Here is a 52,760-nt window from a genome sequence, read left to right on the forward strand (position 1 = left end):
GCTACGACAGATGCCCGAAGGTCTTCCTTTCTGCCATCGCCCTGGCCGCGACCGTCATGTTCTGGCTTTGAGGGTTAACGAGTCCTGACCCTAGCGCAGGCAATCTCACATCAGAACTCGGCACCACCCGCGTTGTGCGTCATCCCGGGACAGGCCTGTCAGCTGTCCCGCTTCATAATCCACTCGACCTCCGGCGCGGGCACGAAGCGCCAGTTGCGGCGCGGACCGGCCATGACGTTGAGGTAGTACATCTTGAAGCCGTAGGGCGCGCCACAGGGATGGTGGCCGCGCGGCACCAGCACCACGTCGTGGTCCTTCACCGCCATGGTTTCGTCGAGGCTTCCGTCATCGGTGTAGACCCGCTGGATGCCGAAGCCCGAGGCGGGGTTGAGGCGATGGTAGTAGGTCTCTTCGAGATAGGTGATGCGCGGGAAGTCGTCCTCGTCGTGGCGATGCGAAGGATAGGACGACCAGTGACCCGCAGGGGTGAAGACCTCGGTGACCAGCAGGCTATCCGCGTAATCCTCGTTCTCCATCGCGATGTTGTTGATGTGGCGGGTGTTCGTTCCCTTACCGCGTTCGGTGAGCGTGATGCCGTCGGGCCCGATGCGCCGCGCCGCGTGGCCGCCCCTGCCCGGCGCCGAGCAGACCGCGATGGTACAGTCGGTCGTGGCCTCCGCGGCCCATTCGCAGCCATTCGGCAAATAGAGGCAATGCGGCGGGGTCTTTTCGAACACATCCATGCGGTCGCCCAACTCGCCCCATTCCTGACCGGCGCCGGTCAGACGGGCCTTGCCCTCGACCATGACGAGGATCACCTCGCGGTCGCCGGTGACGTCCTCGACCCGATCACCCGCGCGCAGCCTGTGCAGCGCAAAGCCGACATAGCGCCATCCGGCGTTCTCGGGCGTAATCCGGTGCACCTCTCCACGGGTACCGAAGGGTTTGCGCAAAAGGGTCATCTCGTCTCTCCGTCCGTATTCGTCCGTGGGCCGCGTAGTGGCCCCGCTCACCGCGCGCTGCCATGCTCCGACGCACCATCGCATTCTGCATGCCCATCCGTCCCAATTTTACCGATGAATTTGTCGCCGAAGCGGTGAACTATGGAATGGACGTCTCGGCCCGGCGGGGCCGTCGCGTCATGCCCTGACCCCGTTTCCAAAAGGTACTCCCCATGAAAGTCGCACTCTTCGGCGCCGGCCGCATCGGCAAGGTCCACGCCGCCTCGATCAAGACGGATCCCCGCTCCGAGCTGGTCGCCGTCACCGACGTGATGATAGAGGCGGCGCAGGCTCTCGCGCAGGAACACGGCATCGCCGTGCGCAGCCCCGAAGAGATCCTCGCGGATCCGAGCATCGATGCGATCCTGATCGCCTCGTCGACCAACACCCATGCCGACCTGATCGAGGTGGGCGCCAAGGCGGGCAAGGCAGTCTTCTGCGAGAAGCCGATCGACCTCGACCTGAAGCGCGCGCTCGAGATCGGGCGCATCGCCAAGACGCATGACAAGCCGATGATGATGGGCTTCAACCGCCGCTTCGACCCGAACTTCGCCGCCGTGAAGGCCGCGCTCGACGCGGGCGAGGTCGGCAAGGGTGAACTTCTGGCCGTGACCTCCTACGACCCGGCCCCGCCGCCGGTGAGCTACATCAAGGTTTCTGGCGGGCTCTACCGCGACATGATGATCCACGACTTCGACATCTGCGCCTTTCTCTTCGGAATGCCCAAGATGGTGATGGCGCACGGGTCCTGCCTTGTGGATCCCGAGATCGGGGCGGCCGGCGATATCGACACCGCCGTCGTGGTGCTGACCTATGCCGACGGCCGCATCGCCACGATCCGCAACTCGCGCCGCGCGCCCTATGGCTACGACCAGCGGGTCGAGCTGCTGGGCTCGGAGGGCACGCTCGAGGCGCGCAACGAGGTCGAGAACACGGTGGTCAAATCGACCGCCGCCGGCACCGTCTCGGCCAAGCCGGTCTTCTTCTTCCTTGAGCGCTACATGCGCGCTTACGCGATCGAATGGCGGGCCTTCGTCGATGCCTGCGTCGAGGGCAAACCGGTGCCTGCCACGGTGCAGGACGGGGTGAACGCGCTGGCGCTGGCCGAAGCCGCGAACCAGTCCTTCCGCGAGGGCCGGCCGATCGAGGTCACATCGGAGATGACCGGCGTCTGAACGCCCAAGGCTTTCCAGGCACCGTCTGCGCCGAGGGCGCCAGCTCCATGGGTGCAGATCGGTGAGGGCTTCGAGGACGGTCCTCGAAATGGACCGGCGTCCTAATGGGCAGGTCGGAGCGCTCCGACCTGCCCAGCGCGCGAATATCCATCTCGACGGATGAATGCTCCGGGTGCGGGCGTAAATGCAGCTGGTCCGTCGCAAGCCGATGGCAGCCACCCTATTTCGTCGAAGAGCGATCATCGCATCGCCGACGGCTCCCGCTGCTACACCTCCGGAACGAAGGAATAGCCCTTGTCACCCTTCTCCACCCTGCCCACGCCCCCGTCCGGAAGGTGGAAGCCGATCAGCGGCACCCCGCGCTCGGCCAGCTCCTGCAGCAGGGCCAAACGGGTCCGGGCGGCCAGTTCCGGATCCTGATCGGCGGGCATCGGCCAGTCGGGGCGGGCAAAGGCCAGATGCGCGTTGCCGATGGCGTCACCGGCGATCAACGCGCGCCCACCGCCAATCTCGAAGGACATGTGTCCCGGCGTATGGCCGAAGCTGGCCCGTGCCAGAACGCCGGGCAGAACTTCGTCCCCTTCCTCGAACGTCTCCAACATGTCCCGAAGAAGCTCGATCCGCCGCGCGGCGCCGGCGGCGAAACTCTGCCGTTCGGCGCCGATCGTTTCCGTCGTTTCCGGGTCGATCCAGTAGTCCCTCTCGACCCGCCCCATGAGATGCCGCGCATTGGCGAAGAGGGGTTCGTCGAAATCGTCGATCGCGCCCCAGAGATGATCCGGGTGGCCATGGGTGAAGACAACATGGGTGACGTCCTCGGGCGACAGGTCGAGAGCGGCGAGCGCATCCGGCAGGCGCCCCGTGCTGTCCATGAAGCCCGGCCCCGCCCCCGCGTCGAACAGCACAACGTCCTCGCCCGAACGCAGCAGCGTCACGTTGCAGGGCGGCTCGTAGCCCCCTGCCGCGACGCCGGCCGCGTCGAGAATCGCGCGCGCCTCGTCCCGCGGCAGATCGCCGATCAGGAAGCTCTCAGGGAGTTGCAGATGCCCGTCGCTCAGCGTGGTGATCCGCAGATCGCCGAGATCCATCTCCGTCGCGGCCCAGACCCGACCGAAGGCAAGCGAGGCACCCAGGCCCGCCGTGCCGCGCAACATGTTGCGTCTCGTGATCCTCATCGTCCCTCCCCGATCAATACATTCACATCATTGCATGCGAAGCGTCAGAGCGTCGAGGGGGTTACTCAACCATGGCAAATCCGTCGATCAGCTGCCGCAGCCCGATCGCGGCACCCAGTGCGATCGCGGCCAGCGTCACCGGGGCGCTGATCGCCAGAACCGAAAAGGCGGTGATGCCCTGACCGATGCTGCAGCCCGCCGCCGTCACCGCGCCCCAGCCCATCAGCCCCGCGCCGAGGATCTGGCGCTTGAGTTCGCGCGGGTCCTCGCAGGCTTCCCAACGGAAATGCCCTTTCCAGAGGCTGCCCGCGAAGGCGCCCGCCAGCACGCCGACCACCGATCCGACACCGAAGCTCAGCGCTGTCCCGCTCGAGGTCATCGTATAGAGCATGGTTTCGCCGAGCGGGGCCGAGAAACTGTGGGACAGCACCGGCAGCGCGTCGAACCCGGTCCTGAACAGCCAGGCCGTGCCCGCCCATCCCATCGCGACGGCCAAGCCGACCGAGGCACCACAGAGGATCACGCCCCGGCCCAGCGCCTCGCCGCCCCGCAGCGACAGGGCGATGATGGCCAGACCGGCGAACAGGCCGCAGGCCCAGAGCGGCAGGCCCGTCGCCTGCGCCATCCAGTGGCCGATGCCCGGCGTCGGTTCACCGCCCGGCGCGAAGAGCGCGACCCGGAGGCCGGAGAGCGGGCCGGAGAGCGTCGCATAGGCCGCGAGCCCCGTGACCAGCACGATCACGAAGGAGCGCATGTCGCCACCGCCCAGCCGGGCCAGCGCGCCGTAGCCGCAATTTCCCGCCAGCGCCATGCCGTAGCCGAAAGCCAGCCCGCCGAGGATCGCGCCGGGCAGGCTCCAGCCCTGCGCGAGATAGAAGCTGTCCATCGGGTCGAACAGCCCCGCCCCGATCAGGCCGAAGGCCGCGATGACGGCGACGCCGATCGCGATGCCCCACATCCTGAGCCGCGACAGGCTATCGCCGTAGAGCGCGTCCTCGATGGCGCCTAGCGTGCAAAAGCGGCCCAGCCGCGCGGCCGCGCCCAGCACCGCGCCGCTGCCCATGCCGATGAGCGCCGCGACGGTCGGCTCGTCGAGCCAATCCAGCATATCGTGATCCTCCCCGCGCGCCCTCCCCGGCGCGCCTGTCAGCCCGAGCGGCAGAACAACTCGTAGACGAGCTCCATGATCCGGCGCGGCCGGTCGTCGGTCAAGCTGTAGTAGATCGTCTTGCCCTCGCGCCGCGGCGTCACGAGCCCCTCGAGCCTGAGCCGCGCGAGTTGCTGCGAAACGGCGGCCTGCCGCGCCGAGAGCAGCTGCTCGAGTTCGGTCACCGACTTCTCGCCGGTGACGAGATGGCACAGGATCATCAGCCGGCCTTCATGACCCAGCGCCTTGAGAAAGTCCGAGGCCTCCTGCGCGTTGCGCATCATGAGGTCCATGTCGGCGTCGCTCATGTTGTCGGTAATCTTCGGCAGGGTCATGGCTGCGCTCCCCGTTTCGGCGAAGCGGCTCCGCCCGATGTCAGGCAGATCATTTATGGGCTCGCGCCCTTTATCGCAATGCGATGCGATCATCCGGGCGGGTCCTAAGGCACCAAAGTCGCGCCCGGCGTCTCCCCGAGCAGCCGCGCCAGCAGTCCCCAGAAGAAGTCCTCGCCCGGATAGCCCTCGATCCGGCCCAGCTCGCGCCCGTCCTCGACCAGCAGGAAGGTCGGCGTAAAGACGACCTTGCCCTCGAGCTCCATCCCGTCCGGCAGCTCGCCGATGTCGATCCGGCGCAGCGGCGCGGCCTCGCCCTCTTCGGTCTTGGGATAGATAGGCCCGATCTCGTCGTTCCAGCGCGCGCACCATGGGCAACCCGCCTGCTCGACCATGACGAGCTCGAGCGCCGCCGCGGCGAGGCCGGGTGGGAAGGCCATGAACAGGCCGAGGCAAAGGGCTGCGACGCGCGGCATGCGGATCCTCGATCGGGGCCGGTTCAGCGTTCAATTGACTGACCGATGCCATCGAATAATAGTATTGCAATATGATTTAAGCAATCGGAGGCGGCATGTTCGAGGTCACGCTGGGCGGCGCCGTGCTGGCGGGACTGCTGTCCTTCCTGTCTCCCTGCATCCTGCCGATGGTGCCGTTCTATCTCGGCTATCTCGCCGGCACCGGTGCGCGACAGGCCGAAACGGCTGGCACCGAGCCCGGGCGCGGCCGCACATTGCTCTTCACGGCGTTGTTCTCCGCCGGGATCATCACCGTCTTCGTGGCGCTAGGTGCCTCGGCATCCTTCGCCGGGCAGTTCCTGCGCGAATGGTTCGACCTGCTGCGCTGGATCGCGGCCGGAATCATCGTGCTGATGGGGCTCCACTTCCTCGGCCTCCTGCCGATCGGCCTGCTCTATCGGCAATTCCGCCTCGACGGTGCCGCCGGACCCGCGCGCGACATCGGCCTCGCGGGGGCCTTTGTCATGGGGCTGGCCTTCGCCTTCGGCTGGACGCCCTGCGTGGGCCCGGTGCTCGGCGTGATCCTGTTCACCGCCGGCAGCCTGCAGACCGCCGCTGAGGGTGCATGGCTGCTGCTGGCCTATGGGATCGGCATGACCCTGCCCTTTCTGCTCGCGGCGGTCTTCGTGGCCCCCTTCACCCGCCTGATGCGCCGCTTCAGGCGCCATCTCGGCACGGTCGAGAAGCTGACCGGCGCGCTGCTCGTGGCCTTCGGGCTGCTGATCGCCACCGACTCGGTGAACCTGATCGCGCAGTGGATGCTCGACGAATTCGCCATCTTCAGCCGCTATGGATGACAGGAGCCTGCCATGATCCGTCTCAGACACGCATTCGCCCTTCTTCTCCTCTCCGCGCTGCCTGCGGCGGCGGAGATGGGCGATGACGGGCTGCACAAGGCGCCCTGGATGCGCCAGACCTTTCTCGACCTGCGCGAGGACCTCGCCGAGGCGAACGCGGCCGGGCAGCGGCTGATGCTCCTCGTCGAGCAGCGCGGCTGCATCTATTGCCGCAAGATGCACGAGGAGATCTTTGTCCTGCCGGAGATCGAGCAGAGGCTCGAAGAGGACTACTTCGTCGTGCAACTCAACATGTTCGGCGATCTCGATGTGACCGATTTCGACGGCACCACCCTGCCCGAGAAGGAGATGGTCTCGCGCTGGGGGCTGCTGTTCACGCCGACCATGATGTTCCTGCCCGAAGAGGTACCGTCCGGCAGCACGGCGGCCGAGTCGGCGGTGGCGGTGATGCCCGGCGCCTTCGGCCCCGCGACCACCGAAAACCTGCTGAGCTGGGTGCTCGAGCGCGGCTATGCGGGCGAGGAGTCGTTCCAGAAATACCACGCGCGGATGCTTGGAAACCAAGGCGAATAGCCGCGCGAGCCGGGCCGCGGCCAGCCGTATTCAAGAAATTAAATATGATGTTGATTGGAACGTACGGTCCGGGGTAACGTGACTTCGGAGGACAAAATGCCGCAGGGAGGACACATGTCGCGACAAATCACCCTTGCCGTGGCGTTCGCGCTCACGGGCGTGGCCGCGCAGGCCGAGGTCGCGCCGCAGGAGGTGGCCTTTGGCGAATACGGCGCCATCGAGACCTCCCTGACCGGCACCCCCGGCGATCCGAAAGCCGGGGCCGAGGTCATGGCCGATCGCGGTCTTGGCAACTGCGTCGCCTGCCATGCGGTCGGCGCGCTCGAGGAGGTGCCGTTCCACGGTGAGGTCGGACCGCCGCTCGACGGCGCAGCCGACCGTTGGACCGAGGCGGATCTGCGCGGGATCGTCGCCAACGCCAAGATGACTTTTCCGGGCACGATCATGCCCGCCTTCTACAAGACCACGGGCTTTATCCGCCCCGGCGACGGCTTCACCGGCAAGGCCGGCGAGGAGCCGCTGCCGCCGCTGCTCACCGCGCAGCAGATCGAGGACGTGGTCGCCTATCTTATGACGCTGCACGAGGAGTGATCGTGCGGCAGGAGAGGAGAGAGATGAGCTTTTCACGCAGACAGACGCTGGCCATCATGGCCGGCAGCGGGCTCTCGGTGATGCTGGGCGGGCGCATGGCGCTGGCCACGCCCACCGAGGAGCTGATCGCCAACTTCACCGGCGGAGCCGAGATCACCGGCGAGGGGCTGACGCTCACCGCGCCCGAGATCGCCGAGAACGGCAACACGGTGCCGGTCGAGGTCGACGCCCCCGGCGCCGAGTCGATCATCCTGCTGGCCACCGGCAACCCGAACCCCGATGTGGGCGTGTTCCATTTCGGCCCGCTGGCGGGCGCGCAGATGGCCTCGACCCGGATCCGCCTCGCCGGCACGCAAGAGGTCGTCGCCATCGCCAAGATGTCCGACGGCAGCTTCGCGCGCGCGGCGCAGGAGGTGAAGGTGACCATCGGCGGCTGCGGCGGCTGAGTTCGGGACAAGGAGCAAGAGACATGGCAGAGAACGTCACCCCCCGCGTCCGCGTCCCCAAGGAAGCCGCCGCCGGAGAGGTCATCACCATCAAGACCCTGATCAGCCACCCGATGGAATCGGGTCAGCGCAAGGACAAGGAGGGCAACCTCATCCCGCGCTCGATCATCAACCGCTTCACCTGCACCTTCAACGGCGAGACGGTGATCGACGTGGCGATGGAGCCCGCGATCTCGACCAACCCCTATTTCGAATTCCAGGCCAAGGTGCCCGAGAGCGGCACCTTCACCTTCACCTGGATCGACGATGACGGGTCGACCTACGAGGACACCAAGGAGATCGCCGTCGCCTGACGGGATCGGGGCGCACGGGGCAAGGGAGGAGACCTTGATGAGACAGATGCTGAGGACCGGCGCCGCATGGACGGCGCTCGGGCTGGCCGGGTCGGCCGCCCTTGCCCCCGCCGCGACGGCGCAGGAGGCGAACCTCGTCATCAACGACGAGATCGAGATCGTGACCCGGGCGCCCGCGCCCGAGCACATGGAATACATGAGCGAGGTCGTCTCGGGCTGGGAATACCGCTCGCCCGAGACGCAGGCGCTGCAGATGGATGATTTCGAGAACCCCGGCATGATCGGCGTCGACAACGCCCGCGCCGATTTCGAAACCGCCATGGGCCCCGACGGCCAGTCCTGCGCGTCGTGCCATGACAGCCCTGAGGCGCTCGAAGGCGTCCGCGCCGTCTATCCCAAGTGGGACGAGGCCAAGGGCGAGGTGCAGACGCTCGAGATGCAGGTCAACGAATGCGTGACCGAGCGCGCCGGGGCGGAGCCTTGGGATTATACCGGCGACCGGATGACCGAGATGGTCGCGCTGATCTCCTCGGTCTCGCGCGGCATGCCGGTGGACGTGGCGATCGACGGCCCGGCCCAGGAGACCTGGGAGAAGGGCAAGGAGATCTACTACACCCGCTACGGCCAGCTGGAGCTCGCCTGCGCGAATTGCCACGAGGACAATTACGACAACATGATCCGGGCCGACCATCTGAGCCAGGGTCAGATCAACGGCTTCCCGACCTACCGGCTCAAGAACGGCGCGCTCAACGCGGTGCATGACCGCTTCAAGGGCTGCGTGCGCGACACCCGTGCCGAGACCTTCGCACCGGGCAGCCCGGAATTCGTGGCGCTGGAACTCTACGTCGCCTCGCGCGGCAACGGCCTTTCGGTCGAGGGCCCCTCGGTCCGCAACTGACACCACACCCCGCCCGGCTTTCGCCCGGCGGGGTTCTTCTGCCCAAACATATTCAATAATACGCATCCGATGACAGGGAACCGCCCATGATCGCCCGCCGCCACTTTCTTCAGGCCGGCCTCGCCGCCTCCGCTCTCTGGGGCGCCTCCGGCTTCGGCAATTGGTCGCGGCTCGCGGCCCAGCAGCGGCTCAGCCAGGAAGACCTGATCGGCACCGGCGGCCCGGGCAACGTCACGCTGATCCACATCACCGACATCCATGCCCAGACCCAGCCGATCTGGTTCCGCGAGCCCGAGATCAATCTCGGCGTCGGCGAGGCGCGTGGCCTCGTGCCCCACGTCACCGGCGTCGCCTTCCGCAAGCTCTACGGCATCGAGGACGGCTCGCCGCTCGACTACGCGCTGACCTATGACGACTTCGTGGCACTGGGCCGCGAATACGGTCGGATGGGCGGGCTCGACCGCATCGCGACCGTGCTCAAGGCGATCCGCGCCGAGCGGCCCGACGCTCTGCTGCTCGATGGCGGCGATACCTGGCAGGGCTCGCTGCCCGCGCTCAGGACCGAAGGCGCCGACATGGTGCGGCTGTTCAACGCGTTGGGCACCGACGCCATGACCTCGCACTGGGAATTCACGCTGGGCATCGACCGGGTGAACCAGATCGTCGAGAACGAACTCGATCCCGCCTTCCTCGGCGCCAACATCTTCGACGCCACCTGGGACGAGCCGGCCTACGAGCCCTTCAAGATGTTCGAGCGCGGCGGCACCGCGATCGCGGTGATCGGCCAGGCCTTCCCCTATCTGCCGATCGCCAACCCGAGCTGGATGTTCCCGGATCTCAGCTTCGGGGTCCGCCAGGAACGGATGGCCGAGGTGGTGCAGGAGGCACGCGACGCCGGTGCCGAAGTGGTCGTGGTGCTGTCGCATAACGGCTTCGACGTGGACCGCAAGATGGCTGCGCAGGTGCCGGGCATCGACGTGATCCTGACCGGCCACACCCATGACGCCCTGCCCGAACCGGTGCTTGTCGGAAGCACCCATCTCATCGCCTCGGGCAGCCATGGCAAGTTCGTCTCCCGCGTCGATCTCGACGTGCAGGACGGCGCGTTGAAGGGGCTGACCCACCGGCTGATCCCGATCTTCTCGGACGTGATCGCCCCCGATGCGGAGATGACCGCGCTGGTCGAGGAGACCCGCGCGCCCTTCAAGGACGAGATGGCCGAGGTGCTCGGCACCACGGACTCGCTGCTGTACCGGCGCGGCAACTTCAACGGCACCTGGGACGACCTGATCTGCAACGCGCTGATTTCCGAGCGCGAGGCCGACATCGCGCTCTCCCCCGGCTTCCGCTGGGGCGCCTCGCTGATGCCCGGGCAGGAGATCACCCGCGAGGACGTCTTCAACGCCACCGCGATGAGCTATCCGGAGGCGTACCGCTCGGAGATGACCGGCGAAACGCTGAAGCTCATCCTCGAAGACGTGGCCGACAACCTGTTCAACCCCGACCCCTACTACCAGCAGGGCGGCGACATGGTCCGCGTCGGCGGCATGGGCTACCGGATCGACATCGCCCAACCGCAGGGCAGCCGCGTCACCGAGATGACGCTGCTGTCGTCGGGCGAAAAGATCGATCCGTCGAGAACCTACGTCGTGGCCGGATGGGCCAGCGTCAACGAGGGCACCGAGGGCCCGGCGATCTGGGACGTGGTCGAGAGCCACATCCGCAAGCAGGGCACCGTTTCCATCGACCCAAACACCAGCGTCGACGTGGTGGCCGGATGAGCCGCCCCGACATGGACGACAAGAGGACCCCGAGCATGAGCAACGATTCCGCCCCCTCGCGGCGCGGCTTCCTGACCGGTGCGCTCGCCGCCGGCGGCGCGATCGCGGGCAGCCGCGTGGCGGCGCAGACCCCCGACCCGGCGATCACCGAGCTGCAGCCCTGGATGCAGTATCTGGGCGACGGCGTCGACGCGCGGCCCTACGGTACGCCGTCGAAGCACGAGGCGCATGTCATCCGGCGCAACGTCGAATGGCTGACCGCCGACCCGGTCTCCTCGGTGAACTTCACGCCGCTGCACGAGCTCGACGGCATCATTACCCCGAACGGGCTGTGTTTCGAGCGGCATCACGCGGGCATCGCCGAGGTCGACCCGGCGGCGCACCGGCTGATGATCAACGGCCTCGTCGACAAGCCGCTCGTCTTCACCATGCAGGACCTGATGCGCTTCCCGCGCGAGAACCGGGTCTACTTCCTCGAATGCGCGGCGAACTCAGGCATGGAATGGGCCGGCGCGCAGCTCAATGGCTGCCAGTACACCCACGGCATGATCCACAACGTCATGTATACCGGCGTGCCGCTGCGGCTGTTGCTCGAAGAGGCAGGCGTCAAGACCAACGGCAAGTGGATCATGCCCGAGGGGGCCGACGCGAGCGCAATGACCCGCTCGATCCCGATCGAGAAGGCGATGGATGACTGCCTCGTCGCCTTCAAGATGAACGGCGAGGCGCTGCGCCCCGAGCAGGGCTACCCGGTCCGCCTCGTCGTGCCCGGCTGGGAAGGCAACATGTGGATCAAGTGGCTGCGCCGGATCGAGGTCGGCGACCAGCCTTGGCATCACCGCGAAGAGACGTCGAAATACACCGACCTGCTGGATAACGGCATCGCCCGCCGCTTCACCTGGGAGATGGACGCCAAGTCGGTCATCACCAATCCCAGCCCGCAGGCGCCGATCCTGCATTCCAAGGGGCCGACGGTGCTCACCGGCGTCGCTTGGTCGGGTCGCGGCACCATCCCGCGCGTCGACGTGACGCTCGACGGCGGCAAGAACTGGCACCAGGCGCGGATGTCCGGGCCGAGCTTCGACAAGTCGATGCACCGCTTCTACTTCGAGTTCGACTGGGACGGGAAACCGCTGCTGCTGCAGAGCCGGGCGCACGACTCCACCGGCTACGTGCAGCCGACCAAGGACGAGCTGCGCGAGATCCGCGGCGAAAACTCCATCTACCACAACAACGGCATCCAGACTTGGCATGTCAACGAGCGCGGCGAGGCGGAAAATGTCGAAATTTCTTAAGATTCTCGCCCCCGCCTCCGCCGGCACGGCGAGCGTGCTGACCCTGGCCTACGTGCTCGCCGACCAGTTCGTGGTCGACATGCCGGCGCCGGCGCGCGTGTCCTTCGTGGCCGCCGCCAACGCTCAGGAGACCGAGGCGCCCGCCCCGGCCCCCGAGGCGGCCGTGCAGACCGCCGCCGAGGCCCCTGCCCCCGCCCGCGATGGCGGCTATGGGCTGGGCCGCGAGGCGCTGCCCGAGGAAATCGCGGCCTGGGACATCGACATCCGCCCCGACGGGCAGGGCCTGCCGGTGGGCTCGGGCGATGTCTGGACCGGCGAGGAAGTCTTCGTCGCGAAATGCGCCTCCTGCCACGGCGATTTCGGCGAAGCGGTCGGCCGCTGGCCCCAGCTGGCGGGCGGTCAGGGCACGCTCGAGCGCAAGGACCCGGTCAAGACCATCGGCTCCTACTGGCCCTATCTCTCGACCGTCTGGGACTATGTGCACCGCGCCATGCCCTTCGGCGATGCGCAGTCGCTGGAGCCCGACGAGGTCTACGCGATCACCGCCTACCTGCTCTACCTCAACAACATCGTCGAGGATGATTTCGAGCTGTCGAACGAGAGCTTCGCCGAGGTCGAGATGCCGAATGCCGAGGGCTTCAAGCCCGACGACCGGCCCGAGACCGAGCTTGCCGTCTTTACAGGCGAAGCCTGCATGGAGAGCTGCAAGGACAGCGTCGAGATCACCATGCGCGCCGCCGTGCTCGATGTGACGCCTGGTTCCGAGGAAGGCGAGGCCGAGGTGGTGGAGACCGCCGTCGAGGTCGAGGAGCAGGCCGAGGCGCAGCCCATGGATGCGGAACCCGCCGAAGAGGCGGTAGCGGGCGACCAGCCCACGGCGCCGGAAGACGCGGCCGCCGAAACCGAGGCAGGGGATGCCTCCGCCGAAGGTGCCGACGCGGAAGCGGCCCCGGCGGAGGCGGCCGAGGAGGCCAGCGCCGCGCCCGATCCGGAACTGGTCGCAGCGGGCGAGCGCGTCTTCAAGAAATGCTCCGCCTGCCACCAGGTCGGCGAGAACGCCAAGAACCGCAGCGGCCCGCAGCTCAACGGCATCGTCGGGCGCACCGCCGGCACGGTCGAGGGTTTCCGCTACTCCGGCGCGATGGAAGAAGCCGGCGCGAACGGGCTGGTCTGGGATCACGAGCGCCTCGCGGGCTTTCTCGCCGATCCGCGCGCCTACCTGAAGGGCACCAAGATGTCCTTTGCGGGCCTGCGCAGCGACGAGGACATCGCCGCCATCACCGCCTTCCTCGAGGCGCAGGGCGAGTGAACCATACCGGGCGGCCCGAGCCGGGCCGCCCGCATCGCCATTTCGGTGGCAGGAGGGAGAAGGCCGGGCCATGCCCGGCCGGACCCGCAACAGGGGAGGAGTAAGGCCATGAGACGGATCCTTTTGGCGGCTGTAGCCGCGATTGCGGGTGGGGCCGCGTCGGCGCAGGAGGTGATCACCTACCCCTTCGACGGCAGCTTCGAAGACGCGACCTTCAGCGTCGAGAGCGCCATCGTCGGCGAGGGGCTGGTGGTCGACTATGTCAGCCGGGTCGGCGACATGCTCAACCGCACCGGCGAGGACGTGGGCAGCGACGTGACGATCTTCGACGCCGCCGATGTCTTCCTGTTCTGCTCGGCCGTGGTGTCGCGCAAGGTGATGGAGGCCGATCCTTCCAACATCGCGCATTGTCCCTACGGGATCTTCGTCACCGACAAGGACGGCGCCGTCGAGATCGGCTACCGGGCGATGCCGGAAGGCCCGATGCAGGATGTGCAATCGCTGCTCGACGGCATTGCGCGCGAGGCGGCGGGACAGTAGCGGGTGGCCTTCGACAGCTTCCTCACCGCTGAGCTGAACCGCCTGCGCGAGGAGGGCAATTACCGCCGCTTCGCGGAGTTGGAGCGGCATCGCGGCGCCTTTCCATCCGCGACGCGGCATGACGGCCCCGCGCCCTCCGGGGTCACCGTCTGGTGCTCGAACGACTATCTCGGCATGGGCCAGCATCCGAAGGTGCTGGCCGCAATGCACGAGGCCATCGACGAAGTCGGTGCCGGCGCGGGCGGCACGCGCAACATCTCCGGCACCACCCGCCACCACGTCGCGCTGGAACGCGAACTGGCCGATCTGCACGGCAAGGAAGCGGCGCTGCTGTTCACCAGCGGATACGTCTCGAACTGGGCCTCGCTCGGCACGCTGGCGTCGCGCATCCCCGGCTGCGTCGTGCTGTCGGATGCCGGCAACCATGCCAGCATGATCGAAGGCATCCGGCACAGCCGCGCCGAGAAGGTGATCTGGAAGCACAACGACCTCGCCGATCTGGAGACGAAGCTCGCCGCGCTGCCCGCCAACGCGCCCAAGATCGTCGCCTTCGAAAGCGTCTACTCGATGGATGGCGACATCGCCCCCATTGCGGGCATCTGCGACCTGGCCGAGCGCTACGGCGCGATGACCTATCTCGACGAGGTGCATGGCGTCGGCCTCTACGGCCCGCGCGGCGGCGGTGTCGCCGAGCGCGAAGGGCTGATGGGGCGCATCGACGTGATCGAGGGCACGCTGGGCAAGGCGTATGGCGTGATGGGGGGCTACATCGCGGCCTCGGCGGCGCTGTGCGATTTCGTGCGCAGCTTCGCCTCCGGCTTCATCTTCACCACCGCCCTTCCCCCGGCCGTGGCGGCCGGCGCGCGCGCCGCCGTGCGGCACCTCAAGACCTCGGATGCCGAGCGCCGCCTGCAGGCCGAACGGGTCGCCATGCTGCGGGCCCGGCTCGACGCGGCGGGCATCCCGCATCTGCCGAACCCGAGCCATATCGTGCCGGTCATGGTGGGCGATCCGGTCAAATGCCGCTGGCTGTCGGACCTTCTGCTCGACGAGTTCGGCATCTACATCCAGCCGATCAACTACCCCACCGTGCCGCGCGGCACCGAGCGGCTGCGCATCACGCCCTCGCCGGTGCATTCGGAGGCCGATCTCGACCGGCTCGCCTCGGCGCTCGAAACCTTGTGGGACCGCTGCCGCATCGCGCGCGTGCCTTGGGCCGCGCAATAAGGGAGACCAGCCATGATCCGCCTCGCCGCCTTCGCCCTCCTCGCCGCCCCGGCCCTGGCCGAACCGGTCGGCATCGACGCCGAGCGCATGTCGGTCACGGTCGAGACCGATGACGGTCCGATCGAGATCATGCGCGAGCAGGACAACGAGGCGGTGCTCACCGGCGATTTCGCCAAGACCTCGCGCGCCTGCCCCCCGTTCTGCATCCAGCCGATGACCCCCGCCGAGGGCGTCACCACCATCGGCGAGCTGGAATTGCTGGAGATGCTGGAGGACCCGGAGGCGATGGTGATCGACAGCCGCACCCGCGAGTGGTTCGAGGGCGGCACCATCCCAGGCGCGATCCACATGCCGTGGGATCGGATCACCGACCGGCTGGGCGAGTTGGGCTGCGAGCCGGATTTCGAGGGCTGGGACTGTACGGAGGCGCCGCGCGTGGCGCTGTTCTGCAACGGCCCATGGTGCGGCCAGTCGCCGACCGCGATCCGCGCGATGATCGGCGCGGGCTACCCGGCGGACCGGATCAGCTACTATCGCGGGGGCATGCAACTCTGGCGGCTGCTCGGTCTCACCGTCGCCGGGGGACGCTGAGCCGCGACGCGCGGCTCAGCCTCGGCTTCACGGCTTGACGTAGGTATAGCCCTGCCCCTGCAGGTAGCTCAGCTCGGCCACGCCGGATGGTACGATCTGGTCCTCGAACACCTCGAAGAGATCGGTCTCGTAATCGATGTCGCGCCCGGTCAGGGTGTTGTTGCACACGAGGAAGGAGACGTTCTGGCCACGCAGGCTGGTCACGTCCATCTGCAGCTGCTCGTTCTCCATCGCGTTCTGCAACAGCCCGACGCCATTGCCGTGCAGCACGACCTTGACCTCGATGTTGTCCTTGCCCACCGCGTTGATGTGGTTCTGCACGTTGCGCAGCGCGCCGCGATAGGCCTTGTCCGCCTCGCCGCCATTGCCGTTGATGTGATAAACCACCTTCTGCTTGCCGTAGCGGTCGCTTTCGGCCGTCGCCACGCCCGCCGACAGCAGCGTCAGCGCGGCCAGACCCACGGCCAGAGCGCCGCGCATCATTTTCAGTATCGTCATTTCGTCCTCCCTTGAGCGGTTATGGGCGGCATGCCCCACCATGCCGGACACCTGCACGGTTCCTCCTCCGCTCGGGCCCGGCCGCGCCGCTCCTACGCATTCATACATTCAACTACGTCTCTACTATCTGTCCACCCTTCATCCGGGCATCGACATAGGCATGCTTTCGCCCCTCGGTCTGAGGAACCCGGCCCCAAGCATTCCCGTTCTCGCATGTGAAGGAGGACCTGCCATGACCCTGCGCTTCGAACAGATCCTGGCCGACGGCGTCGCCGAATGCTCCTATCTGCTGGGCGACGATGCCGCACATGTCTGTGCCGTCGTCGACCCGCGCCCCGACGTCGAGATCTACCTCGAGGCGGCACGCCGCTTCGGCCTCGCCATCACCCATGTGTTCGAAACCCACATCCACGCCGATTTCATGAGCGGCGCGCGCGAGCTGGTCGACCGGCTCGGCGGTCAGGCCAAGCTCTATGTCAGCACCGAGGGCGGCGCCGAATACGGCTTTGCGCACGAGGCGGTCCGCGATGGCGATGAATTCCGCTTCGGCGGGCTGCGGATGAAGGCGCGCTTCACCCCCGGCCACACGCCCGAACACATGTCCTACCTGCTCTTCGACGGCGACACCGAGACGCCGTGGAGCGTGCTTTCGGGCGACGCCTTCTTCGTCGACAGCGTCGGCCGCCCCGACCTGATGGGCGATGACCAGACCGAGGAGTTAACCGAAAAGCTGTTCCACACGGTGCGCGACGTGTTCATGGCGCTGCCGGACGACGTTATCATCTATCCCTGCCACGGCGCCGGCTCTGCCTGCGGCCCCGATATCGGCGACCGCATGTCCTCGACCATCGGCTACGAGCGACGTTTCAACGACTACGCAAAGATCGAGAGCCTCGAAGAGTTCAAGAGGGTGATGCAGGCGGACGCGCCGCCTGTCCCCGCCCATTACCCCCGGCTGAAGAAGGTGAACGCCAAAGGTCCGGAGGTATTGCGCAACCTGCCGCGCGTGCCGCCCCTCACGGTCGAGCAATTCGCCGAAGCGACCGAGAGCGGCGTGCAGGTTCTCGACGTGCGCGACATGATGGGGTTCGGCGCGGGTCACGTGAAGGGCGCGCTCAACATCGGCGCGCGGCCCGAGCTGTCTGTCTGGGCCGGATGGCTGCTGGACCCCGAGCGTCCGATCCACCTCGTTCTGGGCGACGATCGCGAACTGCCGGACGTCGTGAAGCTGCTGTGGCGCACCGGCTTTACCGACTTCGGCGGCTATCTCGCCGGCGGCATGAGCGCGTGGCGCGAGGCCGGGCGCGACTTCGCACAGATCCCGCAGATCTCGGTGCATGAGCTGAAGGAGGCCAAGGACATCACCCCGCTCGACGTGCGCAAGCCCGATGAGTGGGAGGGCGGCCATATCCCCGGCGCGACCCATGCCTTCCTTGGCGAGTTGCGGGAGAAGCTGGACGAGCTCGATCGCTCCGCGACCTACGCCACCTACTGCGCCAGCGGCTTTCGCGCGAGCATCGCGTCGAGCCTGCTCGCGGCGCGAGGCTTTCCAAACATCCGCAACGTGCCGGGCAGCTGGAAGGCCTGGACCGCCGCCGGCTACCCCACCGAAACCCCCGAACACCAGTGAGGACCCAGATGGACAACGTCGTCGAGATCGACAGCAATCACAGCGTTGCGCGCTTTGCCCCGGACGAGGCCGCCCTGCGGCAGGCAGCCGACCAAGGCTTTCGCAGCGTGGTGAACTTCCGCACGGCGGAGGAAAAGCAGGAGATCACGCCGGACGAGGAACGGCGCCTCGCCGAAGCGGCGGGCCTCACCTACCTGCACCACCCGGTGGCGCCGGACGCGCTTGACGACGCGCTGGTGGACGATTTCCGCCAGAAGCTTGCGGACCTGCCGGGACCGGTGCTGTTCCACTGCGCCTCGGGCAAGCGCGCGGGCGCGATGACGCTCATGGCTCTGGCGGCTCGCGAAGGGCTGGACGGCGATGCGGCCATCGCAAAAGGCCGTGAATGCGGCCTCGACCTGTCGCAGGAGAAGATTGGCCAGTTCGTGAAGGATTATGCGGACCGCAAGGGCCGGAGCTGAGGCACCGGTCGCGGGGCGACTGACAACCATCCCCGCCACCACGAGAGCGTCGGCAACATCACCCCGGCCGACGCCTATCTCGGCAAGGCCGGAGCCATTCCCAATCGACGAAAGGAAATCAAAGCCAGGACTATCGAGAAGCGCCGTTCGCTGCATCGCCAGACAGCGGCATGAACAGAAGCCCGAACGAGCCAGAGCCTCCGTTCGACATCAGGCCACCGTGTCCCAAGTCATCTGACGACGGACACGCCGCACGGCGGCATCTCATATGCCATAGCAGTTTCATTGAGACCATCTGCAGGCCGCATCGATAGGTGAGGCGCAAAGGCGCTAGGGTTCAGCTGCTTTGGCTGCGCCGTCGCAGCATGTCGCTCACCGCGCGCACGACGCGGTACTGGCCTTCCTGCGCGATGCGGAAGTCCTCTCCGCCGACGGTTTCGTCTGCCGCCTCCGTGATGAGGGTCACCGGATAGAGCGGCTCCGGGCTGGCGCTCATCGTGAAGGGAATGCAGTCCGCATGCACCTCGAAGCTCTCCGCCCCGACATAGCGGCGATAGAGATCGAGCATTCGACGGTTCTGCGCCATGAGCTCTGGAAAATCGACGAGCGCGTCGAGGCCGGCCTGCAGCACCGCGCGGGCCAACGCTTCTTGCGCCGGATCATGGCGCAGTATCAGGAAAAATCCTTTGGGTATGGTCCATTGGGCGAACCCACGCGGAATGTAGCCGGTCATTGGTCGGGTCCATTCATGCGAAGGGTAGCCATGCAGGTTCACATGCACCTCGGCCGGCAGCCGCGCATAGGCGAGGTCACGGATCGCGCTCTCGTAACGCCCGGCCCCGTGGCTCAGGTCAGCGCCGCTCGCGGTGTAGCGGGCGGCGTGGTGCATGTGGCGCGGATTGTCGGCGCATAGGTCGCGGAACAGCGCATAGCCATCCGGATTCTCGAGCGGGTTCAGCGTGAAGCTCACCTCGCCTTCGGCGGCCAGATCCCGCCCCGCGCGCAGCGCCCCGACCATGGGCGAACTTTCGTTGGCATGCTGCCCGGCCGAAATCGCGATCCACGCCGGACCATGTCCGACGACGTGCCGCCCCTCGACCGCCCGCCCCTGCCGCGAGCGGGCGGCATAGGCCACACCGCCGATCCCGGCGAGATGGGCCGAGATCTGGGCCGGATAGAGCCACTGCGTCGCCGCGTCGAGCGCAGGGCGCCCGGGCTGGTCGCGGTCGAGCGCTGGCTCTGCCCGCACGGTCTGGATCTCCAGCCGGGGCGTGCCGCCGCGCTGCACCAGCGGCACGATCTGACCGGCCTTGACCGAGCGCTGCCCCGGTGCAAGGCCGAGCCGCTCCTGGAAGATCTCCAGCGCAGTGAAGTAGATTTCCTCATGCATTGCCTCGGCCAGCGAGATCACCTCGGAGCCGACCGGCAGGACCTGATCTTCGTAGGGTAGCTCGACGATCACTTCGAGCCGGTCGAAGAACGGCCCATCGGGCTCATCCGGTGAGAGCGGATCGAGCGGCATCGCGCGCAGATGCGCGCAGACCGCCTCGAAGATCGCCTCGTATTCGGTCGGCAAATGCCGCCCGCCTTGCCCATCTTCGACCCAGCCACAGGCGGCGAGCGCTTGGGCGCCATCATCGAGTTCGACCCAGCGCACCGGCACCGGCACAAGGTGGCGTGCCTCCGGCGTCTCGATCTCGTAGGCGGGCAAGCCCTCCCCCTCGTGCGGGCGCGGCGCGAAGGCGATTTCGCAATGCGAGACCAGAGCGTGCAGCGGGTAGCATTCGAGCCGGAACCGGTCCTCGGGGCAGCCCTCGACCACCGGGTAGTGGATCGTGGCGCGGGAGGCGTCGTCGAGAAGCCGCTGCTCCAGCACCTCGTGCAACAGCGTCTTGTAGGCCGAGCGCAGCCGGAGGTCGCGCCCCTCGGCGCGGGCCCGCGCTTGCGCCGCGCGCCGCGCGCTCGGGCCTTCGAAGACCCATGCGGCGGTGGCATCCTCGGGCAGCGTGTCGATCGTGCGGTCGAAGACGCGCTTCGTCACTTCGTCGCCCCCAGAGGATCGAGCCGGTCGCGCAGCCAGTCGCCCAAGAGGTTCAGGCCCAGAACCGTCAGCATGATCGCGAGACCGGGAAAGATCGTCACCCAGGGCGCGGTCTGGATGTAGTTGCGGCCATCCGCCAGCATGCCGCCCCAGCTCGGCACCAGCGGGTCGATCCCGAGGCCGAGGAAGGTCAGGCTGCTTTCGAGCAGGATGTTGTTGGCGACGTTCAACGTGGCGAGGATCACCAGCGGCCCCATCGCGTTGGGCAGGATGTGGCCGAACAGGATCTTGCGGTCCGGCAGGCCGTAGCTCTGCGCCGCCTGCACGAATTCGGCCTGCCTGAGCGAGAAGACAGAGCCGCGGATCAGTCGGGCGTACTGCACCCATTGCGCGACGATCATCAGCACGATGATCCGGTCGAGCCCGGGCCCGATGATCGCGATCACCGTCATCGCCAAGAGGATGAAGGGCAGCGCAAGCTGGATGTCGGCGAAGCGCATCAGGAACATGTCCCATGGCCCGCGGTAATAGCCAGCCAGAAGGCCCACCACAGTGCCGATCACCACCGCGCCGAGCGCCGAGACGATGCCGACGAAGAACGACACGCGTCCCCCCACGACGACGCGGGCGAGAATGTCGCGGCCGAGCGGATCGGTGCCCAAGGGGTGGTTCCAGCCAGTGAATGGGGCGGTCAGCCGCGCTGTCAGGTCCATGGCGCGGCCGCCATCGGGAAACAGCAGCCCCGAGAGCGCCACGGCACCGCCGATCAGCACGATCAACACGAGGCCTGCGACGAACTCGAAATTCTTGAAGCCCGTCATGGCGTCACTCCAGTCTGATGCGGGGGTCGAGCAGCATGTAGGTGAGGTCGACCAGAAGGTTCACGGCGACGATCAGCACCGCGAGGATCGAGATCACCGTCTGCAGGATCGGGTAGTCGCGCTGCGCGATCGCCTCGATCGCGAGCGTGCCCATGCCGGGCCAGTTGAACACCAGCTCGACCACCACGAGACCGCCCATCAGTGAGCCGAACTGCAGGCCGAGATAGGTGACCAGCGCGATCGAGCTGTTGCGCAGTGCGTGCTTGTAGATCACCGCGGTCTGCGACAGCCCCTTGGCGCGGGCCACCATGATGAACTGCGACGACAGCACGTCGAGCATGGTGGTGCGCACAATGCGCAGGTTGGTCGAGGTCAGGATCACGCCGATGGTCACGGCGGGCATGATCAGCGATTGCGGCCCGATGAAGCCCGATGGCGGCAGCCAGCGCAGCGTCACCGAGAAGATCAGCACCAGCATGATGCCGAGCCAGAAATTGGGGAAGGACAGCCCCGCGAGAGACAGCACCCGCACCAGCTGATCCCCGAAAGAGCCACGATGCGTGGCGGCATAAATGCCCAGCGGCACCGAGATCAGCAGCGACACCGCCAGCGAGGTCAGCGCCAGAAGCAGGGTCGCACCAAGCGCGCCGGAAATCAGCGGCGCGATCGCGCCCCTGAAGAAGCTGTTGCCCAGTTCGCCGGTCAGCAGCCCGCCGATGAAATCGCCGTACTGCACGAGGAAGGGTCGGTTCAGGCCTAGCCCCTCGCGGATTCGCGCGAGATCTTCCGGGGTCACGTTCGCGGATTCCCGCAGCATCATCACCGCCGGGTCGCCGGTGAGACGGATCGCGAAGGAGACGAACAGCGTCACCGCGACCAGCACGAAACCGGCCTGGATCACGCGTTTGAGGATGAAGGAAAGGATGGGCAAGGCGGCCTCCGGAGGGGAAGTCCCGGCGCGGGGGCGATCCCCCGCGCCGGCTGCATGGTCTTACTCGGCGACGCTCACATCGGTGAGGCGCAGGCGCTTGTCGGGGGCGGGCACGAAGCCCTCGACCCGGTCGGCCACCGCGTAGACCGTCTCCTCGTTGTAGAGCGGAATGTGGTAGGCCTCTTCATGCGCGAGCTGGGCCACCTTCTGCAGGATCTCCTCGCGCAGCTTCTGATCGGGCGACTGGCGCTGCTCGTCGAGAAGCGCGTTCATCTCGTCGGAGGTGCCGTAGGGGTTCCACTTCTCGCCTTCGTGGTAGGTCAGATAGGCGGTGTTGTCGAAGTCGAAGGTCCAGCCGCCCCAGCTGAACTGGTACATCTCGTTGGTCCGGCCCTGCGGCACGATCTCGTTGAGGAAGACGCCGTCCTCGATCGGGTTCAGACCGACATTCAGACCCACCGCGGCGAAGAAGCCGGTCAGCGCCTGTGCCACCTCGTTGAAGGTCGAGTTGCCGGCCCGATAGTCGATGGTCATCTCGGTGCCCGGCGCGACGCCGGCCTCTTCGAGCAGCGCCATCGCCTGCTGCGGGTCGAAGGGATAGCCCTCGAGCTCGGGATCATGGCCGAAGGACAGCTCGCCCTGCAGGCTGGCGATCGGGCTGCCGCGCCCGGCCAGGAAGGCGTCGATCAGCGCCTGCTTGTCGATCGCCATGTTGAGCGCGCGGCGCACCCGCACGTCCTCGGTCACGGCGTCCTTGGTCCGAAGCGCCAGCGAGTAGATGGAAGGCCCGGCGACCGCGACGATCCCGGCATTGTCCGCGGCCTCGATGGTCGGCACAGCCGAGAAGGCGACATCGGAGACAAGGTCGACACCGCCCGATTGCAGCTCGGCCAGACGCGTCGCATCCTCGCGGATGAAGCGGAACACCAGCCCGTCAAGCTCCGGCGCGCCCTCGAAATAATCGGCGTTGGCCTTCAGCTCGATCCGCGCGCCCTGCTCGTAGCTGACGAACTTGAACGGGCCGGTGCCGACCGGGTTCATGTCGAAATGCTCCTGGCCGTTTTCCTCGATGTATTGCGGGGGCACGATCATCGCGCCGTAGCCCGACAGCTTGGTCAGGATCACCGGGTCGGGCTGGGCCATGTGGAAATCGACGGTGGTCGCGTCGACGACCTCGACGCGGTCGATCGTGGTGTAGTTCGACTGCTGCGGACCGGCGCCGCCGACCTCGCCCAGAAGCCGGTCGAAGGTGTATTTCACCGCCTCGGCGTTGAAGGGCTCGCCATTGTGGAACTGCACGCCCTCGCGCAGCTGGAAGCGGATGCGCATGCCCTCGTCGAGCACTTCCCAGCTTTCGGCGAGGCCGGGCTGCAGATCGAGGTTCTCGTCGCGGCGCACGAGGCCGTCATAGATGTTCGAAGCGACCGAGCCCCAGGCGACAAGGAAGGTGTCGACCGGGTCCCAGTTGGCCGGATCCTGGCGCTGCGCCACGGTGAGCGTGCCCTCGGCGAGCGCGGGGGCCGCCGTAAGCGCGGTGGTGGCGGCCAGCGCCGCGATCAGCAGGCGCGATTTCAGATCCGTCATGATGCGATACCTTCCCTGTATTTTTCGAAGTCTTGATGATTGTCGGCCAGCAGGTGACCCGGCGCGACCTCGACGAAACCATGGCTGCGCCGCGGATCGCCGACCGGTCTGACCGGGCTGGGGATGTCGCCCGTCAGCGTGACGCGTTCCGGCGGACGGGTCGGGTCCATCACCGGAACGGCGCGCAGCAGGCGCTTCGTATAGGGGTGTTGCGGCGTCTCGAAGACTTGGCGACGGGTACCCATCTCGACGATCTCGCCCAGATACATCACCGCGACGCGGTGGCTGACCCGCTCAACCACGGCCATGTCGTGGCTGATGAAGAGATAGGCCAGTCCGCGCCGGGCCTGGATGTCCATCATCAGGTTGATCACCTGCGCCTGGACGCTGACGTCGAGCGCCGAGACCGCCTCGTCGGCGATGATCAGCCCCGGATCGACCGAGAGCGCGCGGGCGATGGCGATGCGCTGGCGCTGGCCGCCGGAGAACTCGTGCGGGTAGCGCCCGGCGTGCTCGGGCTTGAGCCCCACCGAGGTCAGCAGATCGGCCACCTGCGCATCAGCGTTCTTCAGGAGCCCATGAGTGGCCATCGGCTCGGTCAGGCTCTGCTTCACCGTCTTGCGCGGGTTGAGCGAGCCGTAGGGGTCTTGGAAGATGTACTGGATCTCGCGCTTGAAGCGTTGCCGCTCAGCCGGATCGAGCGACAGGATGTCGGTGCCGCGATAGAGAATGCGACCCGAGACCGGGGTGACGAGCTGCTGCAGCGTCTTGCCGACGGTCGACTTGCCAGAGCCGCTCTCGCCCACCAGCGCCAGCGTCTCGCCCGGGTGAATCTCGAAGCTGACCTCCTCAGCAGCGTGGACGCGGTGGCTGATCCGGCCGAAGAAGCCCGATGTCAGATCGTAGCGCGTCGTCACCTTGTCGAACCGGACCAGCGGCTCGGTCCGCTCCGGGTTCGGATGCGCGCCGGTCTCTTCGGCGGCCTGCCCGGGCAGGTCGAACTTGCGCGGGCTTTCTTGGCCCTGCATTGCACCGATCTTCGGCACCGCGGCCATCAGCGCGCGGGTGTAGTCGGCCTTGGGCCGCAGGATCACTTCCTCGGCGCGGCCCGTCTCGACCATCTCGCCATGGCGCATCACCACGATCTCGTCGGCCATCTCCGAGACCACGCCCATATCGTGGCTGATGAAGATCACCGAGGTGCCGAACTCGGACTGCATATCGCGGATGATCTGCAGGATCTGCGCCTGGATCGTGACGTCGAGCGCGGTGGTCGGCTCGTCGGCGATCAGCAGGTCGGGGCGGCAGGACACCGCCATCGCGATCATCACCCGTTGCCGCATGCCCCCCGAAAGCTGGTGCGGGTAGCGGTCGAGTTGGGCGCGGGCATTGGGCAGCCGCACCAGTTCCAGAAGCCGCGCCGCCTCGTCGCGCGCCGCCCGTCCGCGCAGGCCCCGGTGCAACTTGAGCGCCTCGCCGATCTGGCTGCCGATCGTGAAGACCGGGTCGAGCGAGGTCATCGGCTCCTGAAAGATCATCGAGATCCGGTTGCCGCGGATGCGGCGCAGATCGGCCTCCGAGGCACCGGTGATCTCGGTCTCGCCCCCCTTGCCGTGCAGCTGGATGCGGCCCGAGGTGACGCGACCGCCGGTGAACTTCAACAGCCCCATCGCCGCCATGGAGGTGACCGACTTGCCCGAGCCGCTTTCGCCGACGATGGCAAGCGTGCCGCCGCGTGGAACTTCGAAGCTCAAGCCGCGCACGGCCTGAGTGTCGCCAAAGGAGATCGACAGATTCTCGACGGTTAGGATCGGAGCGGTCGTGTCATGCAAATCGGATTTCCTCCGGCCCTTTCACGGCAGTTACGTAACGCTAGTCGCGGCCAGCGTTAGTTGTAAACAAGTTCTTGGCGATTTACCGATATTTTTTCAGCGTCCTGCGCTCAGACCGAGGCGACAGATCGTGCTGCTTGATCGTAAAGTCCTGACATTCCACGAAGAACTGTCGCCAAACGGCGCAATTCCTCGCTATCGGAGTCCATGGAGTGAAGCGTGTCTAGTAGGCAGATTTCCCGCAATTGCCGATATTTCTGGCAGATTTCGGCTCCGTGTTCGGTGGTGGCGTAGTAGCGCTCCTTGCCGCGGCGCTCGCCCTCGACCAGCCCCTCGGCCACCAGCTTCTTCAGCGCGTAAGTCACGGTGTGCTGATCCTCGATATTGAGCACGAAGCATATGTCAGACAGGCGCTTCGGGCGCCCGCGATGATTGACGTTGTGCAGCACCAGCACGTCGAGTGCGCTGAAATTGGAGTGGCCGACCACCGCGGCGAGGCAGCGCGCCATCCAGCGCGTGAAGGCGTTATGCGCCACGATCAGCCCGTATTCGTACTCCGAAAGCTCCCAGCCCTCATCTTGGGCGAGATGCTCCGACGACACGATCTTGGGTGTCTTCCTATCCTGCGCATCTGCGCCTCTTTTCATCCGTCCGCTCATGTCCGTCACGTCCTTTCGCTGTCTCCGTCAGGCTGCAACGCGGGCGCTTAACAATCAATCTATCGATTATCGTCGCAATCTTTGTCGGCATTTTATCGACATATTGTTGATATCTGCGGGGGACCGCTCTAGCGTCCCGGTAACCCTGCTGATCCGGAGATCCGAGATGGAGCTGATCGCCGCCCGCCCCCTGGCCGACCGGGCCGTCACTTTCGAGCTCGCGACCCGCGTGGGCCCGGAGGCCGCGGCGCGCGTCGGTGCGGCGCAGGCGCGGCTGGCCGCGATGCTCGAGAGCGGCGAATTGCCCGGTGCGCTGGAGCTGTCGCGCGCCTTCTGCTCGATCACCCTGCATTACGATCCGCTCCAAGGCCGTCAGGCCGATCTCGTCGCGCGGGTCCGCGTCGCGCTCGAGGACACTGCGCCCGAGGCCCGCGAGGGCGGTCGCCTATGGCGGCTGCCCTGCTGTTACGAAGGTGAGGATCTCGATGATCTGGCTGCCCGGCTCGAGCTGACGCGTGAGGAAATCGTGACCCGCCATGCCGCAAACGAGCACCAGGTCTACGCGATCGGCTTCCTGCCCGGCCTGCCCTTCATGGGCGAACTTCCCGAGGGCTTCTCGGTGCCGCGCCGCACCAGCCCCCGCACCCGGGTGCCGCAAGGCTCCGTTGCCATCGCCAACGGATTGACGGTGATCTACCCGTTCGAGAGCCCCGGCGGCTGGCACATCGTCGGGCGCTGCCCGGTGCCGCTTTTCGAGACAGAGCGCGCTGCCCCGGCCCTGCTCGAGGCCGGCGATCGCGTCCGCTTCGACCCGGTGTCGATGAAGGAGTTCGGCCGGATCGAGGCCGCGCTGGCGCGGGGCACCATCGATCCTGCCAGCTTCGCCGAGACGGCCCGATGAACGCCCGTCTCCTCCTCCTCCGCGCCGGAGCGCGCAGCCTTCTGCAAGACACCGGCTTTCGGGGCGGACGCGGGATCGGCGTGCCGGCTGCAGGCGCGCTCGATGGCGACGCGCTCTACTTGCTGAACCGGCTTCTGGGCAACGCCTCCGATGCCGCTGCGATCGAAGTTGCCCTCGTGGCGCCGAAACTGCGGGCCGAGGACGGGTCGACGCGGCTCGCGCTCGGGCCCGGGCTGAGCGGACAGGTGTCTGGTGACAACCCGCGCCATGTGAACGCTTGGACCGCCTTCACCTTGCATCCGGGCGAGACCGTCGCCCTGACGCTCGACGCGGGCTGTCCTGTGGCATTGATCGGGATCGGCGGCGAGATCGACCTGCCCATGTCGCTGCGCAGCCGCTCCACCCTGCCACGCGCCGGTCTCGGCCCCATCGGTCGAAGATTGGAAGACGGCGACGTTCTCCCCATCCAAGGCTCGGCGAGGGACCCGGGCGACCTGACTTTCGCCGCACCCCCCCGGGCCGAAACAGGCCCGCTGCGCGCCGTTCCCGGTCCGCAGACCGAGTGGTTCACCGACGCCGCGCACGAGACCTTCTTCGGCGCCGATTACGGCGTCAGCGTCGAGACCGACCGCATGGGCATGCGTCTCGAAGGACCGCGGCTCACCCATTCCGAGCGGGGTGCCGACATCGTCTCGGACGGCATTGCGCCCGGCGCGATCCAGGTGCCTGGCAGCGGCCAGCCCATCGTGCTTCTTGCCGATGCCCAGACCACCGGCGGCTATCCCAAGATCGCCACGGTGATCGGCGCCGATCTGTCGCGCCTCGCCCGGCTCGCGCCCGGCGACAGGCTGCGCTTTACCGCCGTGAGCATCGAGGAGGCCGAGACCGCCGCACGCGCGCGGCGTGCCGAGCTCGACCGGATCGCAGAAGCTGTCATCCCCGCCAATGCCGGACGGATCGATCTGCGCGCATTGTGGCAGGTCAACCTTGTGGGCGGCGCGGTCGACGCGCTCCGCCCCGATCATTTCCCGCATCACGCCGAGCCGGAGGACCGCCCGTGAAGATCAACCTCAACGCCGATCTCGGCGAAAGCTTCGGCCCCTATGTCATCGGCAACGACGAGGAGCTGCTCGGCGTGGTCGGCGCAGCCAATATCGCCTGCGGCTTTCACGGCGGAGATCCGGTGGTGATCGCACGCGCCATTGCGCGCGCAAAGGAGACCGGTGCGAGCATCGGCGCGCATCCCGGGCATGCCGACCTGCAAGGCTTCGGTCGACGCGCCATGGCGCTCTCGAGCGAGGAGCTGCGCCTATCGGTGGTTTACCAGATATCGGCGGTGACGGGCATGGCTCATGCCCTCGGCCATCCGATAACCCACGTCAAACCGCATGGCGCGATGAACAACCAGGCCTGCGTCGATCGCGCCATGGCCGATACCATCGCCCGCGCCGTGGCCGAGACCGATCCGGGTCTGATCCTGCTTGCCCCCGCCCTGTCCCAACTCGCGGCCGCGGGCGATGCGGCGGGCCTGCGCGTCGCGCTCGAGATTTTCGCCGACCGGACCTACGAGGCTGACGGCAGCCTGACCCCGCGCAGCCGCCCCGGATCGGTTCTCCATGGGAAAGGCGAAGCGCTCGCGCATGTGAAGCGCATGATCGAGGCGGGCGGCATCGTCACCCGCGAGGGCTCGGTACTGCCGACGCCGTTCCATTCGATCTGCGTGCATGGCGACGGCGCAGAGGCGCTCAGCACCGCCCGTGCGCTGCGCGCGGCACTTGCCGATTGGGGCCATGCGCCGGTCACTTTGCCCGAAGCCATGGCGGGCTGAGCCCAGCCGTGCCCATCGCGTGACCGCCGCCGCGCAAAGGCATACGACGATGCCCCAAAAGGTGGCGTCGAGCCCCCAGAGCGAGGCTCTCGACGCGGTCATGACAATGAGGAGCAATCCGGCCACATGGTCGGCGAAGAGATTGCTGCTGGGGGCCGCAGGTGAGCACTACATCATGTGTCAGATTTTGAGCCGGGGCTCCTCAGCGGCTCACTGCGAGGAGCGGTAACAATGACAGAGAAACGTAAGCTGTCCGAAGCTCTCGAAAGCGCCAAGGAGCGGGGTCGAGCTTGGCCGGGTGAGATGCTCGCCGATCCCGAAATGCTCACAGAAGAGCAAATGGCGCAGCGACTCGGCGTATCTCCCGCTGAGATCAAAGGTCTCCGGCGACAGCATCGTGTGCTCGCCCTCAACCTGCTTGGCGAGACCCGCTATCCTGCCTTCCAGACCGGGCCAAATGGCATGATCTTGCCCTGCCTGGACCAGATAATCGCACGGCTGAATGGACAGTTCCTCGAAGCCTATCGGCTGCTCATGAGCAAAACGCACGACGGCACTAACCGTCGGCTCCACGAACTGCTTGCTACGGGGGAGGCCGACAAGGTTCTTGGCGAAGCCGATGCATGGCAAAGTGGCGCCTTCACCTAAGGACTCCTGCCCGAACTCAGCGACGCTTGAACGCAGCAAGCAGTGCCGAGGCGTAGCGGGCGCTGTCGGGCCCCGCCCTATGTGGCACCCGCAGCCGAGCCAGGCGTTCATGGAAGGCGTCCAATGCTTGCGAAGGAAGCATTGGCTCCAGAATGGTGCGGATGTCACCCACTCTCGCCAGTTCGCTGTCTACGGTGAGTGGATCGCACGACGTCTCCAGCAGCCGGCGGAGCCACATGGTCTCGAACCGGGGCGCATCTGAGCATATCCTCCGCCCCCGTGCTGTTGCACGAAACCACTCGACCGCCTCTGAGGCTTCGAGACCCTTCTGGAGCATTGCGTCTGGGATTGCGTGAACCGCTGCGCTGTCCTCCGACCACGCGTCCATCGACCATGTCGGATGTCGCCGGATCAGCCGCGCATGGCTCTCGATCGTTCCATCATCTGCGAGCCAGGATAGGCCAATCTCGACCGGCCAGCTGTCGGGCGTAAGCGAACTTGCTTCGAAATCGAGGAACATCAGATCATTGGTGTAGTCGGTCATATAGAACCACCTGTCGTTCGCGCCTGGCTTTGGGGGGACTGGCTTTAGCGAAGTATTGCGGCATTGGAATGCTGCCGGTCTGCCTTAAGAGGATTGGGCTTATACAACGAAGTGCCCCCTCGAATGCATGAATCTCTCCGTTTTGGTTTACGTTGCACCATCACGGCAGCTTCAAGGTCCTCCGCCTCGTTTCTCGGGGGTGCTCTTCGTTGCTTCACAATGAAGATTGGCCAGTCCAAAGAATCACGAAGTAGAGTTCTGAATTTTTCTCGGTACAGGTGTCCGGAGCTGCTGGCAGCCTGGACGTAGCCTTGGGCTACCCCATGATAACGCACAGAAACCAGGAGCAATGCCATGGAACAGCGGCAGGTCGGACGAACGGGCTTGATGATCGACACACTTGGGCTTGGCGGCGCGCCGCTTGGCGGAAACTTCGTCGATCTGGACTATGCCCAGGCGGCCGAACTGATCCGAGCCGCCCAAGAGGCAGGGCTTCGGTATTACGACACGGCGCCGTGGTATGGCTTCGGCCGGTCGGAACGCGTCATGGGCGACATGCTGCGCGGTACGGACTACGTCTTGTCGGACAAGGTCGGTCGGCTTCTGAAGCCCGGCGGGGTCGAGAATCCCGCGGACTACGGCATGATCGATCCGCTGCCGTTCCACGTCGTCTACGACTACGGCTATGACGGGATCATGCGAGCCTTCGAAGACAACCTCCAGCGCCTGGGGCTCGACCGCATCGATTTCTTGCTGGCGCATGACATCGGCGTCCTCACACATGGCGACGATAACGCGCGCCATTTCGGGGACTTGGCCGCAGGCGGTTATCGTGCCATGGACGAGCTGCGCAGATCCGGCCACGTCAAGGCGATCGGCTTGGGGGTCAACGAGAACCAGGTTTGCATGGACGCCCTTGGGATCGGTGACTGGGACGTATTTCTCCTTGCGGGCCGATACACGCTTCTGGAGCAGTCACCGCTCGATACGCTCTTCCCGGCTTGCCGGAGCGCCGGCACCACGATCATCTGCGGTGGCCCCTTCAACTCCGGCATCCTTGTGGGCCGCGAGACCTGGAACTACGCGAAAGCCCCGGCCGAGGTCGTCGACAAGGCCCGCGCACTTGCGGATGTGGCTGATGCATTCGGAGTGCCTCTGGCAGCGGCCGCCCTGCAATTCCCACTTGGGAATGATCTCGTCACGTCGGTGATTCCGGGCCCACGGGACAAAGGCGAACTCCAGCAGAACCTCGAATGGTTCACGACGCCAATCCCGGATGAACTTTGGATTTCGCTGAAATCGAAAGGTCTGCTACACGAGGCCGCTCCGGTTCCATCAGGGCCCTGAAGGGCTCAAGGCACCCTTCGGCTACCAAGAGCCCCATTTGCGCTTGCAGAGTTGATGCAGCCGTTCGTCGACGGGCTCTCCCCATATGCACGAGGTCAAAGGATCTCGATTAACACCCAAGACGCGCTCAACTGGAGATTGCTTCCCACGCAAAGCTCAGCCAAACGGCAGCTAAGGGTTCTCTATCACCACTTCCTCGAATGAGGCCAAAGTCATTCATAGAGGTCACAATCTTCGAGAAAATACCCACTGCGGCAAGGAACGCTTGATGTCGGGAATGGGATTGATAGGAACGCCTTCCACGCGCCCGCGCGGAATGTGATAAAATGAACTGGCGACCAAGGCGGATGAGCCCGAGCGGGCTCAGTCTTGGTCGCTGGCCACTCACAGAAGGAGGCCAAGAATGGCTAATTATGACCTCGACAAGATGGACCTCGACGAGCTGAAGAAGCTGCAAAAGGTGGTCAATAAGGCGGTGGAAGATTTCCATGAGCGCAAGCGTCGAGAGGCACTCGCCGCTGCGGAAAAGGCGGCTGCGGAGCTGGGCTTTAGCCTCGGCGAGTTGACCAGCGGCCAGAAGGCCAGCAAGAAGACTAAGACTGGACTGCCGCCGAAGTATCGCAACCCGCAAAATCCCGATCAGAGCTGGAGTGGACGTGGTCGGCGACCGCAGTGGGTTGTCGAAGCGACTGAAAACGGCATCGATATCGAAGAATTCAGAATCGATCGAGCTGCCTAATCATCGGTCAGCCAAGAGCCTTATCTGACCTCTTGGTATCTATCGGAGGCCAGCGCCAGGAGCGACTAAAGCCTACACTCTTTATTCCAAGCCATTGCATTCAATGCTCGAATTGCAGACCCGAGGATCACTCCATTTTTATCGGGCCTCACCCAAACGCGGAGTGGCCCCCACAGAAGCCACTCCGCAATTTCCAATTTTCGCCTTCGACCATCACTCCATCGGGATCATCAGATGGGCGTAGGGCGTTCCAGGCCACATAACCCACGGCTCGTTAGCGCCGCTCGGAACTTTCTGCGGATAAGCGTCGAGCATCGGTTTCGCCTCCGAGCCAACGATCATCACGTGTGGACCGGCGGCTATCCACTCGTTGTCCCCGGTCTCGCCCTCGGCATATGGATCAATATTGCTGGCTCCCTCGTCACCGAGAAGCATATAGACGAAGCCAAGCGTTTGCGGCGGGTCCTCCTTATTCATCCATGCTTGCAGGAACGACATAGCGGCCTCATCGGCGCACATCGGGTCAGTGCCGGGATACATGCACGTCCAGCCGTTGCTGCCTTCGCGGAGCGTCGTCATCTCGCCCTCTGCGGAAACGTTCAGGAGCGTTGCATTTTCGAGTACGGCAGCGGGTGCAACGCCATTAAGCCGCTGCATGAGGTCCTCGGGAGAAGCATCATCTGTCTGCGCGATGCCAGAGGAGGCAATCAGCATGCAGATTAGCACAGTCGCAGTCCTTGACGAGAGTTTCATGGGAGCGCCTTCCTATTAAGGTTCACGCTATCGCCATCAAATATCACCGCGCGATGGCGGTAGTGCTGTAGACTCTACGCCTATGCTCAAGCGTTGGCAAAGACTTCCTATTTCTCTTCTACTTTCAATCTCGCGGGTACAGCCACCATAAGGCACATTCCCCTAAGACCAAACCTGGCGTTGACCAGTAGGATTGGTGCGGCGGCGCGAGTGGCCAGTTTAGGACATTGGCAACCACATCTGCGTCAGTTGAGCCTCGCCGGGCAAGTCGAGTCAATTTCTTCGGAAAGAAAAGGTTAATTACGCGGCACCCTTCCACTCTGCGGGATTAACGTAAACGATGCTATCACCAACACTTACCATCACTTCGCCGTCCTGAATGTTAACCTGAAGCTTCATCGCACGGCTTGCCAGCTTTGCAAGCGCATCGGTTTCGGTCTTGGGAAGGCCTACCACCTGAAGGTTGTCGAAACGGGCGGTGCTGTTTTTAACCTTGTCCCACCACATCTCCGCAGCCCTGCCACCGTAGGGATAGACGATTACCTTTGAGGCTTTGCCACAAGATTGACGCATCACCTTCTCGCTTGGAAGCCCCAAGGCAACCCACACATCAAGCTCTCCACTCAGGCTTTTCTGCCAAATGTCAGGCTCGTCATCCGTCGAAATCCCTTTCGTCATTTCCAGGCACTCATGCGCATTTAGCGCAAAGGCGAAAATGCGTATCATCAACCGCTCTTCCGTCTCCGATGGATGCTTGGCAATGGTCAGCTTATGAGTCTCATAATAGTGACGATCCATATCGGATATTGAGAGCTCAGCTTTGTAAATGGTGGCATTCGGCGCCATGATCAACCTCAATTCTTCAAGGATTGGGACACCTACTCCCTCTCGTAACTTTTGGAAAGCAGATACGGCGCGCACGAATAATCGGGCCGAAGAAGTGTTGCCTGTAGCCACACGATCAGTACTCAAATTTGGTTAAAACCCGTGCTCGAACGCGTTGCCGCAGCCATCAGCCCGCTCTTGACTGACCCACTTCCCGTTTCTCAAGGCCTCGATGATGAAGTGCCCAGCGAAGACCGTGGCCAGAACATGGGAAATCCGATGTCGATCTTCGAGGCGCTGCGCACCCTCGTAGACAACCCGTCCTAATGGACCTGCGCAAAGCACGATAACCGTCAGGCTGCCGGGGCCCGGCAGCAAGGTTTGGCTGACTTCGGAGGATGCTGGCGCCGGAACTTCCGACTCGGCAGGCACCAAACGATGCCTGCCGAGTCGCAAGTCAGGCTGCCTTGGCTGGTCCTGTGTCTTTGGCCGGAACCTGAGGCCTACTCGTGTCTGGACGAAGTCCGCCATGGCTGAACGAAACGCGACGTGTCAGCCAGAGGCTGCCACCGGCCACCAAAGCTACAGCGGCGACGCCAGTGGGGCCCAGATCGACGAGCTCAGGACCAATGTTCAGAAGTCCGGTTGCAATGAAGCCGATACCGATCGTGAACAATGTCGCAAAAACAATAGTGATCGAGATCATCGCGCTGTCTTTACGGGTCCAGCTTGAAGGGGCTGGCCTGCGCGCCTTGCCATAAGCCCACCCGAAGAGTAGAGCCGCCGCCGCCAACAAGCCGACGCCGAGAAGGAGATTCATTTCATGCTCCAAAAGATGGCGCAGCGAAGTTGTTGAGCCTGCCGCCCACGCGACTCATGCGCCGATGCCCGCATCTTACCGCAGCGAGTTTGGTGTGAAACAGATTCGCAATGGTCCTCGGGATCGTCGTTTCTCTTCTGGCCGCGCCAATGCCTATCCGCTTCGTGCAGATCCGCGAAGCGGGCGTCGCACTTGATCAGCGCCCCCCCCCAGCGAAAGTTCGGAAGCGCCAGGTATCACCGGTTCGGCCGCCAGCCTTTCGCACTTGACTCAGGATGCTGCTTGGTCCGACATACTCGCCCAAGCTGCTCTCGGGACGCGATATGCCCAGCGTCGCCTTCGATCTCTACCTAACATCGATCCGACCTTATCGACCGGTACCTTGCCAGGCGCTCAAGCGGTGCCGATGCTCTCATGCGCGCCGATCTGAGTATCTCCGCGATCATCGCCAGCGGCATCTTGCTCGAACTCCGGGGTCCCGAGGTCGCCTTCACTCATCCTCTGCCCACGACCGGCAAGCTATTCAATTCGAAGAGGCTGCGCGCGACGCGTGCAGCGCTGACGACGACCGCGATTGGCGGGCAAATGCAGGTAGTCTATTCATAGCAATAGTCGCGCGGCCTCCTACGCCATTGCCGATGGCATCGCCAACGAAGCGGCGAAGCGGAAGGCAATGCAAATCGCCGCGGCCGCGGAAGCCAGCGCGGCTCGGCGGTTGAGCAAAGCACTCCGGTTCATCGCAACCACCATCCTGTTCAGGTCGGCATGATCGAGGTCCTCAAAGCGCGAGATGCGGCGCACAGTGCGGGCTCCGGCCTGGTACCAAAGCGCCGCGGCCACAAGCGAGCTGACGATCGCGGCTATATCGAGAACGATGAAGAGAGTGGGCATGATCGGGCGGTCTCGCTTGATGAGGTGTCGGTCTCGGTCGGACCAATTTGATTGCGACATGGAGCGTCGTCAGCAATTGCCAAATGAAGTCACTCTTCAGTTGCACCGCGACCAACGGGATCTCGGCGCGCAGCTTTGTCAGATCCGCCGTTCGAAACCGGATCTCGAGCGCCGGGTCTGGTAGGTCAGGGTCGGGCGATGGACTTCGCTCCGGTCGTCCGTAGCTACCACGATGTCTGGACTAACAGGGGAAACGTAAGGGCCCGGCATCATCGTACCGGGCCCTCCCTGCCGCGCAGCCTGCGGACAACGGACAGTGGTCGGTCAGCTCTCCCGCGCGACCGGTATCGCGACCGTCTGGGCCGCCGGCTGTTCCGTATGGACCGGGGCCTGCCCCCGCCCGGTCTTCCACAGCGAGATGGCCACGCCCGCGCCGAGGATCGCGAAGGTGATGCCGAGCGACCATGCCGGCGGGAACTTCTCCCAGCCCAAGGCCTCGGCCACGAAGACCTTGGAGCCGATGAACACCAGCAGCAGTGACAGCGCGTATTTCAGGTAAGCGAAACGGTGCAGCACCGCCGCCAGCGCGAAATAGAGCGCTCGCAGGCCGAGGATCGCGAAGATGTTCGAAGTATAGACGATATAGGGGTCGGTGGTGATCGTGAACACCGCCGGCACCGAGTCTACCGCGAACACGAGATCGGCCACTTCGATCAGCATCAAGGCCAGCAGCAGCGGCGTAACGTAGCGCCTCATCTTGCCCGTCGCCGGGTCGGCGCGCTTCACGGTGAAGGCATGGCTGTGCAGTTCGTCGGTCACCGGCAGGCGGCGCTTGAGGAACTTCAACAGCCTGTTGTCCGAAATGTCGTGATCACCCTCCGTGACGAATAGCATCTTGATGCCGGTGACGATCAGGAAGGCGGCGAAGATGTAGAGCACCCAGTGGTATTCTGCGACGATGGTGGCGCCGAGGCCGATCATCAGCCCGCGCAGGGCAATCACGCCGAGGATACCCCAGAACAGCACCCGGTGCTGGTACTGCCGCGGGATCGCGAAGAAGCCGAAGATCAGCGCGATGACGAAGATGTTGTCCATCGCCAGCGTCTTCTCGACCACGAAGGCGGTGAGATACTGCGCCGTCGCCTCGCCGCCCATCTGCCACCAGATGAAGCCCGCGAAGGAGAGGCCAAGCGTGATGTACATGGCCGAAAGTTTCAGGCTCTCGGCGACGCCAATCTCATGATCGTCGCTGTGCAGCACACCCAGATCGAAGATCAACAGAGCGGCGACCAGCGCCATGAAGACCAGCCACATCCAGAGCGGCTGGCCGAGAAACAGAAGAAACAGGATTTCCACGATGACCTCTTGTGCATGACCGCACCCGAGGTCGAGGGTGTTTGGACCCCAATACCATCGGGCACACCCGATGCGGTCCGACATCACGTGGAAGATCCAACGTCAGAGGGACCCGGCCCGCACGGTGATAGATCCCCCTCTCAAGAGGCGATTACAAGAGGCGGTAAGAAATATTCCAGCATGCCCCGTGGCTGCACTCGCCATGTGCCGCTCCCCGCCACCGTGACGCTGCGTCGTTTGGCGGGGTCTGCAACCGGGCATCCCGATTGTGCTCTTGTAGGTTTCGGAATTCGGTCAGAATGTAACTCGCGTCTTCAATGCCGATACCGGCTGCTTCTCCGGTTCGCATCGGGCAAAGGCATTCGAGACAGGGTGGAGCCCGGCATACCGGGGCTGTGCGGAGCGTAGATTGAGATCATCGGTTTCGCGAACGGTTGCATCGACCTTCGCAGGGTTTTCCCGCCGCCTCCCTGTGGCCCCAGCAACCCAATCCGGGGGCCGGCAGGGACAAGCACTTCGAGGCTCCAACGAGCCGAGGCAGCCCGGCAGAGTTGCAGCCTTCAGTGGCGCTATGCGTGGACCCCGATCCGAGCGTGAGGTACGGCAGGCTCAACCAGTCACAGAGCAGAACTGCCGCCGGGATGTTCGTCATGGGTGACGCATTCTGGCAGATCGTGGTTGTGGGTTTCGTGGCCCAGATGATCGACGGCGCTCTTGGTATGGCCTACGGACTGACCTCGACGTCGCTGTTGCTGACGCTTGGTTTTACGCCGGCGGCGGCAAGCGCCGCCGTCCATCTGGCCGAAACTGCCACCACCGGCGTCAGCGCGACCTCGCACCATCTGGCGCGAAACGTCGACTGGAAGCTGGTTCGGCCCTTGGCGATCTCGGGCGCCCTTGGCGGCATAGCCGGGGCGAGCCTACTGGCCACCGGCCTCGGCGACATGCTCGCCCCGGTGGTATCGGCCTATCTCGTGCTCATGGGCGGCGTCGTTCTGTGGAAGGCGTTCCGCGCAGTGCCGGGCATTCATCCACCGAAGGGCGTTCGGAGGCTCGGCCTCGCCGGGGGTTTCGTGGACGCCGTCGGAGGCGGCGGCTGGGGTCCGGTGGTGTCGAGCACGCTGCTCGCCTCGGGAGGTTCCGCGCGGCACATGATCGGGTCTTCGAATGCAGCGGAATTCTTTGTCACGTCGGCGATCACTGTCACCTTTGCAGGGCATCTCGGCCTATCGGAATTCGGCATGGCAGCGCTGGCGCTGGTGGTCGGCGGGCTCCCGGCCGCCCCGTTCGCGGCCTTGGCGGTCCGATACGCACCCAGACGCCCGTTGATGATCGTCGTCGGCCTTCTGATTATCATACTCGGCATTCGCGGCCTGCTGACCGCACTGGGTTGAGGCGAGGGACTGTTGCCTGACAGACGACCGTGCCATCCGAGCTTTGTCAGAGCGGCTAACTGCGCGGACGTTCATCCAGGCCTCCTCCAACAGCCAAGCTCAGGCCTGTTGCCCCGGGAATGGTTACCTGTTCGGTCATTCCGGCCGAACTGCCCGCTTCGAGACGAGCAGCTTGTCGATCCGGCGACCATCCAGATCGACGACCTCGATGCGCCAATCGTCAAGATTGATGTGCTGCCCAACCTCGAGCAGTTCCCCTGCGCGGTCGAGAACGAGTCCGCTGACGGTCTCGTAGGACGGTCGGTCCTCGATCTCGAGCCCGATACGGGCCGCGAACTCGTCGGCCGGCATCCAGCCGGCAACGAGGAGAGATCCGTCCTGACGATCCACAACCTTGGGCTCATCCTGCTCGGTTTCGTCGAAACTGCCAGTAATGGCGCCCAGGATGTCCATCGGGGTGACGATCCCCTCGAAGTGTCCATACTCGTCATAGACCAGGAGCATGTGAGCGGGTGCCGCCTTCAACCGTTCGATGACTTGGGTCGCTGGCAGCGACTCGTGGACGACCGGAGCGGGTCGAGCCATCGCAACCGGATCGAAAGTGTCGGCGGGCGCCAAAAGCAGGTCGCGGCTGTGCAAAATGCCGATGATATCGTCTGGACCGCCATCGCGAAGCGGCATGCGGGAGCGCTCCGAGGCCCGGAACCGCTCGAGGAGCTCGTCCCGGCTCTCGCTCGCTCTGGCAATCTCGACATCGTGCCGGGGCGTCATCAGGCCGCGCGCGGTACGGTCGGCCACGCGCATGACCCCCGCGATCATATCGGTTTCGGCCTTCTCGATGACACCGGCGCTCTCCGCTTCGGAGATCAGCATGCGGATCTCCTCATCGCTCACCTTCGCGCTGCGACGCCCCGACTGACCAAGCAGAGTAAGCACGAGGGCTCCCGACCGGTCGAGCAGCCAGACCAGTGGCGAAGCGGCCTGCGCCAGGCGGCGCATGGCCGGGGCGACACGGGAGGCGATGCCTTCGGGGTCCGACAACGCAATCTGTTTCGGGACGAGTTCACCCACGATCAGCGAGAGATAGGTGATGACCACCACCACGACACCCACGCCGACCTCTTCGGCGAACCGCACGGGCACGCCGATCTGGGGTAGAACGCTGGCAAGACGCAAGCCCAGGGTAGCTCCGGACAGCGCGCCGGACAGAATTCCCACGAGAGTAATGCCGATTTGGACCGACGAGAGAAACCTGCCAGGTGCTTCGGCCAGACGAAGCGCGACAAGCGCCCCATGGTCGCCCCGGCTGGCCCGAGCCTGAAGCCGGGCGGGCCGAGACGAGACGACCGCCAGTTCCGACATCGCCAAAACCCCGTTCAGGACGATCAGCGCAAGGACGAGAGAGATTTCGAGAAGCATTGAGAACCTTGACGGGCATGAGTATTGCCCGGCCCTTAGGCAAAGGCGCCGAGCAGGATGAGCAGAGCCGCCCTGAGCATGGCATAGACCACGGCAGCAGAGAGCAGAAGCGCAGCTACGCCCACGATCGCGCCGATCCCGGCCCACAGCCCGTCACGCTCGAGCACCCCGAGCGCGAGAAGGCAGATCGCAAAGGCCGGAAGCATGTTGCCAAGCGGGATCGGCAGCGTGACGACCACCGCGAGGATCAGCGCGAGACCTCCAAGCAGCCGTTCCGATCGCGGCGCCACGAGCCATGCCGCCCGCGGACGCAGCATCCGCTCGGCGCGTGCAAGAATCGGAGCCGCACGTTGGACTATTGTGACAAAGGCTTGAAACGGCATGCCCCGATTTCCGATGAAACCAGGCAGCCAAGGCATTCGCCCAAGCATCATCTGCGTACACAGGTACAGCAGCGGCAGCCCCAGCACGGCCGACAGCCCGGGTGGCGCTGGCAGCACGTTCGGTAGCGCGAACAGAAGGATCAGCGCCGCCCGTCCCCGCCCCTTCAGCAGCGTCATCAGCTCGTTCAGCGTGATCTCGGAACGGGACTCGTCGGCAGTGATTTGGAGCAGGACCTCCGACAGCCGCTTGCGTGCCGGATTGAAGGGATCGCTGTCCCACGCCTTGCTGGCCTCCGGAGCAGTGCTTTCTCTACCAGCATCCGCCACCGTGGCGACCATCCAAGAAAATTCTGGAGACAGAATGGCTCCAGGGCATATTTCACCCCTGCAACGCCGGAGAGCGGCAGGGTGGATTCATGCGTGAGGGAAACTTCTATCGAATACCCTCTAAAGTGAGGGGTCCTGAAACAGCTACCTTGCCGCTTGCAGCAAGAATCTGCTCATCGTTTGGTATAATAAGATGAGGTCGTCTATGTCCCGCATGTCATGCGTGGGCTTCACATTCCGGATTGCGTCGCTGGCCTCAAGTTTTTCGCCGGTTGCTGCATGAGACGGCGCTTAATCTACAAAGTTCTCTATGGCCCAGGCCGCCCCGGCCCTTACCGGACTTTCGCAACCAAAGGTTCTTGCCGCGGCGCGGCGTCCTTGAGTGGTCTTTCCTCGTGCCTCGCAGCATCGCCGGGCAGGCCGAGGTCGGCTGTGCAAACCTTTCAGACCTTCGCTGCATTTGCATAGCTTCCGCTGCACCTGCGAGGTCTCTTCGGAGGAAGTGCGGGGAACAGAATCTTGCTGCGCTCCGCTTCAACGAACGCTCTTGGCAACTGAAGAATTTTCCGATCGCCTCGGATCTTCGGATCAGTGCGGCGACGGAATAGATCTGTCACCCCTTCCGTGACATCGAGCCAGCCGAATTTCGGCATTTTTGGCGGGCTACTGCACAAAAAACATTCACTTTTTGCAGTCGGGTCGGATATCCCTGTACCAATCGGCCCGGAGGACTGGTTCTCGCCGACGCGCCGTTGGACAAGAAGCGCTCCAGCAGGGAAAGAACATGATACCAAAATACGTCCTTTTCGCCGGTGCCGTCGCAATTGCGGCAGGTACCGCCTCCGCGCAGACGGAAATGTCCTTTGCGCTCGACTGGAAGTTCGAAGGTCCAGCCGCACCCTACACCCACGCGATCGATGCGGGCCTGTTCGAGGCGCAGGGCCTCGACGTGACCATCACTGAAGGGGCAGGCTCGCTCGACGCAATCCCCAAGGTCGCGACCGGCGCCTTCCCGGTGGGCTTCGCCGACATCAACTCGGTAATGCGGTTTCTCGACCAGAACCCCGGCGCCCCAGTCACGGCGGTGATGATGGTCTACGACAAGCCGCCCTTCGCGGTGGTCGGCCGTGTCAGCCAAGGCGTGTCCGCGCCCGCCGATCTCGAGGGTCGCGTGCTCGGCGCGCCGCCGCCCGACGGGGCCTGGGCGCAGTTCCCGATCTTCGCCGCCGAGAACGGCATCGACATCGACGCGATCACCGTCGAACCGGTGGGCTTCCCGACGCGCGAGCCAATGCTGGCACAGGGCGAGGTGGACGCCGTGACCGGCTTCTCCTTTTCCTCGACGCTCAACCTGATCCGGCTCGGCGTGCCCGAGGACGACATCTCGGTCATCCTGATGGCCGATCACGGCGTCGACCTCTACGGCAACGCCATCATCGTCAACACCGACTTCGCCGAAGCCAACCCCGAGGCGATAACCGGCTTCCTGACCGCCATCGCGCAGGGCTGGCAGGCCGCGATCGACGATCCCGACACCGCGGTCAAGGCGCTGCTGAAGCGCAACCCCGCCGCCGACGCCGATCTCGAGAAGCGCCGCCTGCAACTGGCGATTGACGACAATGTGCTGACCGATCACGTGCGCGAGAACGGTATGGGCAACATCGACCCCGAGCGCTTCGCGCGGGCGATCGAGCAGACCAAGACGGTTTACGAGTTCCAGAATGAGCCCGATGCAGCCACTTTCTTCGACGACAGCTACCTGCCCGAGGGCGACGTACTGATGCTCAAGTGACGGGGGGACCGGTGCCGGGCCCGCGCCTGGCCCCGGTCGATGCGGCGCGAAGAATGAAGAACATCATTGAAATTTCTGGCGTGAGGCACGCCTACAAAACAAAGTCGGGCCCGCTGCCGGTGCTCGACGGGCTCGACATCTCGGTGCCCGAGGGCGAGTTCTGCGCGGTGGTCGGCCCTTCTGGGTGCGGAAAATCCACCCTTACGCGGCTGGTGGCGGGGCTGATGAAGCCCGATGCTGGCGAGGTCTGGCTCGATGGGCAGAAGGTGACGAGCCCACGCAAGACAGTGGGAATGGCGTTCCAGAACCCGGTGCTGCTCGAATGGCGCTCGATTCTCGACAACGTGATCCTGCCCCTGGAGATCGTGGCGCCGTCGATGCCGCGCCGCGACCGCATCGCGCGGGCCGAGGCGCTTCTGGAGATGGTCGGACTTGCGGGCTTCGAGGCCAAGCGCCCGTCCGAACTGTCGGGCGGCATGCGCCAGCGTGCCTCGCTCTGCCGCGCCATCGTCCATAAGCCCGATGTGCTAATTATGGACGAGCCCTTCGGTGCGCTTGACAACTTCACCCGCGAAGACCTGTGGCAGACCATGCGCGACCTGCGCGCCAAGGAGCCCTTTACCGCCGTGTTGATCACCCACGACCTGCGCGAGAGCGTCTTTCTGGGCGACCAAGTGGTGGTGCTGTCCGGCCGGCCGGCGCGCACGCAGCACATCCTGAGCGTGGACCTGCCGCAGGACCGGACCATCGACGTGCTCTACACTCAAAAAGCGGCGGCCATGCTTCACGTGCTACGCGACCAGATCAAGATCGCCCAAGGTCGCAACCCGGAGGCCGCGTGATGGAGACCTTGCGCAAGATCGCCGTGCCAGTGCTGGCCATCGCGGCCTTCCTCGCAGTCTGGGAGACGCTGGTGCGGATCAACGGCTGGCCCGACTATGTGATGGCCTCGCCCTCGGATCTGCCGGCGGCCTATGCGCGGTTCTGGGAGCTGTTCTTGATCGGCGCGTGGCAGACGCTGTGGCGCACCGTGGCGGGGCTGGCACTGGCGGTAGTGTTCGGGCTTCTGCTCGGCATGATCATGGGCTTCTCGCGCATCATGCGCGACGCGCTCTACCCGCTCCTCGTGGGGTTCAACGCCATCCCTAAGGCGACGTTGGTGCCGGTTCTGGCGCTCCTGTTCATCGGCCAGCACGACTTCAACACCGTGATGATGGCCTTCCTGATCTCCTTCTTCCCAATCGCGGTCTCGGTCGGCATCGGCCTGTCGACGCTCGAGCCGGAATACCGCGACATCCTGCGTTCGCTCGGCGCGAGCCGCTTCACCATCTTCCGCAAAATCGCCCTGCCCAAGACGCTGCCCGAGTTCTTTGGGGCGCTGAAGGTCTCGGTGACGCTGGCCTTCATCGGCACCAACCTCGTCGAGATTGTTTCACCCCACGGGCGTGGCCTCGGTGCGCTTTTCCTCTCCGGCCAAACCAATTCCAATTACCCGCTGATGTTCGCGGTGCTGATTGCACTGGCGGTGCTTGGCATCGCGCTCTACTACGCCGTGGTTGCGCTGGAGCGGACCTTCGCAGGCTGGGCGGAACGGCAGGCGACATAGATTCGCACCGGGTTCTTTCTTGGTTTAGGTTGCCCGCCATCTTTCACCATACGGCCGCGTTTCGCCACTTCCGGTTCTACCTCCTATGGCTGATCGCTTGGCAGGCACCTGCGCAGAAAGCAAAGAAGACCCACTTCCCTACAAGGCGCCGAGCCGCGAGATTCTTCAACTTAGCACCCGTCAGTAGGCAGGAATCTCGGCGCTCGACACCGGTTTGCCCCCGTCAGTCCTACGAGACATATGAGTTGATTTTGCAACGGAGGGTTACTGGCGCATCGTAATAGCCAGAGGGTAGCGACAAGACCCGACCCGACCATCTCGGGCAGACCGACTTCACCTAACTGAAGGTCATCGGCTTGGGGTGGTATTACCTCTCGACCCTCTTCGACGAACCATGCTGCGATGTCGCTGGCAGTGATCCTACTGGTGCGCCGCTTTTATAACGACTTGATCTGAATCGGCGCGTGAACATCGGTCCTCCACAAGATCGGGCATCCGGTTCAGATCCAATTGCGACAACTCCGTTCGCAGATCTGCCGCTCCGGTGTGACACAGCGAATGTTCGTAATCCGCCCGGAATGACGGGGTCTATTCCCGGTCCTTAGCCGACCTCCGTGCTACGCATAGCGAAGGTCAGCTTCGCGTTGTTTGTGCCGCTCACCTTGCCCAGTAGAACTGGTTACTGATCGTGTCTCTCTATTGCGCCGGGAGCCTCGAGGAGAGCTTGGAAGCAGCACTGCCCTAATTGTTCGCGGGTAAGTGTCACCGGCCCCTCTTCTCGCCCGGTATCAGCATCGCGGGCATCATCAAAAGCGTTAGCGCCGTGGCCAAGACAAGCCCGTCGGCGATGGCCGAGGACAGCTCGGTCCACCACAGGATCGGCAAAAGAGGGAGGTGTCATCGAAGGCCGCCACCACGGCCAGTGCCGTGATCGGTCCGACGCTGGGCGCCATCATGGTCAGACGGACCGTGGCGTGGCGCTCGGCAATCGCTCGAAAACGACCTTGAAGCGCGGCAATCCGTGCCACGATGTCGCGGCCGGCCTGCCGCGCGTGCCCCTGACTTGTGTCTCTCCGCGCCCGTTTGCATAGAGGCGCCAGTCCTCGAATGGAGTTAAGCATGTCGATCCGGCAGAGAATCGCTGATACGCTTGATCGTCCGGTGACGCGAAATTTCATCACCGCTGTTGTGCTCTTTAACGCCGTGGTCCTCGGGCTCGAGACATCCGATGCCGCGATGGCCGTGGCTGGGCCGCTCATCGTCTTTCTCGACGTCCTCTGCCTGTCGATCTTCGTGGTCGAGATCATGCTAAAGATCTTCGCGCGTGGCGTCTCGTTCTTTCGGTCGGGCTGGAACATCTTTGACTTTGCCATTGTCGCCATCGCTCTGGTGCCAGTCACCCAAGGTCTCTCGGTGCTCCGGGCCCTGCGTATCCTGCGGCTACTCAGGATCATCTCTGTGGCCCCGACCCTGCGCCGGGTCGTCGACGGCTTCGTGTCTGCGCTCCCGGGAATGGCTTCGGTTTTCCTGTTGATGGCGCTGATCTTCTACATTGCGGCGGTCATGGCGACCAAGCTCTTCGGGAATGCGTTCCCCGAGTGGTTCGAGACCATCCCACATTCCGCCTACTCGCTGTTTCAGATCATGACGCTCGAGAGCTGGTCCATGGGCATCGTCCGCCCGGTTATGGAGACCTATCCCTACGCCTGGATGTTTTTCGTGCCCTTCATTCTGGTAACGACCTTCGCCGTCGTGAACCTCGTGGTCGGCCTCATCGTGAACAGCATGCAGGATGCACACGCGCAGGAGTCCAATGCTGCTACGGAGGACTACCGGGACGAGGTTCTCAAGCGCCTGGATGCCATCGAGCGGCGGCTCTCAGAAGGCGGATCGCACCACAAGTGATCCCATACATACTGCGACAGGCACAGGCACAGGCACAGGCACAGGCACAGGCAACCAGATCCACCATGTCGAAGCTGCTACTGCCTACGGTGGGCTAAGCACTTGGAATGTGCTTCCCGGATCATTTGCTTTGATCCGGGAAGCCTTCGCTAAAGAACAGCGCTTTTTCTTCTGCCACTCGCCGCCAATTGGATTCGATACACTCGTTGAGGCTCGAAGGTCATTATTTGCTTGCCACAATGGTCATCTGGTCGGGCAAATGGCCACGATATGGCTGTCGGCTCACCCAGGCACTGTGCCAGTACGGCATAAGAGTGCGAATCGAATAGGTAATTCTGCCCTGCGCCCTACATTTATCAAACAATAACAACGACATACGCCAGGAGCCCCTTGAGCCGAAATCATAAGTTTACAAACTGGAAGCAATAGCTTGCGAGGTTCGGAGCACAGCAAAACCCTCGCGGTCCGTGCTGCACACGTGTGAGCACGAGCCCGAACAGCGAGCCGATCCCAGGCAAGGCGACCGGGGTCAATTCATAAAGTTTAGGGGAATTTTAATAATTTCGGACGCGCGACGATAGCTCTGTCACAGCGCACGCGCGTGATCCTTCCGCCTAGAAGATCGCGCCCTTCGAAATATCGGCAATATCCCTTTTAGGGAGGCGGCAATGTTTATCTCGACACTCTATTTCGCAGGACACGTATCGACACGACGATCGAAATGCAAGGCTTCGGTGCCAGTTCGACTTGAGAGGGGCCGGCGTTTCCTTCCGGCTCAACTCATACTATCGTAATAGATTCCTTGAGGCCGCCAATCGGATTTGCGGAGAACCTTACTCCACTCCGAACAAGATCTTATCCATAATGAATTTGCTCTCGTAGCTTGGGACATTGAACGGCGTATAGTCCGCCTTCATCCCGCTGCGATCCGCAAAAGCGGCACTGAAATGCCTTTCTTCGATACAATCTCCGCCCTCCGCTCGGGCCCGCTGGCAAGCGTCGATCAGCAATTCGATGACCAGTCCCCACCGATCGGCGCAGGCGAAAGCCAAGCGGCGAAGAAACTCTTCGGTCGCGAGATCCTCGAAATCCAAACCGGCTGCGTCGCAATAGGTGAAACAAATCCGGTTCAGCTCGCCCATATCGCTTGGAAGCTGGATGTTCTGGAAGTGAATCGGCCTCAACAGGCGAGCGAGCTGTTCTTCCTGCCGCACATGCCCAGCCAACTCATCGACACCGCTCAGGATCAACATGAGCGGCCAGTCGGTGCTCTTCATCAGAGACTTGAAGCTATCAAGCAGCGCCCGGGTGGTCTGGTCCGGCTTGGGTGGAAAGATGTGTTGGCACTCATCGAAATGGATGGCGACCACGCCCTGCTCTTTTGCCTGGAAGGTGACACGGGACCAGATCTCGCTCTGTGTCATCCTACGCTGCCGGACAGGATAACCAAGCGCCTCTGCCGTCCTGAAGCCCAGGTCTTTCCAAGTCATTTTTCCGTCGAGGATGCAGGACACCGCGGACGCCACCTTGCCAGACGGCATTTCCTCTCTAGCTTCGTTGAATTCGGAAAGCATCAACCGGATTTCACTGGTCTTGCCGACGCGCGACGCCCCGGTCACCAGCAGGCCACGAGCCTCGAAATGCCGCCCGGTCGCTGCCCGGCCCCAATACTCCGTGGCGATGTTCCCGAAAGCGCTTTGCAGTCGATCCGCACGCTCGAAGGCATAGCGCCATTTATAGAGGTCCGTGGCAGCATTCAGGGCCTTCCTATTGATGAAGCTCATTTCAGCAATCCCTTGGTGTCCGGCCGCCCGAGCCGGCTGGCTGAGGCAGGCGCGGTCTCGGTTTCCTCCTCGAGGGGTTCTTCAGGCTCGAGCGCCGGCTGAAGCCCCCTTCCGACCGGCAGCGCACCAACGGGATCGTCGGCCATGAGCCCTCCCGGTTCGACGACGTCGAGCAGCTTGGTGGAAGGGGCAAGATGAATGCCACTCGTGACCCGTTGGGCCCTTTCTTCGAGCTCTTCGAAGGTCGAAAAGGAGCTGCCCTTGGTGGGTTTGGGTTCGAAGGTTGCATTGAGTTTCTCGATGGCCCGGAGTGCTTCGACGAACTGGTACTCAGACACCTCTGCATCCTGCGGAGCCTGGCGACGGCGCTCCTCCATGGCCTCGACGAACTCCGCGAGGGTCAGGCTTGCCACGTAGGTTGCCGTGAGGTCCGCCTCAACGACCCTGACATAGCCCTCAATCTGAACAGTCGCGGCCTGAATATGGTCGGGGTCGATACAGACAGTCCATTTCCCCGGATACAGGTCCCGCAAACGCTGGAACTCGCGGCTCTGGTAGGGAAGGCCGCACGCCTTGATACCCTCATCGGTCGGGGTGGCCCTGACCTTTCCACCGAGATGAATGCGCCGGCTTCTCATCGAAGGGGGCCTAACCATGCCGGTCTCTTTCAAAACGCGCTGCATGGCCTGGTACGGCGTGCGCCCGTCCATTCCGAAACCGTGGTGCGCCGTGTGCGAATAGACATCGACCAAGTAGTGGGTCAGGATCTGGTAGAGGGCATCTAGCGGGAGCTTCGCGTTCTCGACCGCATCGTAGCCCGGCAGGGCGCCTGCGGCGTTCCCGGTGTAGCCTGTGAGGCCAGAAATCAACCTCTTCTCGATCGTGCCGAACAGCCGTTCAATGAACGGCCGGTCGGAACTGTGATAGCTGCGCGTATCGACCGAAATTATACCGAGACCCGCCATCGCCTCCTTTACCTCGCGGTTACGCAGACCCGTCCCGTTGTCATTGCGGACCTTGCCGATACCGACCGCAGGCGCGGGGCTTTGGAAGCAACCATGCCTCACCTTCTCCCTCTCCTTTGAGCGCAAGGCCATGCGCAGAAGCTCCAAGGTCGCGTCAGTGCCGGGCTGCTCGGTCAATACCCAGGCCAGCGGCATCCTGGTTGCAACGTCGATCATCAGGAGGAGATGCACTCGCTTAGTGACCACTTCCTCAGCGCCTTTGGGCGCCGCCCCGTGGCTGGAATGCCCCTCTTCCGGCTGCGGCGCCTTCTGGATGGGAATGAGAATGGAAAGCTTGCATTCATCGATCTCGACGAGTTCCCCAAACATCAGCGCCCGGATGTCAGTCGAACCGGGTCCCCGCTTGTTGTAGGCAGCCCGCTCACCCTCGCGCGCAATCTGCTGCCCGATCGACGAGACGTGCTTGTCGATATGAGCTCGCAAGGAGGCCTGAGACGGCAATGCCAGCTCAGTTTCACCCCTCCCCCTCCGGGACGCGTTTTCAGCTGTAAGAAGGACCATGAGCCTCTCGTAGGCCTTGGCCATCGGAGGCTTGCGCTTATCGAGCCAGACCTTGCTGGCCTCGGTCATGAGCGTCCGAAGCTCAGGGGCCAGGCGACTGGTACGGTTGCCCTTGCACCTGTGCCGGTCCTGAAGAGCGAGCGGGTCAAAGTGCTCCGCCTCGAAGAGCCGGTAGTACTTCAGCAGCGTCCGCCCCTTGGGAAGTGGCCAGACACGCGTCATGCTCCCCCCACGCAGTGCGGAGATCGCGATCTTCCCCTCGAAGTGCATTGCCGCGAGCTTGCAGATATCCTGCCGCACCTGCGGCTTGTTGAGGATACCTTCCGACAGTTTCAGGCCTTGCCCGACGAGCTCATGGATCGCGTAGCAAAGGGCCGCGCGGAAACGCACATTCTTGCGCTCCTCGTCGGACAGCTGGGCGAGATAGCGGAAGCTGTCATCCTCGATCCCGGCTGCCATAACCTCGCCGTGCTCGTTCTCGAGCACGCAGGCGCCATCCCTCAACAACTCGTCGAGCTGCTTACCCGGGAGGAACATGCGCGTGCGGTCCGCCGAACTGACAAGGACGGAGCCACGTTCAGACCGGCTGTCGATGAGGTACCGCTGCTTCTCCAAGACGACCGAAGCATTCTCCGGAAGAAGGTACGTTGCCTCACGCTTCATTCCGGCCACCAGATGCGAGAGTAGTAGGAGATCACGTGATCGAGGTTCGTGTGCAGCTGCCTGCGGCCGATCAGGCGAAGGATCGACTGGAAGGCCACGCACGGCTCGAGGTCGACCGCGGCGATCAGGTCACGCAGGAGCCAAAGCGTACGAAGGCGAGCAGCCGTCTCCAAGACGATCTCGTCGACTTCGGGCTCAGCCTGGTCGAATGCGATCTTCATCCGGTGCAGGTTGTCGCGCCGGGGCCGAGAGTAACTGTCAGCGTCCACGACCAGCACCCGGTGCCCTTCGCTTTCGGGCGTCGCGGCGACGAGGGCCCTGAGCTTCGCTTGCTCCTTCGGCCTCTGCAGGCTGGTCCGGTTGCGGACAAAGACAAGCCGCCGCTCCCCACAGACCATTGTCAGGCGGAGATCGTAAGTATGGTCGTGCTTGGTCCCATCGAACAGGAACGACACACTGCAAGGCTGGAACTCCAGATCATAGAGGCGCGGGTCCATCAGCGCCTCTTGCGCGACGGCGAGTTCGGCCGCGCTCTCGCACTTGCCGATCCTCGGCTTGTTGTCGTTGGCTGGCACGCAGTAGGTCAGCGTCACCCGGTGGCTCGAGCTGCTGGCCGACAGCGGGCTCCGGACACCCGCGAAGGGCAGAACGCCCTCCACGGGGCCCAGGGTGATAACCGTCTGTCTCTTATACTTGGGCGGCGAATACGCCCACTCGTCGTGTTCGAGGTTCATGACTTCTTCCGCTCCCGGAAACCACGGCTCCGGGCGATCGATGGACATGACCGACTGCGTTGTTGCGGGTGCCCGGTGTTCGGGTCTACGGTCCGCGATGTGGTAGGGCCGCAGTCGGCCTTCGACTTCCGCGCGCTCTTCGGGGCGCGCTCTTTTTTTTGCCTGCTCTGCGCCCTGACGCCGTGTTCGAAGCCCGCTGTGTGGCGGCCCGGTGGGTCAGGTACGGCTTCCTCAAGATCTCCAACTGCCTCGTCTGCCTTCAACATGAGCGAACCGGGTGAAAATCCCGAGCGGAGATTCCCGGTTGTCCACATGTTCGAGGCAGCGAGGCCTAAAGCAGCACCCCGTAGATTCGTAAACACCTGAAATTATGCGAAAAATCGAGGATTATGATTTTTCGCAAACCTTCCTGCGCCTTGCCTCCACGGGGGCTGACGTCACCCCCTGACCGAGGTCACGGCGACTATTTTTCAGATGACCTTACGTCAGGAAGAAGGGTCTTCTCGAGTGAACCCGCGCTTTGCCTACGGCCGCTTGCAGCGTGCCGCTGATCGGCTAACCTCCAGCCATGCCGAAGCCCAATCCGTATCGCCCCTACCAGCCCGACCCTGTCCAGATGGCGCTAAGACCCATCGTGTCGGGGAATGACATCAACGGGTTGGATGATCCTAATCCGCACCCGCCGCGCCTGGTCTACTGGGCCCCCGATCCGGACCAGATCCCGCATGGCGAGATGCAGCGTTGGTTCTACACGGTCCAGCCGGATGCACCGGCGCTGCGGGCGGAACGGGCCGCGCGGCAGGCGATCCTCGAAGCGCCGTTGCCAAAGGTCGGCACCGAGCAGGTCGCGCGCGCGCCTGAAGATTGGACCGCCCTGCTCGACAGCTTCGTCGAAGCCGGCCTGTGCGAGAAGACCGGCGTCGCCGAGATGCAAGCCGAGTGGTGCTACGAGGGCCGCTCGGTGCCGCAGTCGCGGGTGATCATGCTGGGGGTGCGGCACGACTACGCCCGGCTCAGCCAGGCGCCCGAAGTCGAGGCGGGCGCCGAGGTCATCCGGCAATACGGACGGGCCGCGCATGCCGCCAAGCAAGTTGCAGGCTGGCTGCGCCGGGAGGGATGGGCCGCGGAGCCGGTGACCGGGCCGATGACCGGCGACTTCACCCTCATCCCGCCCGCGCTAGCCTGCGGCTTCGGGGAACTCGGCAAGCACGGCTCGATCATCGACCGCGATCTCGGCGCGAACTTCCGGCTCTCGGCGGTGCTGACCGATGCACCCTTCGCCCCCACCCAGCCGCGCGAGCATGGCATCGATGCCTTCTGCGCGAGTTGTCGGATCTGCGAGGACGCCTGCCCGCCCGAGGCGATCTACCCGGAGAAGCAACAGGTGCGCGGCGCGCACAAGTGGTACGTCGACTTCGATAGGTGCCTGCCATTCTTCAATGAGCACCATGGCTGCGGGATCTGCATCGCGGTCTGTCCGTGGTCCCGGCCCGGCGTGGGGCCGAACCTCGCGGAAAAGCTGGCACGGCGGGCCGGTCGAGAAGCCAGCCAATCCTGAAACACTCCGCTCTGAAAGGGAGAGACGTTGTTTGGGGTTCCATCCTTCTTATGTTCTTCCAGAAGAACCAGCAGGAAGAGGAGGATGACATGAAGACCCCCAGTGAACTGCGGGCCTTGCGGGCGGAACTCGTAGAGCGCCGGAACGTCGAACTCTATCGCCTGAACGTTCACAACGATACTCGGCTGGCCCGGATCGCGGATATTCAGCTCTCTATTCAGGCCATCGACGCCGCGCTACACGAAGCAATCCACCCAGAGCCATTTGAGCAAGCAGGAGAAATGGGGAGGGAATCTACACAACTCGCTTGAGCGCCCATTCCAACCCGCTCTTGCGCAAGTGACAGCGGGCTAAGCCGATAGCCCCATCAGTGGGGGTCCATCGTGGGCTGCTGCCGGTCCCGTGGACAGCGAGTTAAGGTAGCATTGCGCGGGCCTCGAACTCCATCGGGCTGATATAGCCCAGCTCCGAGCGCCAGCGCGTCGAACCCCCGTCGGCGCCTCTGGGACATCTGAGTTGATTTTGTAACGAAGGTTTCCGGCTAATCGTAGCCACCGACGAGTGGAAATGCGACAGAAACCCGGAACAGCCAAACCGGCGGCGGTGGCGCTGGGGAAGGACATCCGTCGGCGCACGCGGAAGCATAATTCGGCCGAGGAGAAGATCCTTATCGTCTTGGAGCGGCTGCGCGGCGAGGATGCTCTGCCCCTTCACCAAGGCCTAGGCTCAGGACCCATTGATCTTGATGAGGCTGCGTGATTCAGGCTCCCCGAGGAGCATGATCAATGAGCAACCTTTTCTGGCTGACGACCGA

The 52,760-nt window shown here is 64.3% G+C and carries 51 protein-coding genes; 28 read left to right on the top strand and 23 right to left on the bottom strand.

Translation table 11 applies throughout. The features are described from left to right. Positions 1 to 158 precede the first annotated feature (158 nt). Positions 159 to 962, bottom strand: coding sequence for a 5-deoxy-glucuronate isomerase (gene iolB, locus FHS00_RS16375; protein ID WP_183475174.1), 804 nt, complete (start codon positions 960 to 962; stop codon positions 159 to 161). A 212-nt stretch (positions 963 to 1,174) separates the two neighbouring features. On the opposite strand from iolB, the gene iolG reads away from it, so the two are divergent. After that, complete coding sequence (gene iolG / locus FHS00_RS16380; RefSeq protein WP_183475175.1) at positions 1,175 to 2,176, top strand: inositol 2-dehydrogenase; 1,002 nt, start codon at positions 1,175 to 1,177, stop codon at positions 2,174 to 2,176. Positions 2,177 to 2,442: 266 nt separating this feature from the next. Here iolG and FHS00_RS16385 read toward each other — a convergent pair whose 3' ends face one another. The 4 genes from FHS00_RS16385 to FHS00_RS16400 form a co-directional block, all read right to left on the bottom strand. Next, on the bottom strand, positions 2,443 to 3,351 hold the full coding sequence (locus FHS00_RS16385) for an MBL fold metallo-hydrolase (protein ID WP_183475176.1): 909 nt from the start codon (positions 3,349 to 3,351) through the stop codon (positions 2,443 to 2,445). Positions 3,352 to 3,412: 61 nt separating this feature from the next. Beyond that, positions 3,413 to 4,459, bottom strand: coding sequence for a YeeE/YedE family protein (locus tag FHS00_RS16390; protein ID WP_183475177.1), 1,047 nt, complete (start codon positions 4,457 to 4,459; stop codon positions 3,413 to 3,415). Between the two features lie 38 nt (positions 4,460 to 4,497). Continuing rightward, positions 4,498 to 4,833 (bottom strand): ArsR/SmtB family transcription factor, encoded by a 336-nt coding sequence (locus FHS00_RS16395; RefSeq protein ID WP_183475178.1) that lies wholly within the window; start codon positions 4,831 to 4,833, stop codon positions 4,498 to 4,500. Between the two features lie 104 nt (positions 4,834 to 4,937). Then, complete coding sequence (locus FHS00_RS16400) at positions 4,938 to 5,306, bottom strand: thioredoxin domain-containing protein (protein WP_183475179.1); 369 nt, start codon at positions 5,304 to 5,306, stop codon at positions 4,938 to 4,940. Positions 5,307 to 5,401: 95 nt separating this feature from the next. On the opposite strand from FHS00_RS16400, the gene FHS00_RS16405 reads away from it, so the two are divergent. The 12 genes from FHS00_RS16405 (at position 5,402) to FHS00_RS16460 (ending at position 15,746) form a co-directional block, all read left to right on the top strand. Further along, on the top strand, positions 5,402 to 6,142 hold the full coding sequence (locus FHS00_RS16405; protein ID WP_183475180.1) for a cytochrome c biogenesis CcdA family protein: 741 nt from the start codon (positions 5,402 to 5,404) through the stop codon (positions 6,140 to 6,142). Positions 6,143 to 6,154: 12 nt separating this feature from the next. Beyond that, positions 6,155 to 6,715, top strand: a complete 561-nt coding sequence (locus tag FHS00_RS16410; RefSeq protein ID WP_183475181.1) for a thioredoxin family protein — start codon at positions 6,155 to 6,157, stop codon at positions 6,713 to 6,715. A gap of 114 nt (positions 6,716 to 6,829) precedes the next feature. Beyond that, complete coding sequence (soxX, locus tag FHS00_RS16415; RefSeq protein WP_183475182.1) at positions 6,830 to 7,306, top strand: sulfur oxidation c-type cytochrome SoxX; 477 nt, start codon at positions 6,830 to 6,832, stop codon at positions 7,304 to 7,306. A gap of 23 nt (positions 7,307 to 7,329) precedes the next feature. Beyond that, a complete protein-coding gene (soxY, locus tag FHS00_RS16420; protein ID WP_183475183.1) occupies positions 7,330 to 7,752 on the top strand; it encodes a thiosulfate oxidation carrier protein SoxY in 423 nt (140 codons plus the stop codon). Positions 7,753 to 7,775: 23 nt separating this feature from the next. Continuing rightward, positions 7,776 to 8,105, top strand: a complete 330-nt coding sequence (gene soxZ / locus FHS00_RS16425) for a thiosulfate oxidation carrier complex protein SoxZ (protein ID WP_085897779.1) — start codon at positions 7,776 to 7,778, stop codon at positions 8,103 to 8,105. Positions 8,106 to 8,142: 37 nt separating this feature from the next. Beyond that, positions 8,143 to 9,003: a sulfur oxidation c-type cytochrome SoxA gene (soxA, locus tag FHS00_RS16430; protein WP_183475184.1), complete on the top strand. Its 861-nt coding sequence runs from the start codon at positions 8,143 to 8,145 to the stop codon at positions 9,001 to 9,003. Positions 9,004 to 9,089: 86 nt separating this feature from the next. Beyond that, positions 9,090 to 10,784, top strand: coding sequence for a thiosulfohydrolase SoxB (gene soxB / locus FHS00_RS16435; RefSeq protein ID WP_183475185.1), 1,695 nt, complete (start codon positions 9,090 to 9,092; stop codon positions 10,782 to 10,784). A 35-nt stretch (positions 10,785 to 10,819) separates the two neighbouring features. Further along, the gene (gene soxC / locus FHS00_RS16440) at positions 10,820 to 12,079 is read left to right on the top strand and encodes a sulfite dehydrogenase (protein ID WP_183475186.1); all 1,260 of its coding nucleotides are present in this window, start codon (positions 10,820 to 10,822) and stop codon (positions 12,077 to 12,079) included. Beyond that, a complete protein-coding gene (locus FHS00_RS16445) occupies positions 12,063 to 13,388 on the top strand; it encodes a c-type cytochrome (RefSeq protein WP_183475187.1) in 1,326 nt (441 codons plus the stop codon). The genes soxC and FHS00_RS16445 overlap by 17 nt, the downstream gene beginning before the upstream one ends. A gap of 108 nt (positions 13,389 to 13,496) precedes the next feature. After that, positions 13,497 to 13,928, top strand: coding sequence for a DUF302 domain-containing protein (locus FHS00_RS16450; RefSeq protein WP_183475188.1), 432 nt, complete (start codon positions 13,497 to 13,499; stop codon positions 13,926 to 13,928). A gap of 3 nt (positions 13,929 to 13,931) precedes the next feature. Further along, positions 13,932 to 15,155 carry a 5-aminolevulinate synthase gene (hemA, locus tag FHS00_RS16455; RefSeq protein ID WP_183475189.1) on the top strand — a complete coding sequence of 408 codons (1,224 nt, stop codon included), beginning with the start codon at positions 13,932 to 13,934 and terminating at the stop codon, positions 15,153 to 15,155. Positions 15,156 to 15,167: 12 nt separating this feature from the next. Continuing rightward, entirely contained in the window at positions 15,168 to 15,746 is a 579-nt protein-coding gene (locus FHS00_RS16460; RefSeq protein WP_183475190.1) for a rhodanese-like domain-containing protein, read from the top strand. A 27-nt stretch (positions 15,747 to 15,773) separates the two neighbouring features. Here the strand turns inward: FHS00_RS16460 and FHS00_RS16465 are convergent, their stop codons facing one another. Then, positions 15,774 to 16,244: a DsrE family protein gene (locus FHS00_RS16465; protein ID WP_246391417.1), complete on the bottom strand. Its 471-nt coding sequence runs from the start codon at positions 16,242 to 16,244 to the stop codon at positions 15,774 to 15,776. A 232-nt stretch (positions 16,245 to 16,476) separates the two neighbouring features. Between FHS00_RS16465 and FHS00_RS16470 the strand changes: the two genes are divergently transcribed. Together FHS00_RS16470 and FHS00_RS16475 are read left to right on the top strand one after the other, a co-directional pair. Then, positions 16,477 to 17,874, top strand: coding sequence for an MBL fold metallo-hydrolase (locus tag FHS00_RS16470; RefSeq protein ID WP_183475191.1), 1,398 nt, complete (start codon positions 16,477 to 16,479; stop codon positions 17,872 to 17,874). An 8-nt stretch (positions 17,875 to 17,882) separates the two neighbouring features. Beyond that, positions 17,883 to 18,335 carry a protein tyrosine phosphatase family protein gene (locus tag FHS00_RS16475; protein WP_183475192.1) on the top strand — a complete coding sequence of 151 codons (453 nt, stop codon included), beginning with the start codon at positions 17,883 to 17,885 and terminating at the stop codon, positions 18,333 to 18,335. Positions 18,336 to 18,672: 337 nt separating this feature from the next. On the opposite strand, the gene FHS00_RS16480 is transcribed toward FHS00_RS16475, so the two are convergent. From FHS00_RS16480 to FHS00_RS16505, 6 genes are all read right to left on the bottom strand, one after another. Next, entirely contained in the window at positions 18,673 to 20,376 is a 1,704-nt protein-coding gene (locus FHS00_RS16480) for a M14 family metallopeptidase (protein WP_183475193.1), read from the bottom strand. After that, complete coding sequence (locus FHS00_RS16485) at positions 20,373 to 21,197, bottom strand: ABC transporter permease (protein ID WP_183475194.1); 825 nt, start codon at positions 21,195 to 21,197, stop codon at positions 20,373 to 20,375. The genes FHS00_RS16480 and FHS00_RS16485 overlap by 4 nt, the downstream gene beginning before the upstream one ends. 4 nt (positions 21,198 to 21,201) lie before the next feature. Beyond that, positions 21,202 to 22,128, bottom strand: coding sequence for an ABC transporter permease (locus tag FHS00_RS16490; protein ID WP_221188890.1), 927 nt, complete (start codon positions 22,126 to 22,128; stop codon positions 21,202 to 21,204). A 60-nt stretch (positions 22,129 to 22,188) separates the two neighbouring features. Continuing rightward, positions 22,189 to 23,712, bottom strand: a complete 1,524-nt coding sequence (locus tag FHS00_RS16495) for an ABC transporter substrate-binding protein (RefSeq protein ID WP_183475195.1) — start codon at positions 23,710 to 23,712, stop codon at positions 22,189 to 22,191. Next, positions 23,709 to 25,544 carry an ABC transporter ATP-binding protein gene (locus tag FHS00_RS16500; RefSeq protein ID WP_221188891.1) on the bottom strand — a complete coding sequence of 612 codons (1,836 nt, stop codon included), beginning with the start codon at positions 25,542 to 25,544 and terminating at the stop codon, positions 23,709 to 23,711. Before FHS00_RS16500 ends, FHS00_RS16495 begins: the two co-directional genes overlap by 4 nt. A 110-nt stretch (positions 25,545 to 25,654) precedes the next feature. Beyond that, positions 25,655 to 26,203: a winged helix DNA-binding protein gene (locus FHS00_RS16505; protein ID WP_246391420.1), complete on the bottom strand. Its 549-nt coding sequence runs from the start codon at positions 26,201 to 26,203 to the stop codon at positions 25,655 to 25,657. 166 nt (positions 26,204 to 26,369) lie between these two features. Here FHS00_RS16505 and FHS00_RS16510 point away from each other — a divergent pair, with 166 nt between their 5' ends. From FHS00_RS16510 to FHS00_RS16525, 4 genes are all read left to right on the top strand, one after another. After that, positions 26,370 to 27,104, top strand: a complete 735-nt coding sequence (locus FHS00_RS16510) for a 5-oxoprolinase subunit B family protein (protein WP_183475196.1) — start codon at positions 26,370 to 26,372, stop codon at positions 27,102 to 27,104. A gap of 80 nt (positions 27,105 to 27,184) precedes the next feature. Then, positions 27,185 to 28,165, top strand: a complete 981-nt coding sequence (locus FHS00_RS16515; protein ID WP_183475197.1) for a 5-oxoprolinase subunit C family protein — start codon at positions 27,185 to 27,187, stop codon at positions 28,163 to 28,165. Then, entirely contained in the window at positions 28,162 to 28,932 is a 771-nt protein-coding gene (locus FHS00_RS16520; RefSeq protein ID WP_183475198.1) for a 5-oxoprolinase subunit PxpA, read from the top strand. The genes FHS00_RS16515 and FHS00_RS16520 overlap by 4 nt, the downstream gene beginning before the upstream one ends. A gap of 231 nt (positions 28,933 to 29,163) precedes the next feature. Further along, complete coding sequence (locus FHS00_RS16525) at positions 29,164 to 29,580, top strand: hypothetical protein (protein WP_183475199.1); 417 nt, start codon at positions 29,164 to 29,166, stop codon at positions 29,578 to 29,580. A gap of 16 nt (positions 29,581 to 29,596) precedes the next feature. Here the strand turns inward: FHS00_RS16525 and FHS00_RS16530 are convergent, their stop codons facing one another. Further along, the gene (locus tag FHS00_RS16530) at positions 29,597 to 30,124 is read right to left on the bottom strand and encodes a hypothetical protein (protein ID WP_183475200.1); all 528 of its coding nucleotides are present in this window, start codon (positions 30,122 to 30,124) and stop codon (positions 29,597 to 29,599) included. Between the two features lie 354 nt (positions 30,125 to 30,478). Between FHS00_RS16530 and FHS00_RS16535 the strand changes: the two genes are divergently transcribed. Then, positions 30,479 to 31,471 (top strand): aldo/keto reductase, encoded by a 993-nt coding sequence (locus FHS00_RS16535; RefSeq protein ID WP_183475201.1) that lies wholly within the window; start codon positions 30,479 to 30,481, stop codon positions 31,469 to 31,471. Positions 31,472 to 31,874: 403 nt separating this feature from the next. Further along, positions 31,875 to 32,210 (top strand): H-NS histone family protein, encoded by a 336-nt coding sequence (locus FHS00_RS16540; RefSeq protein ID WP_183475202.1) that lies wholly within the window; start codon positions 31,875 to 31,877, stop codon positions 32,208 to 32,210. Positions 32,211 to 32,423: 213 nt separating this feature from the next. On the opposite strand, the gene FHS00_RS16545 is transcribed toward FHS00_RS16540, so the two are convergent. From FHS00_RS16545 to FHS00_RS16565, 5 genes are all read right to left on the bottom strand, one after another. Further along, on the bottom strand, positions 32,424 to 32,924 hold the full coding sequence (locus tag FHS00_RS16545) for a hypothetical protein (protein WP_183475203.1): 501 nt from the start codon (positions 32,922 to 32,924) through the stop codon (positions 32,424 to 32,426). Between the two features lie 339 nt (positions 32,925 to 33,263). Next, a complete protein-coding gene (locus FHS00_RS16550) occupies positions 33,264 to 33,809 on the bottom strand; it encodes a YaeQ family protein (RefSeq protein WP_183475204.1) in 546 nt (181 codons plus the stop codon). Positions 33,810 to 34,245: 436 nt separating this feature from the next. After that, positions 34,246 to 34,608, bottom strand: a complete 363-nt coding sequence (locus FHS00_RS16555) for a hypothetical protein (protein WP_183475205.1) — start codon at positions 34,606 to 34,608, stop codon at positions 34,246 to 34,248. A 624-nt stretch (positions 34,609 to 35,232) separates the two neighbouring features. Next, positions 35,233 to 35,499 (bottom strand): hypothetical protein, encoded by a 267-nt coding sequence (locus FHS00_RS16560; protein ID WP_183475206.1) that lies wholly within the window; start codon positions 35,497 to 35,499, stop codon positions 35,233 to 35,235. 324 nt (positions 35,500 to 35,823) lie between these two features. Then, on the bottom strand, positions 35,824 to 36,855 hold the full coding sequence (locus FHS00_RS16565) for a TerC/Alx family metal homeostasis membrane protein (protein ID WP_183475207.1): 1,032 nt from the start codon (positions 36,853 to 36,855) through the stop codon (positions 35,824 to 35,826). A gap of 650 nt (positions 36,856 to 37,505) precedes the next feature. Here FHS00_RS16565 and FHS00_RS16570 point away from each other — a divergent pair. Next, on the top strand, positions 37,506 to 38,249 hold the full coding sequence (locus FHS00_RS16570; RefSeq protein WP_183475208.1) for a sulfite exporter TauE/SafE family protein: 744 nt from the start codon (positions 37,506 to 37,508) through the stop codon (positions 38,247 to 38,249). Positions 38,250 to 38,384: 135 nt separating this feature from the next. Here the strand turns inward: FHS00_RS16570 and FHS00_RS16575 are convergent, their stop codons facing one another. Continuing rightward, positions 38,385 to 39,668 carry a hemolysin family protein gene (locus FHS00_RS16575; RefSeq protein WP_183475209.1) on the bottom strand — a complete coding sequence of 428 codons (1,284 nt, stop codon included), beginning with the start codon at positions 39,666 to 39,668 and terminating at the stop codon, positions 38,385 to 38,387. Positions 39,669 to 39,703: 35 nt separating this feature from the next. Further along, complete coding sequence (locus FHS00_RS16580) at positions 39,704 to 40,390, bottom strand: exopolysaccharide biosynthesis protein (protein ID WP_183475210.1); 687 nt, start codon at positions 40,388 to 40,390, stop codon at positions 39,704 to 39,706. 772 nt (positions 40,391 to 41,162) lie between these two features. On the opposite strand from FHS00_RS16580, the gene FHS00_RS16585 reads away from it, so the two are divergent. The 4 genes from FHS00_RS16585 to FHS00_RS16600 all read left to right on the top strand — a co-directional run bounded on the left by FHS00_RS16585 (position 41,163) and on the right by FHS00_RS16600 (position 45,681). Then, complete coding sequence (locus FHS00_RS16585; protein ID WP_183475211.1) at positions 41,163 to 42,170, top strand: ABC transporter substrate-binding protein; 1,008 nt, start codon at positions 41,163 to 41,165, stop codon at positions 42,168 to 42,170. Positions 42,171 to 42,223: 53 nt separating this feature from the next. Further along, a complete protein-coding gene (locus FHS00_RS16590; RefSeq protein ID WP_183475212.1) occupies positions 42,224 to 43,012 on the top strand; it encodes an ABC transporter ATP-binding protein in 789 nt (262 codons plus the stop codon). Next, positions 43,012 to 43,776 carry an ABC transporter permease gene (locus tag FHS00_RS16595; RefSeq protein ID WP_183475213.1) on the top strand — a complete coding sequence of 255 codons (765 nt, stop codon included), beginning with the start codon at positions 43,012 to 43,014 and terminating at the stop codon, positions 43,774 to 43,776. The genes FHS00_RS16590 and FHS00_RS16595 overlap by 1 nt, the downstream gene beginning before the upstream one ends. Before the next feature lie 1,119 nt (positions 43,777 to 44,895). Further along, the gene (locus FHS00_RS16600; protein ID WP_183475214.1) at positions 44,896 to 45,681 is read left to right on the top strand and encodes an ion transporter; all 786 of its coding nucleotides are present in this window, start codon (positions 44,896 to 44,898) and stop codon (positions 45,679 to 45,681) included. A gap of 833 nt (positions 45,682 to 46,514) precedes the next feature. On the opposite strand, the gene FHS00_RS16605 is transcribed toward FHS00_RS16600, so the two are convergent. Genes FHS00_RS16605 through FHS00_RS16615 form a run of 3 tightly spaced genes read right to left on the bottom strand, consistent with a single transcriptional unit; the run spans position 46,515 to position 50,436 of the window. Beyond that, positions 46,515 to 47,465, bottom strand: coding sequence for an ATP-binding protein (locus FHS00_RS16605; protein WP_183475215.1), 951 nt, complete (start codon positions 47,463 to 47,465; stop codon positions 46,515 to 46,517). Continuing rightward, a complete protein-coding gene (locus FHS00_RS16610; protein ID WP_183475216.1) occupies positions 47,462 to 49,654 on the bottom strand; it encodes a DDE-type integrase/transposase/recombinase in 2,193 nt (730 codons plus the stop codon). The genes FHS00_RS16605 and FHS00_RS16610 overlap by 4 nt, the downstream gene beginning before the upstream one ends. Further along, the gene (locus FHS00_RS16615; protein WP_183475217.1) at positions 49,651 to 50,436 is read right to left on the bottom strand and encodes a glycosyltransferase family protein; all 786 of its coding nucleotides are present in this window, start codon (positions 50,434 to 50,436) and stop codon (positions 49,651 to 49,653) included. The genes FHS00_RS16610 and FHS00_RS16615 overlap by 4 nt, the downstream gene beginning before the upstream one ends. A gap of 586 nt (positions 50,437 to 51,022) precedes the next feature. On the opposite strand from FHS00_RS16615, the gene FHS00_RS16620 reads away from it, so the two are divergent. Beyond that, positions 51,023 to 51,946, top strand: a complete 924-nt coding sequence (locus FHS00_RS16620; RefSeq protein ID WP_343064615.1) for a 4Fe-4S dicluster domain-containing protein — start codon at positions 51,023 to 51,025, stop codon at positions 51,944 to 51,946. A gap of 89 nt (positions 51,947 to 52,035) precedes the next feature. Continuing rightward, a complete protein-coding gene (locus FHS00_RS16625) occupies positions 52,036 to 52,257 on the top strand; it encodes a hypothetical protein (RefSeq protein WP_183475219.1) in 222 nt (73 codons plus the stop codon). The last annotated feature ends 503 nt before the right edge of the window (positions 52,258 to 52,760 follow it).

The sequence above is a fragment of the Limimaricola variabilis genome (genome assembly GCF_014195545.1).
Classification (GTDB): Bacteria; Pseudomonadota; Alphaproteobacteria; order Rhodobacterales; family Rhodobacteraceae; genus Limimaricola; species Limimaricola variabilis.

Excerpts from the sequence above, each read along its gene's own strand:
- FHS00_RS16405 (WP_183475180.1), top strand. The coding sequence starts at position 5,402 with ATGTTCGAGGTCACGCTGGGCGGCGCCGTGCTGGCGGGACTGCTGTCC.
- FHS00_RS16625 (WP_183475219.1), top strand. The coding sequence starts at position 52,036 with ATGAAGACCCCCAGTGAACTGCGGGCCTTGCGGGCGGAACTCGTAGAG.
- FHS00_RS16525 (WP_183475199.1), top strand. The coding sequence starts at position 29,164 with ATGACAGAGAAACGTAAGCTGTCCGAAGCTCTCGAAAGCGCCAAGGAG.
- FHS00_RS16400 (WP_183475179.1), bottom strand. The coding sequence starts at position 5,306 with ATGCCGCGCGTCGCAGCCCTTTGCCTCGGCCTGTTCATGGCCTTCCCA.
- FHS00_RS16385 (WP_183475176.1), bottom strand. The coding sequence starts at position 3,351 with ATGAGGATCACGAGACGCAACATGTTGCGCGGCACGGCGGGCCTGGGT.
- iolG (WP_183475175.1), top strand. The coding sequence starts at position 1,175 with ATGAAAGTCGCACTCTTCGGCGCCGGCCGCATCGGCAAGGTCCACGCC.
- FHS00_RS16610 (WP_183475216.1), bottom strand. The coding sequence starts at position 49,654 with ATGAAGCGTGAGGCAACGTACCTTCTTCCGGAGAATGCTTCGGTCGTC.
- soxB (WP_183475185.1), top strand. The coding sequence starts at position 9,090 with ATGATCGCCCGCCGCCACTTTCTTCAGGCCGGCCTCGCCGCCTCCGCT.
- FHS00_RS16485 (WP_183475194.1), bottom strand. The coding sequence starts at position 21,197 with ATGACGGGCTTCAAGAATTTCGAGTTCGTCGCAGGCCTCGTGTTGATC.
- FHS00_RS16545 (WP_183475203.1), bottom strand. The coding sequence starts at position 32,924 with ATGCTGATTGCCTCCTCTGGCATCGCGCAGACAGATGATGCTTCTCCC.
- FHS00_RS16575 (WP_183475209.1), bottom strand. The coding sequence starts at position 39,668 with ATGCTTCTCGAAATCTCTCTCGTCCTTGCGCTGATCGTCCTGAACGGG.
- FHS00_RS16615 (WP_183475217.1), bottom strand. The coding sequence starts at position 50,436 with ATGTCCATCGATCGCCCGGAGCCGTGGTTTCCGGGAGCGGAAGAAGTC.
- FHS00_RS16535 (WP_183475201.1), top strand. The coding sequence starts at position 30,479 with ATGGAACAGCGGCAGGTCGGACGAACGGGCTTGATGATCGACACACTT.
- FHS00_RS16550 (WP_183475204.1), bottom strand. The coding sequence starts at position 33,809 with ATGGCGCCGAATGCCACCATTTACAAAGCTGAGCTCTCAATATCCGAT.
- FHS00_RS16595 (WP_183475213.1), top strand. The coding sequence starts at position 43,012 with ATGGAGACCTTGCGCAAGATCGCCGTGCCAGTGCTGGCCATCGCGGCC.
- FHS00_RS16395 (WP_183475178.1), bottom strand. The coding sequence starts at position 4,833 with ATGACCCTGCCGAAGATTACCGACAACATGAGCGACGCCGACATGGAC.
- FHS00_RS16465 (WP_246391417.1), bottom strand. The coding sequence starts at position 16,244 with ATGACGATACTGAAAATGATGCGCGGCGCTCTGGCCGTGGGTCTGGCC.
- soxY (WP_183475183.1), top strand. The coding sequence starts at position 7,330 with ATGAGCTTTTCACGCAGACAGACGCTGGCCATCATGGCCGGCAGCGGG.
- soxA (WP_183475184.1), top strand. The coding sequence starts at position 8,143 with ATGAGACAGATGCTGAGGACCGGCGCCGCATGGACGGCGCTCGGGCTG.
- FHS00_RS16590 (WP_183475212.1), top strand. The coding sequence starts at position 42,224 with ATGAAGAACATCATTGAAATTTCTGGCGTGAGGCACGCCTACAAAACA.
- FHS00_RS16445 (WP_183475187.1), top strand. The coding sequence starts at position 12,063 with ATGTCGAAATTTCTTAAGATTCTCGCCCCCGCCTCCGCCGGCACGGCG.
- FHS00_RS16570 (WP_183475208.1), top strand. The coding sequence starts at position 37,506 with ATGGGTGACGCATTCTGGCAGATCGTGGTTGTGGGTTTCGTGGCCCAG.
- FHS00_RS16600 (WP_183475214.1), top strand. The coding sequence starts at position 44,896 with ATGTCGATCCGGCAGAGAATCGCTGATACGCTTGATCGTCCGGTGACG.
- FHS00_RS16585 (WP_183475211.1), top strand. The coding sequence starts at position 41,163 with ATGATACCAAAATACGTCCTTTTCGCCGGTGCCGTCGCAATTGCGGCA.
- FHS00_RS16605 (WP_183475215.1), bottom strand. The coding sequence starts at position 47,465 with ATGAGCTTCATCAATAGGAAGGCCCTGAATGCTGCCACGGACCTCTAT.
- soxZ (WP_085897779.1), top strand. The coding sequence starts at position 7,776 with ATGGCAGAGAACGTCACCCCCCGCGTCCGCGTCCCCAAGGAAGCCGCC.
- FHS00_RS16510 (WP_183475196.1), top strand. The coding sequence starts at position 26,370 with ATGGAGCTGATCGCCGCCCGCCCCCTGGCCGACCGGGCCGTCACTTTC.
- FHS00_RS16495 (WP_183475195.1), bottom strand. The coding sequence starts at position 23,712 with ATGACGGATCTGAAATCGCGCCTGCTGATCGCGGCGCTGGCCGCCACC.
- FHS00_RS16560 (WP_183475206.1), bottom strand. The coding sequence starts at position 35,499 with ATGCCCACTCTCTTCATCGTTCTCGATATAGCCGCGATCGTCAGCTCG.
- soxX (WP_183475182.1), top strand. The coding sequence starts at position 6,830 with ATGTCGCGACAAATCACCCTTGCCGTGGCGTTCGCGCTCACGGGCGTG.
- FHS00_RS16540 (WP_183475202.1), top strand. The coding sequence starts at position 31,875 with ATGGCTAATTATGACCTCGACAAGATGGACCTCGACGAGCTGAAGAAG.
- FHS00_RS16505 (WP_246391420.1), bottom strand. The coding sequence starts at position 26,203 with ATGAGCGGACGGATGAAAAGAGGCGCAGATGCGCAGGATAGGAAGACA.
- FHS00_RS16475 (WP_183475192.1), top strand. The coding sequence starts at position 17,883 with ATGGACAACGTCGTCGAGATCGACAGCAATCACAGCGTTGCGCGCTTT.
- FHS00_RS16555 (WP_183475205.1), bottom strand. The coding sequence starts at position 34,608 with ATGAATCTCCTTCTCGGCGTCGGCTTGTTGGCGGCGGCGGCTCTACTC.
- iolB (WP_183475174.1), bottom strand. The coding sequence starts at position 962 with ATGACCCTTTTGCGCAAACCCTTCGGTACCCGTGGAGAGGTGCACCGG.
- FHS00_RS16460 (WP_183475190.1), top strand. The coding sequence starts at position 15,168 with ATGATCCGCCTCGCCGCCTTCGCCCTCCTCGCCGCCCCGGCCCTGGCC.
- FHS00_RS16470 (WP_183475191.1), top strand. The coding sequence starts at position 16,477 with ATGACCCTGCGCTTCGAACAGATCCTGGCCGACGGCGTCGCCGAATGC.
- FHS00_RS16530 (WP_183475200.1), bottom strand. The coding sequence starts at position 30,124 with ATGACCGACTACACCAATGATCTGATGTTCCTCGATTTCGAAGCAAGT.
- FHS00_RS16580 (WP_183475210.1), bottom strand. The coding sequence starts at position 40,390 with ATGGTCGCCACGGTGGCGGATGCTGGTAGAGAAAGCACTGCTCCGGAG.
- FHS00_RS16450 (WP_183475188.1), top strand. The coding sequence starts at position 13,497 with ATGAGACGGATCCTTTTGGCGGCTGTAGCCGCGATTGCGGGTGGGGCC.
- FHS00_RS16410 (WP_183475181.1), top strand. The coding sequence starts at position 6,155 with ATGATCCGTCTCAGACACGCATTCGCCCTTCTTCTCCTCTCCGCGCTG.
- FHS00_RS16390 (WP_183475177.1), bottom strand. The coding sequence starts at position 4,459 with ATGCTGGATTGGCTCGACGAGCCGACCGTCGCGGCGCTCATCGGCATG.
- soxC (WP_183475186.1), top strand. The coding sequence starts at position 10,820 with ATGAGCAACGATTCCGCCCCCTCGCGGCGCGGCTTCCTGACCGGTGCG.